Origin of the sequence: Rathayibacter rubneri (assembly GCF_023743255.1) — a bacterium.
GTDB lineage: Bacteria > Actinomycetota > Actinomycetes > Actinomycetales > Microbacteriaceae > Rathayibacter > Rathayibacter rubneri.
This window is the reverse complement of record NZ_JAMRYM010000013.1, coordinates 1-51,373: the sequence shown is the minus strand read 5'-3', so window position 1 is coordinate 51,373 and position 51,373 is coordinate 1. Positions and strand designations below refer to the sequence as shown.

Here is a 51,373-nt window from a genome sequence, read left to right as displayed (position 1 = left end):
GTCGCACTCACCCTCGCGCTCGGACCCGGCTCCGCGCCGACCCGCCTCGAGCAGGCGCCGGCGGGCAGCGGCCTCAGCGCGATGTGCGCCGTGGTCACAGCAGAGGCGATCGCCGACTCCGACACCGCCTTCCGCGCCGAGGCGACGGGGATCGACGGCGACGTCGTCACCCTGACGGTCCTCGACGCGCTGCACGGCGAGGTCGGCGAGACGGTCACCGCCCCGCAGGGCGGCGGCACGGCGATCGACGGCGAGCCGCTGCGGTTCGACGAGGGGTCGACCTACCTGCTCGCCACCCGCGACGGCGTGATCTCGACCTGCGGGCTGAGCGGCGAGGACTCACCCGAGCTCGCGGAGCTGTACGCGGAGGCGTTCGACGGCTGAGCCCGTACGCGACCGGAGATGCGGAATGCGGGCAAGCGCTTTCCAGACGTCTCGCCACCCGGGTAGCATCGGACTCTCGCATCACCGTCGATCGCCGCAAGGACACCATGACCGCCGCACCCCTCCTCCGCGCCGCCCTCGTCGGGACGGGCGCGGTCGCCCATCTCCACGCGCAGGCGCTCGCGGCCCGAGCCGACGTCCGCATCGTCGCGGCCGTCGACACCGACCCGGCCCGCGCCGCCGAGTTCGCCGAGCGCTACGGCATCCCCGCGCACGGAACGAGCATCGACGACCTCCCCGAGGTCGACGTGGTGCACCTCTGCACCCCGCCCGCGGTGCACGCCGCCCAGGCAGAGGCGGCCTTCGCGCGGGGCGCGCACGTCGTCGTCGAGAAGCCGCCGGCGCTCTCGCTCGCCGAGGTCGATCGGATGACCGCCGCGGCCGACGCCGCCGGTCGCCTCCTCGCCGTGGTCTTCCAGCAGCGCACCGGCACCGCCGCCGCCCACGTGAAGCGCCTGCTCGACTCCGGAGTGCTCGGCCGGGTGCTCGTGGCCCGCTGCGACACCCTCTGGTACCGCGATCCCGCCTACTTCGCCGTGCCCTGGCGTGGCACCTGGGAGTCGGAGGGCGGCGGCACCACCCTCGGTCACGGCATCCACCAGATCGACCTGCTCGGTCACCTCGTCGGCGACGTCGTCGAGGTGACCGGCCAGGCCTGGCGCGAGGCGCGCGACATCGAGACCGAGGACGTCTCGACCGGCGTGCTGCGCTTCGCCTCGGGCGCCGTCGCCTCGGTGCTCACCTCGGCGGTCTCGCCGCGCGAGGTGAGCGCGATCCGCCTCGACACCGAGCGCGCCACGATCGAGGTCGAGCACCTCTACGGCCACGGCCGTGCCCACTGGCGGATCACTCCCTCGCGCGAGGTCCCGCCGGAGGAGGCCGAGGGCTGGGCGTTCCCGGACGCGGAGGACGTGCCGAGCGGCCACGCGCCCTACCTCGACGCCGTGTACGACGCGATCGCGACCGGCGGGCCGCTGCCCGACGTCGCCTCCGGGCCGGCCCGCTCGCTCGAGATCGTCGCGGCGCTGTACCTCTCGAGCAGCCGCGGCGGCCCGGTGCGGATCGACGAGCTGGCCGATCCCGCACTGCGCGGACCGATGCGCGCCGCCGTGCAGGACCAGCGCCCGTGAGCGCCGTCGAGCTCGCCGCCGGCCTCGGCACGCTCGTGCTCGCGGAGGACGCACCGCGCCACGTGGAGTCGCCGCGGCCCTTCGTGCATCCGCTGCGCACCCCCTCCGGCGTCGTCGTCTCGGACCTGCGCCCGCCGGATCACGACTGGCACCACGGACTCTCCCTCGCGGTGTCGAACATCCGCATCGGTGAGGACGCCGACGAGATCAACCTCTGGGGCGGGGTCACCTGGGTGCCGGGCGACGGCTACCGGCAGCTCGACAACAACGGCTCGCAGCTCGTCGAGTCGGTGACGCAGGAGCACGACTCGGTGCGGCTGCGCCTGGGCTGGTACGACGCGCGCGGCCGCCGATTCCTCGAGGAGGAGCGCCGGCTGAGCGTGCACGAGGGGCCGACCGCGACGGTGCTCGAGGTCGTCAGCGAGTGGACGTCGCTGACCGACCGCGCGCTCGGCTTCGGCTCGCCGACCACGGCCGGGCGGCCGGGCGCAGGCTACGGCGGGCTGTTCCTGCGTGCGGCACCGCGCCTCGAGGGCGCCCGCGTGCTCGCTCCGCACGGCGAGAGCGCCGAGGCGATGGGCCGACCGGAGGAGTGGCTCGCGCTGGTCGGCGCGGGCGTCACCGTCGCGATGCGCGCCGATCCCGGGAACCCGGTGGCGCCCGCTCCGTGGTTCGTGCGCAGCGAGGGCACCCCGATGCTGTGCGCGGCGCCCTTCTTCCACGAGGTCTGGACCCTGCCGCCCGCCGCCTCGGCGCGCTGGCGCTGGCAGGTGCTCGTCGCCGACGGCGAGCTCGACGCCACCGCGATCGGGGACGCCTGGTGACGGCGCTGCGCCCCGACGCCTTCAGCACCCCCTACGAGGATCCGCTGCTCGACGGCCCGACCGACCCCGTGCTCGCGCAGGCGCCCGACGGCTCGTGGCGCCTGTTCTACACGCAGCGCCGAGCAGCCCTCGATCTGCCGGGCGTCGAGTGGGTGCACGGCACGCGCATCGGAGTCGCGGAGTCGGCGGACGGCGCGTCGTGGCGGTACGCGGGCACCGTCGACGGCCTCGATCCCGCCGACGCCCCGGATCCGTCGACGCAGTGGGCGCCCGACATCGTGCGGATCGACGGCCGCTACCTGATGACGCTGAGCTGGATCGAGGGCGTGCGCTCGGACTGGACCGGACGCGCCGCGCTCGTGCAGTTCGCGAGCGACGACCTGGTCTCGTGGCAGCGCCTGGGCGCGATCGACCTCGGCTCGGACCGCGTCATCGACGCGGCGATCGCCCGGTGCGGCGACGGCCGCTGGCGCCTCTGGTACAAGGACGAGGAGCAGGACTCGACGACGTGGGCGGCGGTGTCGGACGACCCGTTCGATCCGGAGTCGTGGCGCGTCGAGGGGCTCGCGATCGGCGGACGTCCGCACGAGGGGCCCAAGGTGTTCGTGCTCGGCGGGCGGTACTGGATGATCACCGACGAGTGGCGCGGACTGGCCGTGCACTCCTCGCCCGACGGGGTCGGCGGCTGGGAGCGGCAGGGGCTGATCCTGACGGTGCCGGAGCGGCTCGACGGGCGTCCGATCGTGGGACGCCATGCGGACGTCGTGGGGCTCGACGCGGAGTCGGCGCTGATCGTGTACTTCACCCATCCGGGCTGGGACGGGGCCGAGCTGGCCGACGCGCCGGCCGACCGGGCGCGGCGCCGGAGCCACGTGCGCGCGGCGGTGCTGAGCGTCGACGGGGGAGTGCTGCGCTGCGACGCGGACTGAGCGGCCCCGGGCTCGGGGAGACCTCCGGCTCGCAGGACTCGCGAGCCGGAGGTCATCCCGGAGGTCGGGCCGGCGATCAGGCCGGAGTCGCGGCCGCCTGATAGCGGAAGCCCGCGCCGAGGTGCTCGGACGGCAGGCGGTCGCCGCGCCCGTGCAGCTTGTTGCGCAGGCTCCCCTCGACGTACTCGTCGGGGTAGGCGCCGCGGCGGCGCAGCTCCGGCACGACGAACTCCACGACGTCCTCGAAGGTGCCGGGAGTGATCGCGTAGGCGAGGTTGAACCCGTCGACGTCGGTGTCCTCGACCCACTCCTGCAGGTGGTCGGCCACCTCGGTCGGGGAGCCGACGACGAACGGGCCGAGGCCGCCGATCACGCTGAGCTTGGCGATGTCGCGGACCTTCCACTCGCTGCCGTCCTCGTTCGCCTCCTGGAAGTTGGCGACGGCCGACTGGATCGCGTTGCTCTTCACGTTGCCGATCGGCTCGTCGAGGTCGTACTGCGAGAGGTCGATGCCCATCCAGCCCGACATGAAGACCAGCGCGCCCTCCTCGCTCGTGTACGAGAGGAAGTCGCGGTGCTTCTCGTGCGCGGCCTCGCTGGTCTCGGCGGTGATGATCGTGAGCAGCGTGTAGATCTTGGCGGAGTAGCGGTCGCGGCCGGCGGCCTCGAGCGCGTCGCGGATCCGCGAGACGGTGGCCTTCAGTCCGGCCTTCGTCGAGGACGCGACGAAGATCGCCTCCGCGTTGCCCGCCGCGAAGCGGATGCCGCGCGGCGACGCCCCGGCCTGGTAGATCACGGGGGTGCGCTGCAGCGACGGCTCCGAGAGGTGGATGCCGGGTACCGTGAAGTTCTTGCCGCGGTGCCCGATCTCGTGCACCTTCGACGGGTCGGTGAAGACCCCGGAGTCGCGGTCGCGGATGACCGCGTCGTCCTCCCACGAGCCCTCCCACAGCTTGTAGAGCACCTCGAGGTACTCGTCGGCCACGTCGTAGCGGTCGTCGTGCTCGAGCTGGTCCTCGTGGCCCATGTTGCGCGCGGCGCTGGGCAGGTAGCCGGTGACGACGTTCCAGCCGACGCGGCCCTTGGTGAGGTGGTCGAGCGTCGACATGCGGCGCGCGAACGGGTAGGGGTGCTCGTAGGCGGTGCCGGCGGTGATGCCGAAGCCGAGGTGCTCGGTCGCGGCGGCCATCGCCGAGACGAGCAGGATCGGGTCGTTGACGGGGACCTGCGCGCCGTGGCGGATGGCGGCCTCGTTGGAGCCTCCGTACACGTCGTAGGTGCCGAGCACGTCGGCGATGAAGATGCCGTCGAAGGTGCCGCGCTCGAGGAGCTTCGCGAGCTCGGTCCAGTACGAGAGGTCCTTGTAGCGCCAGGACTGGTCCTGGGGGTGGCGCCACATGCCGGAGGACTGGTGGGCGACGCAGTTCATGTCGAAGGCGTTGAAGCGGATCTGGCGGGTCATGGGCACGATAGTGCCCGACGCTCCCCGGAGAGCGTCCGGGCTCCCGACGCGCGACGTCACAAACCCACGGGTGTACGGGAGCTTTGGTCGAAGCAAGGGCTGCCACGCCCGTCCGCTTGGGACATAGAGTACGAGACATATTCGTGCATGGGCGCTGATGACGAGAGCGTATTTGCGGAGCCCTAGGCTGGAGATTTCTGATCATGACAAACAAAGTCGGCACATGCAATATCTGCGGAGCGGTGCAGAAGCTTACGAACGAAGATGTTGTACCAATTTGGCTGCGTAAGGAATTCGCTAATCGGAATGTACTGCCTGGCGACCAGCCCCCGAAAACCCTTCTCCCAATTTGTTATGATTGCAACCACGGATTGGCTAATGCGCTAGAAGGCCCTGTATCTCGCATTGTCAAGAACATGATGAAGCCCGAATCGAGCTTCAGTATTTCCTTGCATGAGCAGGAACTGTTGGCAAAATGGATTCTCAAGACGGACGCTCTCCGACAAATTTGGCGAATCCGAATCGGGAAGCGTCCGGTAGATGACCAGGTCAAGCCGTATGCGAAGCTTGCAGAGGACTTGATAGCCGGTGGGACTTTGCCCGAAGGGTGCTCAGCGCAGATTGTCCGTCGTGACGATCGGATGATTGCAGGTCGAACTAATGGGCTCGTCGCTCTTTTGCATCCGTCGGCCGATGGCTATCTCCATAGCGTAAGCCGCTATCCGAGCTTTGCGACGGTTAGCTGCATCGGTCTCGACCGCACCTCATTCGACGCCCACGTGCAAGGTTCGCAGCACGACTCGCGGGTTCTTATTATCTGGCCTCTCCGGAAGGATTCGCTCGCTTGGCCACCAAAGGCAGGAATCGCTGAAGAGACGCTTTCGGCGGTCCTCGCAGCTGGTAGTCACTCCAGTGCCTCTATGCTCGGCGGGCCTTACCTCTCCGCCATTGGTGGCGACGGACAGGCTCTGGTCCGCAGCCAATTCGGCCGCGGTTTTCGAGCGTCTACCACCTAACCGGGCTACTTGAGCCTGTGGTCCGAGCGGACGTCCCCCTGACCCCTCAGCCCAGCCGGCGCCCCAGGAACGCGATGTGCTCCGCGATCTGGAACGCCTCGCCCTGCTCGTGCCCGTTGTACGGGTAGATCCGCATCTCGCGCGGGCCCGTGTAGCGGTTGTAGGACGCGTACACCGTCGAGGGCGGGCAGATGTCGTCGAGGAGGCCCACGGAGAACATCGCCGGGACCTGCGCGTGCGGGGCGAAGGACGTGCCGTCGAAGTAGGCGAGCGTGGCGAAGACGTGCTCCTCGGAACCGCGGTGGATCCGCAGGTACTTCACGATCTCGCCGTAGGGCATCGTGTCGATGATCCGCGTGGCGTGGCGCATGTGGCTGAGGAACGGCACGTCGATGATCGCGGCATGCGCGGAGTCCGACTCGTCGAGCATCCCGAGGATCCCCGCGACGGCGAGGCAGATCCCTCCGCCCTGGCTGCCGCCCGAGATCGCGACGCGCGACGGATCGACGGCCGGGTGCGCGCGCAGCACGTCGAGCGCGCGGACCGCGTCGGTGAAGACGCGGCGGTAGTAGTACTCCTCGGGCGAGGCGATGCCCTGGGTCATGAAGCCGTTGGCGTGCGGTCCGCTGCCGACCGGGTCCGGGGTGTCGCCGGTGCGGTGGCCGGTGCCCTGGCCGCGGGTGTCCATCACGAGATGGGCGTACCCGGCGGCGCTCATGGTGGTCCACTCGGTGAGGTGCCCGCGCCCGCCGCCGTAGCCGATGTAGCTGACGAGGGCGGGGAGGGGGCCCTCGATGCCGCGGGGGAGGATCAGCCAGGCGCGGATCGGGTGCCCGCCCCAGCCCGAGAACGTGACGTCGAACGTGTCCAGCAGCGGGAATCCGGCGTCGACCTGCTCGAACACGGGCTCGACGGCCAGGTCGCGTGCCTCGGCGACGGTGCTGCGCCAGAACTCCGCGAAGCCCGCCGGCTCGGCGAGCTCGGGGGCGTACTCCTCGAGGAGCTCGAGGGGGAGGTCGAACTGGGGCATCGCGGTCTCCTTCCGCGGTGCGGCGACGGTGCCGCGGATCCGCTACTTGACGTCCATCCGATATCGAACCTATCGTAGGGCAAACGCTTTCCCGGAACGTTTCACATGCCGATGCGGACCCCCGACAGATGTCGAGTAGGTTCTCATCGAATGCTCCGGGACTGGAACGAGGAAGTTCACGAGAGGACGATGATGTTCAGCACCAAGCGCACACGACTCGCCGCCGCGGCGATCGCCGCCGCCGCCGCGATCAGCCTGACGGCATGCTCCGGAGGGGGCGCCTCCGGCTCCGCCACCGTCGACCCCGACGAGGAGATCACGCTCGACTACACCTTCTGGGGCAACGACGACCGGGCCGCCCGCTACGACCAGGCCATCGCGCTGTTCGAGGAGGAGCACCCCAACATCACGATCAACTCCACCTTCACGGACTACCCCGGCTACTGGGAGAAGCGCCAGACCGAGGCCGCCGGCGGTGGACTGCCCGACGTGATGCAGTTCGACTACACCTACCTGCGCCAGTACGGCGACAACGGCCTGCTGGGCGACCTCAGCGAGTACTTCGGCGGCGTCGTCGACGAGAGCACCATCTCGGAGGACCTCCTCGCGACCGGCGAGCTCGACGGCGCGACCTACGCGATCCCCACCGGCTACAGCGCCTGGGCCGTCTTCCAGAACCAGGACCTCCTCACCGCGAACGGCCTCGAGCCCTACGCGGGCGGCGGCAGCTGGGAGGACTACGCGGCCTACGTCGCGGACGTCACCGAGAAGACCGGCGGCGCCGTGTACGGCGGCACCGACTACACCGGCCGCATCCAGAACTTCGAGCTGCAGCTGCGCGCCGAGGGCAAGGAGCTGTTCACCGAGGACGGCGAGCTCGGCTTCTCCGAGGACGACCTCGCGGCGTTCTGGGAGCAGGGCGACGAGATGCGCACCACGACCGGCGTGCCGGCCGCGCGCCTCCAGGAGCTGCTGCCCAAGTCCGGCTTCGGCGCCGGCATCGCCTCCAGCGAGATGAGCTGGAGCAACTTCCTCGGCGGCTACATCGGCGACTCGGGAGCCTCCGAGATCGTCATGACCGCGCCGCCCACCGCGGACGAGGGATCGAAGGACCTCTACCAGAAGGTCGGCCTGATGCAGGCGATCTCCTCGGCCACCGAGCACCCCGAGGCCGCGGCGACGTTCCTGGACTTCCTCATCAACAGCCCCGAGGTCGGCGAGATCTTCGGCGCCACGCTCGGCATCCCCGCCTCGTCGGCGCAGCTCGAGGGCGCGAACCTCGAGGGCCCCGACAAGCAGGTCGCGGACTACCTCGAGTCGGTCTCGGACCGCATCGGAGAGGCCCCGGCCGCTCCGGTCGCCGGCTACGGCGCCATCGAGGCGAACTTCCTCGACCTCGGCACCAGCCTCGGCCTCGGCGCCGTGAGCGTCGACGAGGCGGTCCAGCAGTTCTTCGACGAGACCGCCGTCACGCTCGACAACTGATCCCTAGACGGCCAGGAAAGGCATCTCTCATGACGACGACGTCGACCCCGAGCGGCACCGCCGCAGCCGGTCGCGTCGCGCCCACCGCCGGCCGGACGAGCACTCCTCGTCCGGCCGGTGACGGGCCGCGGCGCCGCCCGAAGCGGGACACCCTGGCCGGATACGCCTTCCTGTCCCCCTGGCTCATCGGCTTCGTCGGGCTCACGCTCGGCCCGATGCTGATGTCCCTCTACTTCGCCTTCACCGACTACAACCTCTTCACGGCCCCTGAGTGGGTCGGCCTCGCGAACTTCGAGCGCCTGATCGGCGACCCGAAGTTCCTGCAGTCGGTGCAGCTGACCCTCGCGTACGTCTTCATCGGCACGCCGGTCAAGCTCGCGGCGGCGCTGCTCGTCGCGATGCTGCTCAACTACTCCGCCAAGGGCACCGGGTTCTTCCGCTCGGCCTTCTACGCTCCGTCGCTGATCGGCGCGAGCGTCAGCATCGCCATCGTCTGGCGTGCGATGTTCTCGACCGACGGCCCCGTCGACTCCGGTCTGCAGGTCTTCGGGATGGACTTCGGCGGCTGGGTCGGCGTGCCGGCCCTCATCCTGCCGATGATGATCATCCTCGCGGTGTGGCAGTTCGGCGCCCCGATGGTCATCTTCCTGGCCGGTCTCAAGCAGGTCCCGGCCGAGCTCTACGAGGCGGCGATGATGGACGGCGCCGGACCCTGGCGCAAGTTCAAGAGCGTCACCCTGCCGATGCTCTCGCCGGTCATCTTCTTCAACCTGCTGCTCGAGATGATCAACGCGTTCCAGGTCTTCGCCTCGGCGTACATCATCGGCAACGGCACCGGCGGCCCCGCCGGAGCGACCAACTTCTACACGGTGTACCTCTATACCCGTGCGTTCACGAACAACCAGATGGGCTACGCGTCCGCGATGGCCTGGGTCCTCCTGCTGTTCGTCGGGATCCTCGCCTTCGTCCTCTTCAAGACTCAGAAGAGCTGGGTGCACTACTCGGGAGACACGCGATGACCACCTTCGACACCACCCTGCCCTCGGCCGACACCCAGGTGCTGACCGAGCCGGCGCCGCGCAGGCGTCCCGCCCGCAAGCGCCCGAAGCCGGCGACGATCGTCTGGATCGTCGCGATGATCGCCCTGACGGCGATCGTCCTCTACCCGCTGGTCTGGATGGGCGCCGCGGCGTTCAAGCCGAACAGCGAGTTCGGCGGTCAGACCTCGCTCCTGCCGCAGAACCCCACGATCGACAACTTCGTGAAGGTCTTCGCGGGAGTGGGCGGAGTGCCGCTCTGGCAGTTCTTCCTCAACTCCACGATCCTCGCGGTCGGGTCGGTCATCGGAGTCGTGATCTCGTCGTCGATGGCGGCCTACGCCTTCGCGCGGCTCGACTTCCGCGGCCGCCCGCTCTACTTCGCGCTGATGATCGGCACGCTGCTGCTGCCGATGCACGTGCTGCTGATCCCGCAGTACACGATCTTCCGCACGCTCGGCATGATGGACACCTACTGGCCGCTGCTGATCGGCAAGTTCCTGGCGACGGAGGCGTTCTTCGTCTTCCTGATGGTGCAGTTCATCCGCAACCTGCCCCGCGAGCTCGACGAGGCCGCGCGGATCGACGGGGCCGGCCACGTCCGGATCTTCGGCTCGATCACGATCCCGCTGATCCGCCCCGCGCTGATCACGTCGTCGATCTTCGCGTTCATCTGGAGCTGGAACGACTTCCTCGGTCCGCTGCTCTACCTGAACACCCCCGACAAGCAGCCGCTGCCCCTGGCGCTGCGCGTCTACAACGACCAGACCTCGGCGTCGGACTACGGAGCGACGATCGCCGTCTCGGTGCTGGCGCTGCTCCCGGTGCTGATCTTCTTCATCATCTTCCAGCGCTTCCTCGTGGACGGGGTCGCGACGCAGGGTCTGAAGGGCTGACATGACGCTCCAGCGAGGGGAGTCGAAGCGGCGCTCGCGCGCGACGGCCTCGGCCCGGCGCGCGGCCGCCGACGGGAGCGGGCTGCGCTGGCCCGGCGCCGCCGACCGCTTCGCCCTCCTCGCGGAGGTCCTGTTCACGGGGCTGATCGTCGCGGTCGTCTCGCTGGGGATCGTCACGATCCCGCTCGCACTGGCCGTGGGCATCCGCCACCTCCGCCGCTTCGTGCTGGCCGAGGCGACGGGGCTCGCGCTGGTGGGGGCCGATGTGCGGGCCGGGTTCGTCCGCGTGCTGCCGGTGGGGGCCGGTGTCGCGCTGGCCGCGCTGGTGCTCGGTGCCGACCTCGTGCTGATCTCGTCGGGCGCGCTGCCCGGCGGAGTCGCGGTCGCGGTGGTCTGCACCGCGCTGCTCGCCGCGATCGCGGTCGTGGTGCTGGTCGCCGCCACCGACTGGGAGCCGGACGCGCGCTGGGGTGCGCTCGTGCGCGCGGCGGCGCGGCGCTCGGTGCGGGACGTGCGCGGCTCCGCTCTCCTGGCCGGCGGGCTGCTGATGACCGTCGTGTCGGCGTGGCAGCTCGCTCCGCTCGTCGTGCCGGCGCTGGGCTGCCTGGTATTCGCGGCGCTGGCCGTGCGGCTGTCGGCGGAGGCGCGCTCGCGCTGACCCTGGGTGCCGGGTGGAAGATTCCCGGGATCGGGAACACCTCCGCGCGGCCGTGGTTGAAGCCCGTATGACGACTTACGGAATCATCGGAGCAGGCAACATCGGCAGCCAGATCGCTCGCGCGGTCATCGGCCAGGGCGACGACGTGGTGATCGCGAACTCCCGCGGACCCGAGACCCTCGCGGACCTCATCGCGGAACTCGGCCCGAAGGCGCGCGCCGCGACCGCGCAGGAGGCCGCCGAGGCCGCGGACATCGCCGTCGTGACGGTGCCGTTGAAGAACCTCGACCAGGTGCCGGTCGCGCCGCTCGCGGGCAAGATCGTGCTCGACACGAACAACTACTACTTCGAGCGCGACGGGCGCATCGAGGCACTCGACCGCGGCGAGACCACCACGGCCGAGATGGCGCAGGCGCACCTGCCGGAGTCGAAGATCGTGAAGGCCTTCAACCACATCATGGCCGCCGACATCACGACCGACGGCTTCCCCGCCGGGAACCCGCAGCGCCGGGCGCTCGTCGCGTCGAGCGACTACCCCGAGGCGCTGCACTTCGTGACCGACCTCTACGACCGGCTCGGCTTCGACACCGTGACCGTCACTCCGCTGTCGGAGTCGTGGCGCGTCGAGCGCGACCGCCCCGCGTACGGCGTTCGCCAGTCGAGCGCGGAGCTCGAGGCGAACCTCGCGAAGGCGCCGCGCACGGTCTAGGCGCGACCCGGCGCCGTCCGGTCCGCGCCTGCGCAGCTCTGCCGCACCCTCCTGCGAGAGTAGAGGTGAGCGCTGACGAGCCGCCCGGCTCGGCCCGGAGGGAACCGCCATGTCATCCGACGCCCGTCGCACCCGCACGAGAGGCGCGCTGTCGCGGCGCGGGATCGTGCTCGGTCTGACCGCGCTGCCGGTCCTGCCGCTGCTGAGCGCCTGCACCCCCGGCGCCGACGGCGGCGAGCGGCAGCCGTCCGACACCGCTCAGCGACCTCGGACGGCGACCGCCGCGCCGACCGGGCCCGTCGTGCTCGCCGCGGACTCCGCCGCGACCAGCGCCGCGCTGTTCACGAGCGCTCCGCTGGTGGTGGTCGTCGAGGAGGCGCCGGCATCGGTGATCCTCGCCGCGCAGCTCGCGATCACGTGGGGCGTGCCGCTGCTGGTGGCGCCGGCCGGGGCCGGCACTCCCTCGCCCACGTCGGCGCCCGGTCCGCTCGACGCGGAGCTCGAGCGCCTCGGCGCCTCGCGCGTCGTCGCCGTGGGCCCGGTGGCCGTGGGGGCCGACGTCGAGACCGTGCAGACGGAGGCGACGCCCGAGGCGATCGCCGAGGCCACCGGAGTCGCGGTGTCGGCTCTCTCGATCGCCGACCTCGCCGCGATCGCCCCCGGCTCGCCGGCCGAGCCGCCCTTCGGCGCCGTGCCCGAGCGAGCGGAGCCGCTCACCGGCGTCCTCGCGCTCGCGCAGCCGGTCGACGGCGACGTGTCCGCGCTCGCGACGGCCCGCGCCGCCGGGGTGCCGGTGACGCTCGTGGACGGCGCCGACCTCCTCTCTTCGGGAGCCGCGGTCACGGCCGTCGCCGAGGCCGCCCCGACGGCGACCCTGCTGCTCGGTGCCGGGCTCGCCGCGCAGACCGCTCCGGAGTGGTCCCTCCGGGCGGCCGCGACCGGCTGGCAGCTGCCGGGCGGCGGGCAGCGCCTGTTCGGCGGGCACCTGTTCGTGGCGATCTACGGCACGCCGGGCGCCCCGGTGCTCGGGGTCCTCGGCGAGCAGGGCCTGGAGGCGACCATCGAGCGCGCCGCGACGGTCGCCGAGCCGTACCGCGCGCTCACTCCGCTGCAGGTCGTGCCGAGCCTCGAGATCATCACGACGGTCGCGGCGGGAAGCGCGGGCGGCGACGGCGACTACTCCAACGAGCTGCCGGCCGACGGCATCCGCCCCTACATCGACGCGGCGGCGGCCGCCGGCATGTACGTCGTGCTCGACCTGCAGCCGGGCCGCTCCGACTTCCTGACGCAGGCCCGCGCCTACGAGGAGCTCCTGCGGTTGCCGAACGTGGGCCTCGCCCTGGATCCGGAGTGGCGGCTCGCCCCCGACGAGGTGCCGCTCGTGCAGATCGGCCGCGTCTCGGCCGCCGAGGTCGACAGCGTCACGACGTGGCTCGCCGACCTGGTCCGCGACGCGGGGCTCCCGCCGAAGATGCTCGTGCTGCACCAGTTCCGCTCGTCGATGCTGCAGGACCGCTCGAGCATCCGCCGCGACCGCCCCGAGCTCGAGTTCCTCGTGCACGTCGACGGCCAGGGGGCGCAGCCCGACAAGCAGGCCACCTGGAACGCGCTGCACCGCGACGCTCCCGAGGACTTCGCCTGGGGCTGGAAGAACTTCTACGACGAGGACCTGCCGATGCTCACCCCGGCCGAGACGATGGCGGAGGTCTCGCCGCTGCCGGATCTGATCACGTACCAGTAGCGGGGACCCCTCCGGGCTCCGGGGGAGGCGGGTCCCGATACGCGCTGCGCGCTACTCGACCAGCAGGTACGGGGACGCACCTTCTGCTGATCGGGCGGCGGGTCGCGAACTGCTCCTTCTGCTGATCGAGTAGCCCGCGCAGCGGGCGTATCGAGATCCCTCACCGCGTGCACGGAGTCGAGTCGCCGCGAGACGGGGCCTGCCCGGCTCCGCGAGCCCGTTCCGCGACCACTCGCTGCTCCCCACCGGCGCGAGTCGACGCGAACAGGGCTCCGCGGGCACTCCGGCGCCCGTTCCGCGACCACTCGGTCGGCGTGTCGGCGGGCAGGCCGCCTGCCTGTGGGGCGGCGCCCGCGCTACTCCGGGGCGTCGACCAGCGTCAGCGGAGGCAGCTGCACCGCGGCGTCCGCGCTCCACGCCGCGAGCACGCACGGCCCGAGGTCGGCCGACCCGGCGAAGCCGGCGTCGACGCGGATCGCCGACAGCGCGAACGTCGTGCCGTCGACCTCGAGCGGCTCCCAGTCGCCTCCGGTCGCGGCCAGCGCGGCGGCCCGGGACAGGACCGCCTCCAGAGCCGCGCGGTTCTCGGCTCGAGATCCGGCGAACACGGTCGTCCCGAGCAGCAGCCCCTCGACGGCCAGGGCCGCGATGCTCACCCGATCCGTCCGGGCGCCGTGCACGACGCCGGCCACCAGGCGGGTGCCGGTGCGCTCGAGGGTCCGCAGCACGACGCCGTCGAACGCGACGGACGCGTCGACCAGGCGTCCGCCGTCCTCGCCGCCGCCCACGATCTCCCACGGACGGTCGACGGGGACGAGGAGGCGCATCGTCGCATCCTGCCACCTCGCCGCGTCCTGCCGCCTCGTCCGACCGAGGATCAGCGCCGCGCGCTCACCGGCGCGCGAAGACCCGCCCGCTGCGGACACCCGCGTCGAGCTCCTCGAGGGTGCGCCCGCGCGTCTCGGGAACCTGCGTCGCGATGAACACGAGCGCGAGCACTCCGACTCCGCCGAAGAGGAAGAACGTGCCGGTGATGCCGACGCCCTCGACCAGGGTGGGGAAGAAGAGCCCCAGCAGCGCGTTGGCGATCCAGTGGCAGAAGATCGCGATGCCGATCGCCGCACCGCGGATGCGCTGGGGGAAGATCTCGGACAGCATCACCCAGGTCACGATGTTGAGGAACGTCTGCATGCTGCCGACGAACGCGACCACGAGCACGAGGATCACGAACGGACGGGCGGGATTCCCGACGGGCAGGGCGATCGAGGCGATGCCGATCAGCACGTGCATCACGGTCGTCAGCGAGTAGCCGAGCAGGAGCGTCGTGCGCCGGTTCATCGTCTGCATCAGGCGCAGTCCGATCAGGCCGCCGATGACGGCGATCACTCCGGGGGCGATGTTCGCGACGAGGGCGCTGTCGTGGTCGAAGCCCGCCTCGCGCAGCACCGACTGGCCGTAATACATGATCGAGTTGATCCCGGTCAGCTGCTGGGCCACGCCGATGCCGATGCCGACCAGCAGGATCCGCAGGCCCCAGCCCTCGCGCAGGGCTGTCAGGAGGGAGCCGCGGGGCTCGCCGTCCGAGACGGCGCGCCGGATGTCGGCGGCCTCGGCGCGGGCGCGGTCGCCGCCGCGGATGGTCTCGAGCACGGCGACGGCCTCGTCGTCGCGCCCCTTCGAGATCAGCCAGCGCGGCGACTCCGGAACGCGCAGCATGCCGATGAGCAGCGCCAGCGCGGGCAGCGCCGCGACGCTGAGCATGATGCGCCAGACGCCGGGCACGTCGCCCCAGACCGTGCCGATGACGGCGTTGGCCAGGAACGCCGCGAGCTGGCCGATCACGATCATCAGCTCGTTGCGACCGGCGAGCGAGCCGCGGATCTCGGCGGGTGCCACCTCGGCGAGGAACACGGGCACCACGGCGGAGGCGCCGCCCACGGCGAGGCCGAGCACCGCGCGTCCGACGACCATCACTCCGACGCTCGGAGCGAGGACGCAGAGCAGCGCACCGACGAGGAACAGCGCGCCGAGCACCTGCATGGTGCGCCGCCGGCCCCAGGCGTCGGCGAGCCGGCCGCCGCTGACCGCGCCGACGGCGGCCGCGAAGAGCAGCGCGCTCGTGACGACCCCCTCGGTCAGCGCGGTGAGCCCGAGCTCCTCGGACATGGGCTGAAGCGCGCCGTTGATGACGCCGGTGTCGTAGCCGAAGAGCAGCCCGCCGAGGGTGGCGATGAACGCCACGGTGCGCAGCCGGCGCACGTGCGGTCCGGGGGTGAGCGGAGGGAGTGTCGCAGTGGTCGTCACGGAGTCGTCACGGGCGGTGTTCGCGGTGGGGGAGGGCACTCGGGAATCCTGGCAGGTCGGCGCACCCGCGCGGAGGGGTGGCGGTGACGCCGTTCTGCGTCACCGCACCGCGCGCGTCGACGCGCGCACGATCAGCTCGGGCTCGAAGCCCGCCGACCGCACGTCCGCGTCGCCGCGGATCGCCGCGATGAGCAGCTGCGCCGCGCACTCGCCCATGCGGTGCGTGGGCTGGCGCACCGACGTCAACGGCACGACGGCCGCGTCGGCGAACGGGATGTCGTCGTACCCGACGATCGCGATCTCGCCCGGGATCGAGACTCCGCCGCGGACCAGGCTCTGCATGACGCCCAGCGCGAGCTCGTCGTTGGCGGCGAAGATCCCGTCGGGCCGCTCGTCGGCGGGCATCGCCAGGATCCGCTCGCCCAACTCGCGGCCGAGCCCGGGGCCCATCGACACCGTCTCGATCGAGGAGAACGCGGCGCTCGAGAACCGGACCGCCTCGACGAACCCCTCGAAGCGGTCGCGCACCTGAGGGATCCGGAAGGTCCCGCCGAGGAACAGGAGGCGTCGGCACCCGCTCGCGAGCAGGTGCTCGGCCGCCGTCCGGCCGCCCAGGACGTCGTCGAGCGCGACCGACAGCAGCCTGCCGCGCGGGTCGACCTGGTCGACCAGCACGACCGGCACCCCCCTCTGCGCGAACACGTCGAGGTGGTCGAGCGAGGAGGAGATCGGAGCGAGCAGCACGCCGTCGACCCGCTGGCGGGCGAAGAGGTCGAGGTAGCGCAGCTCGCGCGCGGCCGAGTCCTGGGTGGCGCCGAGGACGAGGGAGTAGCCCGCCTCCTCGGCGCCGTGCTCCGCCCCGAGCGCGAGCTCGGCGTAGAACGGGTTGCCCAGGTTCACGACGGCCATGCCGACCGCCATGCTCTTGCCCGCCCGCAGCTGCCGCGCCGCCACGTTCGGGATGTACCCCAGCTCGGCGACCGCGTCGGCGACCGCCGCCATCGCCGCGCTGGAGACCCGTTCGGGGCGGTTCAGCGCGTACGAGGCGGTGGTCACCGAGACGCCGGCGCGGGCGGCGACGTCGCGGATGCCGATCTGGGGCACGGGATCAGTCCGTGCTCGAGCGGCGGCGGCGGGAGCCGATCAGCAGGGCCGCGCCGCCGAGCAGGAGCGCGAGCACTCCGGCGGGGAGGAGCGACAGGTCGACGCCGGTCGACGCCAGGCCGGTGCCCGAACTCGTGTTCGAGCCGCTGTGCGAGCCGCCCGAGGCGCCGGGCGCGGTGTGCGTCGGCTGCGGGGACGGCGCGGTCGCGGTCGGCTCGGGAGTCGGCTCCGCGGTCGGCTCGGGGGTCGGCTCCGCGGTCGGTCCGGGAGTCGGCTCCGCGGTCGGTCCGGGAGTCGGCTCGGTCGTCGGCTCCGGCGTCGGTCCCGGGGTCCCCGGCTGCGCGAGCACCGGCACGGTGGACCAGTCGATGTCGCTCGCCAGGCCGTACGAGGTGTACGACGGCTGGTTGTAGGCCGTGTTCTGGCGGGCGACCTCGACCCGGTACTGCGGGTCGTGCATGAGCGTGGTCAGCTTGCGGTCGGTGACCTCGGTGCTCGAGTAGATGCGGATCGCGCTCGAGTCGGCGGTCGGCAGCAGCAGCTCCTCGCGCCAGTCGCCGAGCACATCAGCGACCAGAGACGGGTTGCCCTTGGTGCCGTTGCTCGTGACGGTGCCGTCGGCCGAGAGCAGCACCTCGCCGTCGCCCGTGACGATCGTCGGGGTGACCGGAGTGGCGTCCTGCATCGTCGTGCTCGCGACGATCTGGGTGGTCATGTCGGCCGCCCAGCGGATGCTCTGGTTGGTGCCCGGCTGCGTGTCCGAGAGCGGCTCGCCGCTGCTCGAGAACTCGCCGACCGCCCAGACCTCCTGACCCGGGAGGGCCGGGTCGATGTCGCCGATCATGCCGCGACCGGTGTCCTTGCCGGTGTAGCCGCCGAAGAGCAGCTCGCCGGTGGCCGCGTCGCGCATCGCGTAGCCGTAGGGGGCATAGGCGCCGCCCTCGTGCACCGTGAAGATCTCGAGACCGGGGTTCGCGGGGTCGATGTCGGTGACGTGCATCGCGTCGCCGTGGCCGAGCTTCGCCTCGACACCCGGGTCGGCGCTGCCCTCGGGCAGGGTGTCGTAGGAGCTGTAGAGCAGGCTCCCGTCGTCGTCGAGGGTGGCGGAGCCGTAGACGATCTCCTGACGCCCGTCGCCGTCGACGTCGGCCGCGCTGAGCGAGTGGAAGCCCTGCGTGGTCAGGCGGCCCCACTCCTCGCTCGTGCCCTCGCGGCCGTGCGGGCCGTCGTTGAAGGGGTTCGTCATCGGCACGTGTCCGCTGTCGGCCTTCCAGCGCTGGGTCAGCTCGCGGCCGTCCCAGTCGTAGGCGACGACGACGGCGCGCGTGTAGTAGCCGCGGGCGAAGACGGCCGAGTGGGTCTCGCCGTCGAAGGACGCGACTCCGGCGAGGAAGCGGTCGACCCGGTTGCCCGGCTCGATGCGCGACATGGCGTAGTCGCCCCAGAGCAGGCCGTCGTCCCCGCGACCCGGCTCGTAGGCGGCCGTCTCGAGCTCGGCTCCGGTCTCGCCGTCGAACACGGTGAGGTACTCGGGGCCGGTGAGCACGAAGCCCTCGAAGGTGGTCAGGTCGTTGCGGTCGCTGCGGCTGGGCGCGTAGACGTCGATGAAGTAGTCGACGAGCTCCTCCGCGCCGGCGCGGTCGAGCGGGTACTCGTGCGTCGGAGTCGTGCCGAACGCCTCCTCGAGGGTCGCGGGCCACTGCCCGCTCGTCACCTCCTCGCGCTCGCCCCAGCCCTGGAAGACCCCGACGAGGTGCTCGCGGTAGTCGGCCGCCGACATCCGGTAGTCGTCGTCGGCGGTGACGCCGGCCGCGACGTCCTCGGGCAGCAGCGTGATCGACTCCGCCTCGGAGGGGTCGCCGCCGGGCAGGACCCGGGTGCCGGGCGCGGTCTTGGTCATGATCTCGGAGCGGCCGTCGCCGTCGAAGTCCGAGACCGTGAACTGCGTGTAGTGAGCGCCCGAGCGGATGTTGACGCCCAGGTCGATGCGGTGCAGCAGCGTGCCGTCGGCCTCGTAGGTGTCGAGGTAGGTGCTGCCGGTGTAGCCCTTCTGCGAGACGTCCTTCGCGTTCGACGGGTACCACTTCACGACGTACTCGTAGTCGCCGTCGCCGTCCATGTCGCCGACGCTCATGTCGTTGGCGCTGTAGGTGTACGCCTCGCCGGCCGGAGTGACTCCGTCGGCCGGCTTCTGCAGCGGCAGGGTCTCGAAGGCGTCGGCCGACGCGGTGGCGGGCGCGCTGGGCTCGCCCGGCTCGCCGTCGACGATCGGCACGACGCGGTACTCGTCGCCGGGAGCGCCGTCGGCGTCGTGCAGGTTGGTGCTGTCGGTGACGACTCCGACCTTCTCCGCCCCGCGGAAGACGGCGAAGTCGGCGCCGACCATGCCGCTGTCGGAGGAGCCGGTGACCTCGGTCGCCAGCAGGCGCCAGCTGACGAAGACCCCGCCGTCGGGCGAGGCGAGCGCCACGACTCCGCGGTCGAGGTCCTCGAGCTGAGCGGTGAGGACGGGGTTGCCGGCCACTGCGGTGAGCGGCGCGGCGGAGGCGGGGATCGCCGCGGCGAGCGAGACGCCGGCGACGAGGGCGAGGCAGACGCCGGAGCGCACCGCCCGCCGTGAAGAGGCGGGACCGGTTGAGGTCGCGCGCGGACGTAGGAACGAATTCGGCATTGAATCCCTCGGCATCGATGGACCAGGGCGCTGGAATGCGTTTTCCCTGGCGGTCCGGCCAGCCTAGGCGACCCCTTTCGCAGGGGTCAACAGCCCGCCGACAGGTGACGGACAGCGCGCCCCGACTCGCGCCGACGGATGCGCGACGGAGGCGGGCGGGCGTCGTCACCCGTACCGTGGTGCGGATCGCCCCTGCCGGTGCAGACGGCGTTCGAGATGATCGGAGCACGGGATGTCAGCCGTTCCCGCCCTTCCCCGCGGTGCGCTTCTTCCCCGCGGTGCGACGTTCCGCGGCGACCTCCTCGCCGAGCTGACATGGCTGGAGGACTCTCAGGTCGAGGGCTGCGTCCTCGTCGAGGGCATCGGCTTCACCGACGACTCGACCGCGCTCGCCCTCGCCTCGGGACGATCCGTCGAGGTTCCGGCCTTCATCAGCGCCGATCAGCTCTACAGGGCGCTCCGTCCGCACCTGGATCTCCGGCCCGTCAGCGAGACGAGCTGGTCGAGCTACCCGAACGCGTCCGTGCACGGGCACTGGCGGATCCTGCTCTACGACCTCGCCCTCCTCGAGGGCAACATGGCGGAGGAGGTGCCCGGTCTGCACTACACGTCGGTGGTCCGGAACGGTGAGGAGGCCACGGTCTCCGTCGCGGTCGGGACGCATCGGCACCGGCTGGTGGTGCCGCTCACGACGCAGCCGCAGGCGGTCCCGATCGACCTCGCGCACGTCGTGATGGAGGCACGCGCCACTCCCGGCCCCGCCTAGCCGGCCGGCGACCTCCCCGGACGCCGCCCTCGGAGCTCGTCGAGCAGCCGCTTCGAGGCGGTCCAGCAGCGGTGCTCACACCTTCGTGGTCAGGGCGCCCTCGCGCAGGCCCTCCTCCTTGGCCTCGCGGACGAGCTCCTCGATGCGGCGGCGCGAGCGGAGGCGCCCGGCGAACAGGGCGCCGAGGATCAGCAGCACCCCGAGCAGCGAGAGCAGCTGCGGCACGGGGATCGCCGTCACGGTCGCCGACTGCGAGACCGGGGCGATCTCGACGAGCTCCTCCGACGGGGTGACGACCGTGGGGGCGACGGTGAAGTCGACTCCGACCGCGAAGAGCGGCCAGACGCCGTCGAGCACGACCGAGACCGTGCGGCGGTCGCCCGGGAGCAGCTCCTGCTGCGTGCCCTCCTCGGGCACGAGCGGGGCGGAGGCGCCGCCGGCGCTGACCGTGCCGTCCAGCAGCAGGCGGACGTTGCCGGTGTTGACGATCTCGGCGTCGACGGCGACGGAGCCGGGATGCAGCGGGTTCCAGTCGAGGCGGTAGTCGCTGCGCACGTTCTCGACGGCGACACCGGGGGAGACCTCGCCGCTCACGCGGGTCATCACGCGGAAGCCGACGCGGCTCTCGACGCCCACGGAGGCGCCGCCCTCCTCGGTGCCGACGGAGGTGATCGAGGCGGCGATGCCGGCGGCATGATCGCCCGGCTCGGCGTCCTCGGGCACGGTGACCGTGAAGGGGACCACGGCCGTCGCGCCCGGGTCGACCGTGACGGACTCGGGGGCGTCGATCCAGGTGCCCGCCTCGACGGAGGGCTCGGACGACGGGAGCATGCTGAAGCGGCCGGTGTCGGTGAAGTAGCCGTCGGCCGCGGTGATGCGGAAGGTCACCGTCTGGGTGCTGAGGTTGCTGACCGCGGCCTCCTCCTGCACCTCGGCGCCCGGATCGAGCTCGAGCTCGATCCACGAGCGCTTGTCCGGTGCGCCGTCGGAGGCCGGGCGCATGGCCCACGAGACGTCTCCGGCGGTCTCGGCCGAGGCGGGCGGAGCCGCCGCCAGGGCGGGTGCGGCGAGGGCCAGCGCGAGGAGAGCCAGGAGCGCGGAGCGCGGGCGGAAGAAGGATCGTCGCTGATCGGTCATGAGAGTCCCAGGATGTCACGGACGGAAGAGGAGGCGCGGCCGAGCGGACGCCCGGCCGCGCCTCCCACGGGTCACTCGAAGAGGGACAGGGTGAGGGTGGAGGAGTACTCGCCGGCTTCGACGGTGGGCTCGGTGCGGAGGAACAGATCGGCGTTCGCGGTGAACGGGCCGGTGGGCGCCACCTCCGCGGACTCGTTCGTGAGGAACAGCAGCTCCTTGTCGACGAGGCCGACGTTGTTCGGGCCCTCGTCGATGGCGGTGTCGACGCGGTCGCCCTCGGCGACGAGTCCGGTGTCGCCTCCGTCGATCACGTTCGGCTGCCAGCCGAGGTTCTCGGCGCCGATGACGTCGCCCTCGGCGTTGGTGAAGTCGGACGCGGTTCCGACGACGTACCAGCCGGGGGTCGCGGGGATGTCCGCGGGGTCGCGGGTGTCGGTCACCGTGACGGTGGGGAGGGTGCCGGTGAACTGGCGGATCACGGCGGTCGAGCCGCTCTCGACCAGTTCGGCGGAGGTGCCGGCGACGGTCATCGAGAGCGCGCCTCCACCGGGCAGCGGGGCGATGTCGACGTTGACGTCGACGTCGTCGTTGCCGTACTCGAGCTCGGCCGCCATCGCGGTCCCGGCGGTGCCGAGCAGGAGCAGGCCGCCGGCGAGGCCGGCGGTGGTGCGGATCAGGATCGATCGGGTGTTCATTGCGGGTGTTCTCCGTTCTCCGCGGCGGCGCCGTCGCCGCCGCGGTTCTGTGTGTCGGTCGGTTCCCGTGGTCAGCCGCAGCTGGCCGCGGAGGTGGGGGTCGTGGTGGTCGCCGAGGCGGGCTTGCCCGCGACGAACGCTGTCGAGGTGGCGGTGGCCTCACCGGCCGGGATGCTCGCGGTGCGAGCGGTGAAGGCCGCGGTGACGGTCTTCCCGGCGCCGACCTCGGCGAAGGACTTGGAGCCGTGGGCCGTGGTGATCGTCGTCTTCACCGGGAAGGCGTTCGGGTTGGTCGCGGTCACGGTGACCACGATCTTCCCCGCCACGCAGCGGGTGCTGGTCGTGGTCGTCGGTGCGAGGATCCCGGCGGTTCCGCTGACCGCGCCGGTCTGCGCGGTCGCCGTGGCGGGGGACCATCCGGGCTTCGTCGCCGTCACCGCGACCGAGACCACGGTGCCGCGGTCGGTGGCGGTGAGGACGTACGACGACGCGGTCGCGCCGGCGATGTCCACTCCGCCGCGCTTCCACTGGTACGCCGTGGCGGTCCAGGGGGAGGAAGCGGTCGCGGTCAGCGTGCTGCCGACTGTCGCCGCCCCGGTGATCGCCGCACGCAGCGGCGCCGGGTCGGTGATCGTCTGCGCGGGCACGCTCTCGAGGGTCGGCGTCACCTTCTGCATCAGCCCGGTCGTCGCGTCGAAGGTGACGCGGTCGATCGTGGTCTCGCGGTGGGTGCCGTCGCCGCCCGGGATGGCGAAGCGGTGGTACGCGATGTACCAGTCGTCGGTGCCGGGGACGTTCACGATCGAGTCGTGACCGGTCGCGAGGATCCCCAGCGCCGGGTTCTTCTCGAGGATCACGCCGCGGTAGGTCCACGGGCCGTCGACGCTCGTCGAGGTGGCGTAGCCCACCTTGTAGTTCTCGGAGCCGGTGTCGTCGATCGAGTAGGTCAGGTGGTAGAGCCCCTGGCGGTAGTTGACGAAGCTGCCCTCGCGGTAGTCCGTGAGGCCGCTCATCCGCTTGATGGTGCCCGCCTTGATCGAGAGCATGTCGTCCGAGAGCTCGCCGTACACGGGCGAGCCGTTGCCCCAGAAGAGGTAGCTCTTGCCGGTGGCCGGGTCGGTGAACGCGGCCGGGTCGATGGCCTGACCCGACGTCACGGACTCGCCGTTGGTGATCATCGCGGTCGGCTGCGCCGTGAAGGGACCGACGGGGCTGTCGGCGACGGCCACTCCGATCGTCTTGCGGTTCAGCGAGGCGTTGTGGCCCGAGAAGTAGAAGTAGTACTTCCCGCCCTTCTCGATGATCGTCGGCGCCCAGGCGTTGCCCACGGCCCAGGGCACGTTGCCGTTCGCTCCGTCGAGGGTCAGGAAGGGCTTCTCGGAGCGCGTCCAGTCGACGAGGTTCTTCGACGACCAGACGAAGAACTCCTTGCCGCCCCAGCCGGGCGTGCCGTCGGTCGTCGCGTAGATGTAGAAGGTGTCGCCGAACGCCACGATGTTGGGGTCGGCGTAGAGACCGGGGATGACCGGGCTCTTCATCTCGATCGCCTTCATCGTCCAGGTCACCGTCGCTCCGCCTGCTGCGGTGAGCGTGTAGGTGACCGGCGTCCGCAGGTCGCGCACCGTGCCGGAGGCGGGGGAGGAGGTCGTGCCGGTCGCCGTGGCGAACGTCGGCGCCAGCTTCGAGCGGTCGGTGCCGGGCTTCACGGGGAAGACGACGGTCCGGGCGGTCGAGTCGACGATCGGAGCGACCTTCAGCACGTCGGGCGTGGTGAGCGAGACTCCGGCGATCTGGTCGGCCGACCCCGAGCGGGTCAGCACCTCGCTCTCGGTGAGGGCGCGGTTCCAGAGCGCGAACTCGCGGTACTCGCCCGTGAAGAGCCTGTCGCCGCCGTAGAGCGAGCGGCCGAGGTAGTTGGCTGCGGTGCTGCCGCCGCCCAGGTCCGCCGGCGTCGTGGTGACTCCGGTCTTCGTGGCGACCTTCGCACCGTTCAGGTAGATCGTCGCGGTGCCGTTCGAGAGCGTGTAGGTCAGCTTCGCCCACTGGCCGCGGGGCAGGTTCGAGCCGGAGCTCGCGGTCTGCTCGGTCGTGTAGTTCCCGGAGGCGATGCTCGTGCGGTAGGCGTCACCGGTGGTGAACAGGTAGCCGTTGCCGGCGTTGTTCGACGAGTTGCCGAGACCGTAGAGGAAGTACGGGGTGCCCTGGGCGGGATCGATCTTCACCTCTGCCTCGACCGTGACGTCCTCGACGCCGGCGAGCACGTCGTCGGGGAGGTCGACGTAGTCGTCGGTGCCGTCGAACGCGAGGGCGCCGGACCGCCAGGCCGCTCCGCCGACGATGGTGCCGTCGCGGTCGTTGCCCGAGACGTCCTCGAGCGTGGTGCCCGCGCCGTTGTCGAAGGAGTAGCGGAGGATCTCGCCGGCCGCGTTCGCGGTGACCGGGGTCGGTCCGGCGGGCTCGGCAGCGCGCAGCGCGGCGAGCTCGGTGGCGGTCACCGGGAGGACCGTGCCGTGGCGCGGGCTCGCAGGGAGGTCGTAGTCCGCCGCGACCTGCCAGTTCGGCGCGTTCAGATCGGCGGTCTGCAGCGGGATGTAGCCGCGTCCGCCGTACTCGTCGACGAAGAGGTAGTTCTTCCGGCCGTTGACGTCGCCGGGGTTGGCGGCGAAGGCGGTGGGGCCCTCGACGGCGCCGGTGCCGGCGTCGCGGCCGATGCAGCTGTCGACGGTGGTCCAACCGGTGAGCGGCGCGCGGAGCTGCGTGGACTTCTCCTGGATGATGTCGGAGCAGCCGGTGCCGCTCGCGCCCTCGTCCTTCGTGAAGCGGTGGAAGGTGCCGTTCTGCTCGAGCACGGTCGAGTCGATGCGCGAGGTGTTCTGCCAGACCTGCGGGGTGCTGAAGGTCGTGAAGTCGCGGGTGGTGGCGTACATCATGACGTTGCTGACGTTGCCGGTGTGGCCCGGGTCGCTCTCGGCGTAGAGCTTCGAGGCCCAGTAGACGACGTACGCGCCGATGCTCGCGTCCCAGTGCGCCTCGGGCGCCCAGGTGTTGCCGGCGGTCTCGGGCGAGACCAGCACGTGGCGCTGCTCGGACCAGTTGACGAGGTCGTGCGACTCCCACACCTCGAGGTAGCGGCTGCCCTGGCGCTGCGAGCGGTCCCAGTCGCCGTTGCGGCCGATCGAGAGATCGGTGGCGATGAGGTAGAAGGTGTCGCCCTCGGGGGAGCGGAGGAGGAACGGGTCGCGCAGGCCCTTCTCGCCGAACGTCGAGGTCAGCGTCGGCTGCCCGCCGTTGAGCTCGTCCCAGGCGAGGGCGTTGTTGCCCTTGCTGGCCGCGAAGAAGATGTTCTCGCCCTCGACGCTGTTGCCGGTGAAGTACGCGAACGCGTAGCCCTCGAGCGCGCCGAGCTCCTTCGAGGCGCGGACGGTGGCGACGAGGTCGCGGGTCGCGGTGGCCGCGTTCTTCGTGACGGTGGCGCGGAGGGTCACGGCGCGGTCGGTCGACTGGCGGGTGACGACTCCGGTGGTCGAGACGACGGCCGGATCGCTGGACGTCCAGCTGATCGTGGTGCCGGCGGGAGCGGCGGGGATCGTGATGTTGCCGCGCACGTCGCCGAGGTCGGGGATCGTGAGGCCGGCGGCGGCCGCGTCGACGACCTGCTGGTCGCCGGCCTGCGAGAGCACGGTGGCGGTGAACGCCTTCGTGCGGGACTCGGAGCCGCTCGTGATCGTCGCGGTCAGGGTGACGGTGGCGTTGCCGGCGGACGCGGCGGGCCGGGTGACCACTCCGCTGGTCGAGATCGTCTGCGGGGCGCTGGACGCCCACACGATCGTGGAGCCGTTGACGCCCGAGGCGGGCAGCGCGAGGTTCGACTGCACGGCGGAGAGGTCGCCGAGCGACAGCGCGGCGGCATCGCGGGTCGCCTTCGTGGCGGCGGTCGGCTGCAGGGCGGCGACCTCGGCGGCGGTGAGCGCGTTGTCGTAGATGCGGAAGTCGCGGACGCTGCCGGCGAGCGTGCGGTCGGCGGCGTAGTTGGAGCGGCCGATGAAGTTGGCGGTGGTGGTGCCGCCGCCGATCGAGGCCGGGGTCGTGGTGACGCCCGTCTTCACGGCGACCTGGCTGCCGTCGAGGTAGAGGCGGGCGGTGTCGCTCGCGTCGTCGAGCGTGTAGGTGAGGGTCTTCCAGACGCCGCGGGAGAGCGGCGACGCGGTCTCGACGTTCTGCTCGCCCTGCCAGTTGCTCGGCGTGATCGTGGTGCGGTACCGGTTGTCGGCGAGGGTGGCGAGGTAGCCGGCGCCGGAGTTGCTCGTCGCCGCGGTGCCCAGGCCGTAGACGAAGTAGTTCCCCGTCTGCTCGGGGCGCACCAGCACCTCGGTGCTGACGGTGATCGAGTTCAGCCCCGCGAGGATGTCGTCGGGGAGCTTCACGTGGTCGTCGGTGCCGTCGAGCCGGAGGCCCGCGTCGCCGCCGGGGGTCGCTCCGCCGACGATCGCGCCGTTGCGGTTCTTCCCGGAGCTGTCGACGGCGACGGTGCCGCTGGTCTCGTTCAGCTGGTACCGCAGGACGAGGTTCTCGGGGTTCGCGGCGGCCTGAGCGGGCGGCGAGGAGAGTAGGGGGACCGCCAGGGCCACGGCTGTCGCCATGACGAGGGGTCGCAGGAAGGGCTTCATCGCACTTGCTCCTAGGTCGGCACCATTGCTGAGTGGAGGGGGCCGACACGCGTCGGCGTGTTCACGGTAACACGATGTTGACGTCAACGTGAAGGGCTACGGGCACCTCGATCCGTTCGATCCGCAACGCTCGTGGTGCAACGCCGAACGGCACCCCCGGACCCGTGAGGGGCTCGAGGGTGCCGTTCGAGGCGGTCGCCGAGGAGGCCGCGCGCTACGTCCTGCTGCGCCGCATCACGGCGCGCTGCAGGAGGACGAAGACGAGCAGGATGCCGCCGGTGATGATCGTGGTCGCCTCGGGCGGGATGCCGCCGTCGCGGGTGATCAGGACGTTCATCAGGCCCAGGACCAGCGCGCCGACGACCGAGCCGAGCACGAAGCCGACGCCTCCGGTCAGCAGCGTGCCGCCGATGACGGTCGCCGCGATCGCGTCGAGCTCCCATCCGGTGCCGGTGATGTTCTGGGCGCTGCCGAGACGGGCCGTGTAGACCACTCCGGCGAGACCGGCGAGCGTGCCGCTGATCACGTAGATCGAGAGCTTGGTCCGCAGGACCGGGAGGCCCATGAGCGCCGCCGACTGCTCGGAGCCGCCCATCGCGTAGACCGTGCGGCCGAGGCGGGTGCGGTGCAGGACGAAGAACGCTCCCGCGACCACGAGCAGGGCGATGATCACGCCGGGGCTGACGACGAAGTCGTTGACCTTGGGCCCGTCGATCAGCTTGATCGGCGTGGCGAGCGAGAGCACCGCCGAGTCCTCGGGGAGGCGCTCGGGAACGGTGCTCAGCATCGACGCGAGCCCCCGGGCGAGGAACATCATCGCCAGCGTCGCGATGAACGGCTGGACGTCGAAGTACTGGATCAGGATCCCCGAGATCAGGCCGAACGCGGAGCCGATGACGATCATCAGGACCATGACGATCCACGGGTTCCAGCCGGCGTTGATCAGCAGCACGCCGCTGACGCTGCTGAAGGCGATCACGGCGCCGACCGAGAGGTCGATGCCCCCGGTCAGGATCACGAAGGTGAGCCCCACCGCGAGGATGATCAGGTGCGCGTTGTTGACCAGCAGGTTCGACAGCGTGCTCGCCTGGAGGATCCGGCCGTAGGCCGCCTCGCCGTAGACGATCATGCCGACGAAGATGACGAGCGCCGCGAGGGTCGGCAGCTTGTCGAGGTGCTGGCTGAAGAACGACCGGGCGCTCGTGCGCTCGGAGCTCGCCGGAGGGGCGGAGCGGGTCAGCAGGGCGCTCATGCGGGGATCGCCTCTTTCTGCGGGGCGCGACGACGCGCTTCGCGACGGTGGGAGAAGGCGGAGCGGACGCGCTCGGACTGCAGGAGGCAGAGAGCGACGATCACGATCGCCTTGAAGGCCGGCGTCGCGGAGGAGGAGACGCCGAGGAAGACCACGGTCTTGTCGAGGGTCGCGATCAGGATCGCTCCGACCGCGGCTCCGGCGATGTTGAACTTGCCGCCCGCGAGCGAGGTGCCGCCGATGACGACCGCGAGGATCGCGTCGAGCTCGAGCTGGTACCCGGTGCGGGAGGTGTCGACGGTCATGACGCTCGCGGTGGCGAAGACGCCCGCCACTCCGGCCAGAACGCCGCTGCTGATGTAGGCGGTGAGGAGGAGGCCGCGGCGGTTGATGCCCGCGAGGCGGGCGGCCTTGGCGTCCATGCCGATCGCCTCGATCATGAGGCCCAGCGCGCTGCGGCGGACCAGGAGTCCGACTGCGACGACGATGGCGATCGCCAGGAGGAAGACGACGGGGAGGCCGAAGACGTAGCCGTTGGCGAGCCAGCGGAACGGCTCGTTGGTGGCGGCGGTGTTCTGCCCGCCGGTGATCACCTTGGCGAGACCGCGGCCGGCGAGCATCACCACGAGCGTGCTGATGAAGGGCTGGAGGCCGACCACCGAGACGAGCACGCCGTTGACCGCTCCGAGCACCGCGCTGACGAGCAGGGCGAGGCCGAAGGCGGCGGCCGCGGCGCCGAGGGAGTCGGGAGCGCCCTGGGCGTTCAGGAACTCCATCGAGACGGCGCCGGCGACGACCATGATCGAGCCGACCGAGAGGTCGATGCCGCCGGTCGCGACGACCAGGCACATGCCGACGGCGATCATCAGGATCGGAGCGGCCGCCCGGGCGATGTCGATGACGTTGCCGACGAGGTAGCCGGTGGTGGGGCTCATCGAGACGGAGAGGTAGCCCGGGTCCTTGACGACGTTGATCAGCAGGAGGAGGACGATCGCGACCGCTCCCCAGAACCACTGCCTCCGGATGAGACCGGTCAGGAACGAGGTCCTGCCGGCTCGGGTGTCGCTGCTCATGATGCGGCCTCCTGCGTGGCGCCTTCGAGAACGACGACGTCCTCGTCGACGACTCCCTCTGCGGCGATGGTAGTGACGATGGACTCCGCTGTCACCGCGGGTCCGTTGAGGATCTCGGCGATGACCCGGTGATCCTTGAGCACGATGATGCGGTCGCTCAGGCGGACCACCTCGTCGAGCTCGGAGGAGATGAAGATCACGGCGACGCCCTCGCCGGCGAGCGCGACGACCTTCTCCTGGATCTCGGCCTTGGCGCCGACGTCGATGCCGCGGGTGGGCTCGTCCAGGATGAGGATCTCGGGGTGCGTGGCGAGCCAGCGGCCCAGGAGGACCTTCTGCTGGTTGCCTCCGGAGAGCTTGCTGATCGGGCGATCGGGGTCGGCCGGGCGGACGTTGAGCTCGACCAGGTACTTGGCGACGATCTCGTCCTTCTCCTTCTTCGAGAGGGGACGGGCCCAGCCGCGCTTGGCCTGGACCGCGAGGATCAGGTTCTCGCGGACCGAGAGGTCGCGGATGATGCCCTCGTCGCGGCGGTTCTCACTCGAGAAGGCGATCTTGTGCGCCAGGCCCGCGGTGGGCGTCGCCACGTCGATCTTCTTGCCGTGCAGCGTGATCTCGCCCGTCTCGGGCTTGTCGACGCCGTAGATCAGGCGGGCGAGCTCGGTCCGGCCGGAGCCGAGGAGCCCGGCGAATCCGACGACCTCTCCACGGTGCAGGGTGAGGTCGGTGGGCTCGATGGAGCCCTTCCGGCCGATCCCCTTGGCCGTGTAGAGCGGCGCGTCGCGGTAGAGGTGGTCGCTGTTCTCGCGCTCGGAGTCGAGGGAGCGCAGTGCCGCGATGTCCTTGCCGATCATCTTCGAGATGAGCGACGTGCGGTCGAGGTCGGGCGTGAGGTACTCGCCGATGAACGTGCCGTTGCGCAGCACGGTCAGGCGGTCGCTGATCGCGTACACCTGATCGAGGAAGTGCGAGACGAAGAGGATCGCGACGCCCTCGGCGCGCAGGCGCCGGATGACGGTGAAGAGGTTCTCGACCTCGTTCGCGTCCAGGCTCGAGGTGGGCTCGTCGAGGATGAGGACCTTCGAGTCGCTCACCGTCGAGCGGCTGATCGCGACCAGCTGCTGCATCGCGATCGAGAGCGAGGAGAGCGACTGGCGCGTGTTGAGGTGGTCGAGCCCGAGCTTGCCGAGGGCGACCTTCGCCGCCGCGTGGGTGGCCTTCCAGTTGATGCCGAACGGGCCGCGGACCTCGTAGCCGAGCATCACGTTCTCGCCGATGGAGAGGTTCGTGACCAGGTTCACCTCCTGGTACACGGTGGAGATGCCGGCCGCCTGCGCGTCGGCGGTGCCGCTGAGGCGCTTGGGGGAGCCGCCTACGAGGATCTCGCCGCTGTCGATGCGGTAGACGCCGGTCAGGGCCTTGATGAGCGTGGACTTGCCGGCGCCGTTCTCGCCCATGAGCGTGTGGACCTCGCCCGGGAAGAGGCGGAAGTCGACGCCGTCGAGCGCTTTGACACCGGGGAAGCTGATCGAGATGTTCTTCATCTCGACGATCGGAGGCGAGCCTGTCATGTCGCGTCCTTCCGTTCTCGAGCAGGGCGGACCGGAAGCGGTGACGCCGAGGGACGGAGACGCGGGGCCCGGAGATCGTCCGGGCCCCGCGTCATCCGCAGGGGAGGGTGAGCCCTAGGGCTGCGGTCGGGACCTAGAACTTGCGGTCGGGCAGGACCTCGGCGGCCACCTCGGGCGAGTCGAAGGTCTCGCTCGGGACGACGATGGAGGACTCGACGGTCTCGCCGGCCAGCGTCTTCTCGACGGCGTCGAGGGCGGTCTCACCGAACAGCGGGTTGTACTCGGCGACGAAGCTGAGCTCGCCGTCGGCCAGGGCCTGCAGCGCGTTCTTGGTGCCGTCGATCGTGGCGATCTTGACGTCGGTGCCGGGGGTGAGGCCGGCCTCCTGGACGGCCTGGACGGCGCCGAGGCCCATCTCGTCGTTCTGGGCGAAGACGAGCTGGACGTCGTTGTTGTTCGACTTCAGGACGGTCTCGAAGACGCTCTTCGCCTCTTCGGTCGACCAGTTGGCGGTCTGTGCGCCGAGCTTCACGAACTTCGAGTCGGCGCCGATGACCTCGTCCCAGCCCTCGTTGCGCTCGTTGACGACCGAGACGCCCGCGGGGCCCTCGAGCGTGAAGTAGTTCGCTCCGTCGGGGAACGTCGTGGTGGCCCAGTCGGCGACCGAGGTGCTGACGGCGATGTTGTCGGGCGCGATGCGGGTGACGTAGAGGTCGGAGTTGTCCGGCTCGATGCCGCGGTCGATCAGGATGACCGGGATCTCGGCCTCCTGAGCGCGCTCGAGCGAGTCCTCCCAGCCGGAGCCCTCCGTGGCCGACAGCAGGATGATGTCGACGCCCTCGTCGACGAACGACGTGAAGGAGTCGATCTGGGACTTCTGGTCGCCGTTGGTGGCGGGGGCGTACTTGAGCTCGTAGCCGGCCTCCTCGGTGAACGTGTCCTCGATGTTGGTCTCGTTCGCCTGGCGCCACGCGCCCTCGGGGCCGACGGCCACGAATCCGATGGTGGTCAGGTCGCCCTCGCCGCCGGCTCCCGCGCCCGAGTCGCCGCCGGAGCAGCCTGCGAGGCCGAACGCCATCGCGCCGACCGCTGCGAAACCCAGGAACTGGCCGATACGCCTCTTCGTGGACATGTGTCTCCTCCTTGAGACCGCGGGCGCGCCGAAGAGCGCCCGGGATGGGGTGGGCGCGAAGGCCCGGTGGTGGTCGGGCCTAGCGGCCCGAGGTGCAGTGAGTGCAGGATGTGCTGTGGACGCCGAGTGATCGCGTCCTCTGCTCGGATGTTACCGTGAACAAAACTTGTGACGCAACAGCGTCCTCGAGCTGCCGTGTAACGATCCGGTACCCCGCTGCGGAGGACTCGCTCCTCCCGACGGCGCCGCTGCAGCCCTGCACCCCGCTGCCGGGTCGCGCTGCTGCTCTTCGCCGATAGATTCCGCCGCCGCGTCTCGCCGCGTCTCTCTGCCGCGGAACCTCACCGCCTCTCTGCCACCGCCTCTCTCCGCCACCGCCTCTCGCCGCTTCTCCGCCACCGCCTCTCGCCGCCTCTCCTTCGCCTCGCCTCGCGTGGCCGCACCTCGGCGCCTCTCCGTCACCTCGCCTCGCCTGGCCGCCTCTTTCCGCCGTCGCGCCTCGCCGTCGCGGGGCTCGACCGGTCAGAACGGCGGCGGAGCGTCCTCGAACCTCGTTCCGCCCGAGAACGCGCGAGTGGCGCCGGGGACCGGGGCGGGGCGGGTGGTCACGCGCCGTCCGGTGGGCGTGGTCCAGTCGGCGGTGCCGTCGGCATGCAGGACGTAGGTCCAGCGATCGCCGTGTCGGACGTGGTGGTGGGCGATGCAGAGCGACGCGAGGTTGTCGAGTGAGGTCTCGCCGCCGTTGCGCCATTCGATCGTGTGGTCGGCCTCGGCGGTGGCGGCGGAGCAGGTGCAGCCGGGGAAGCGGCACGTCCGATCCCTCAGCTGCAGGTGCAGCCGCATCCGCGCGGGCGGGACCCGGTGCGTGCGGCCGACGGACGCGACGCCGCCGGACACCGGATCGACCAGGACCCGCGTGAAGGAGGCCGCCGTGCCCAGGAGCTCCCGTGCCGCACGGGCGGGGATCGGTCCGTAGCCGTCGAGGTCGGCCGGCGCGTCGTCGAGGCCCGCCGCGGTGCTCGCGGCGACGGTGAGGCGCACCTCGGCGCGCACCCCCGGCACGAAGGCGGGCGAGGCGACGACCCCAGCCTCGATCGGGGCGGTGCTGGAGACGTCGCCGTCGCAGAGCAGGTCGGCGAACGCGTCGGCCCGCAGCTGCGAGAGCGTGCGGTCGTCTGGGTCTGCGCCGGCGTCGTCGTGCTCGGCCCCGCTCCCGTCGGCGCCGCTCCCGTCGGCGCCGTCGCGGAGGGTGCGCGCGATGCGATCGAGGCGGGCGAACGCGCCCAGTGCGACCGGTGCCGGGAGGAGCGCGCACAGGGTCGCCATGCCGTCGACCTCGGGTGCGAGCCAGACCGCCCTGTCCTCGCGGGCGCGGACGTGGCGCCGCTCGAGGGGCTCCTCGTGCACCTCCTCGCGGAGCCGCGCGACGGCGCGCCGCAGCTGGGTCGGGGTCGTCGAGACGGCGAGCTCGGCCGCCCGCTCGTCGAAGACGGCCCGGGAGGAGGGGGGCAGTGTCTGCGCGACGGCGCAGATCAGCCGACCCGCCTCCCAGCGGAGGAGCGCTGCTGCCAGCGCGGCCCGCGTGCACGGCAGCTCCTCGACCAGCAGTCGCGCCTCGTCGAGCTCGCGCGACGCCACCCGCTCGGACACGCCCAGCGCGACCGCGAACTCCGCTCGGATCGACCGCTCGACCAGGTCGCTCGGAGCGGTGCGCGACAGCCCTCGGGCGAACGACTCCGGATGCGCGAGCGCCGCCCGGTAGCCCGCGTGAAGCTCCTCGGCGGCCGCCAGCAGCACCGGCGCTGCGGAGCGCGCGAGCGCTCCTGCGCGATCACCGCGCCGCCTCACCTCGTCGAGTGCTGCGTCGGCCGATTCCTGTTCTCGAACTTCTCTCATGTCCTCGAGTGAACACGACACCACCGACACTGCTGTCCGCCCCGAGACGAGCGGGGGACGGATCGGACGCGGGCGGCCTGGGGAGGAGCGGACGCCGAGCTGACCGGACGCTCGAGCCGACCCGACGCTCGAGCCGACCCGGCGCTCCCGCCGTCACACCAGCGCGCCACCCGACGCCACGACCCCGCCGCGGTGCACCACGATCCGGTCGGGATCCCGGTCCATCACCGCAGCGGTCGGCGTGTCCCCGCGCAGCACGACGAGCTCCGACGGGTCGCCCACGGCGAGTCCGGGCCGGTCGGCGACGCCGTCGAGGCGCCGGAGCGACGGGTCGATCACCGTGGCGCCGCCCCAGGTGGCCACGGTGAGGGCGTGCTCGATGTCGACGTCGTCGTCGAAGCCCTGGCCGTGCGCGAGCAGGAAGGTGCGCTCGAGCATGTCGCCGGTGCCCCAGGGCGACCAGTAGTCGCGCTGGCCGTCCATCCCGAGTCCGACGCGGACGCCGGCGGCCAGCAGATCGAGCAGCGGCAGCTCGGCGCCGTGGCCGGGGGCGATGGTCGTGAGGGCGACGTCGAGCGACGCGAGTCTCTCGATCGCGGCGGCCACTCCGCGGTCGGGCGAGGCGAGGGCGAAGGCGTGCGAGATCGAGACCCGGCCCTGCAGGCCGTGCGCGAGGATCCGCTCGGCGATCAGGTCCATCGAGAACAGGCCCAGCGCGCCGCGCTCGTGCAGGTGGATGTCGAGGCCGACCGCGTGCTTCTCGGCGAGGGCGAACACCGCGTCGAGGTGTCGGACGGGGTCGCGGTCGATCTCGCACGGGTCGATGCCGCCCAGCAGGTCGCCGCCCAGCGACAGCGCCTCGTCGAGCAGCTCGACGACTCCGGGCTCGACGAAGACGCCGACCTGCGGGAAGACGACGATCTCGACGTCCGAGCGCTCGCGGTGCGCCTCGCGGGCCGCGAGCACGCCCTCGAACTTCTCGAGGCCGGAGTCGGCGTCGACCTGCGCATGGCTCCTGACGCGGGTCGCGCCCCTCGCGATCATCGTCGCGAGCGTCGAGGTCGCCCGCTCGGCGACGGGCGCCTCGGCGCTGCGCCAGTGCGCCCGGTCGTTCATGATGCGGCCCCAGCGGCCCTCCTCGCCGGTGCGCGGGCGGAACGGCAGGCCGAGCCGGGTCGAGTCGAGGTGCACGTGCACGTCCGAGAAGGAGGAGACGAGCACTCCGCCGCGGCCGTCGACGACCGTGGCGCCCTCGCCGACCGGCGCGCCGACCGGGGTGATCGCGAGGATCCCGGTCTCGTCGACCAGGACGTCGCGGGCCTCGCCGCCCCACGGGCGGACGTCGTGCAGGAGCGTGGAGTCGGGCATGCGGGGAGCCTTTCGGGGTGCGGGAGGTGGGGATCAGCATGCCGGTCGGAGCGGACTCGCGGAGGCGTTCCCGAGATCCGCCGCTGCCTGCGGATCAGGCGGCCGGCCGGAGCTTCCGGCGGGGGTGGATCTCGAGACGCCCGCCGCGCGGGCTGCTCGATCAGCAGAAGTCGAGCCGGCGGGGGTGGATCTCGATACGGCCGCTGCGCGGCCTACTCGATCAGCAGAGTGGGGGGCGTCCGCTCGGCTCCTGGTGGTCGAGTAGCCGCGCGCGCCGGGTCAGTCGGCGAACGCCACGTCGCTGAGCACGTACTCGCCGTCGGCGCGCGGCGTCCACTCGAGCCCGGGCGCCAGGGCGTAGTCGGCGTCCGGGGTGAACAGCGGCACGATGTACGCCTGGTCGAGGTTCGTCTGCGCCAGGCGGGCGAAGACGGCGTCGCGCTCGTCGCCCGTGACGGTGCGCTGCTCCTCGACGAGGGCGGCGGTCTCGGGGGACTTCGCGTAGTCGTTCTGGCCGCCGGCGAAGAGGTTCGTCGCGGGCATGTCGCCGTCCATCGTCGACGGCGCCCAGGTGTTGAGGTAGAGACCCTCGACCGAGACCGTGCCGTAGATGATGTTCGACAGGCTCGCCTGGTCGGTGCCCTTCAGCTCGACGCTCAGGCCGACCGCCTCGAGGTACCCGCCGATCGCCTGCGCGATCTCGGACGAGAGCGGGATCCGCCCCTCCGTCGCGTACTGCAGCGGGATGGTCTCGCCCGAGTAGCCGGCCTCGGCCAGCAGCGCCTCGGCGGCGGCCGGGTCGTACTCGGAGGGCTCGAGGTCGGCGTGTCCGGCGACGTCCGGAGCGACGATCTGATCGTTCGCCACCGCCCGCCCGCTGAGCACGCCGTCGACGAGCGCCTGCGAGTCGATCGCCAGCCGGATCGCCCGGCGGACCCGGGGGTCGGCGAGCGGGCCCGTGGTCGAGTTGATCCCGAGGAAGGTGACGCCGTTCGACGTGCGCGACGCGACCTCCACTCCGCTGCCCCCGGCCGAGTCGACCTGGTTGGGCGAGAGGAGGGCGATGTCGAGGCTGCCGGAGGAGACGCCGTTCAGGCGGGCGTCGGCGTCGCCGACGGTCTGGAAGGTCACCGTCTCGACCTCGGGCTCCTCGCCCCAGTAGTCGGGGTTCCGCTCGATCACGTACTCGACGCCGCGGGTGTAGCTGACGAAGCGGAACGGACCGCTGCCGACGGGCGCCGCGGCGAAGCCCTCGGACCCGAGCTCGGTGTAGACCGACTCCGGCACGATCGAGACGGCCGTGGTGATGGAGGGCCACGGCGAGAACGGCGCGTTCAGCGTGAACACGACGGTGGTGTCGTCGGGCGCCTCGACCGACTCGAGGACCCCCATGTAGCCGAGGTTGTCGGAGTCGGGAGAGGCCAGGATCGTGGCGTAGGTGAACGCCACGTCGCCCGCGGTCACCGGGTCGCCGTTCGAGAAGACGGCGTCGTCGCGGAGCGTGTAGGTCCAGGTCGTCAGGTCCTCGCTCGGCGTCCACTCCGTCGCCAGCGAGGGCTCGATCGCCCCGTCGGCGTCGAGCTTCGTGAGCTGGTCGAAGACGTTGTAGTAGTAGTTGTAGCCCGCGAGCGACCCGTCCATGATCGGGTCGGGTGCGCCCTCGGGCTCGGCCACCTGGCCGATGACGATGTCGCGGTCGGCCGCGGCGCTGCCCGCTCCGGAGCAGCCCGTGAGGGCGGCGATCGAGAGCGCGAGCGTCGTGAGGGCGATGAAGGGCGTGGCCCGGTTCCTGGTCATGAGCGTGTCTTCCTGGGGTCGGTGGGGCGTGCAGCGGGAGCGTCGGCGCGCAGGCGCGGGTCCGAGAGCGGGATCGAGTCGAGCAGGGTGCGGGTGTAGGGATGGGCGGGAGCGTCGAAGACCTGGTCGCGGTCGCCGACCTCGACGAACTCACCGCGGTTCATCACCGCGACGCGATCCGAGAGGTAGCGGACGACCGCGAGGTCGTGCGCGATGAAGAGGTACGAGAGTCCGCGTGCGGCCTGCAGGTCCTTGAGCAGGTTGATCACCTGCGCCTGCACCGACACGTCGAGCGCCGACACGGGCTCGTCGAGCACCAGCACGTCGGGCTCGAGCGCGAGCGCCCGGGCGATGCCGAGCCGCTGGCGCTGCCCGCCCGAGAACCGCGCGGGGCGCTTGCCGAGCGCGTCCGTGCCGAGCCCCACGTCCTCGAGGAGCGAGACGACGCGGTCACGGGAGTAGCGCCCGGCGATCCGCAGCGGCTCGCCGACGATCTCGAGGGCGGTCAGCCGCGGGTCGAGCGCGGAGTAGGGGTCCTGGAACACGAGCTGCATGCGGTTCTGCAGGCGCCGGCGCTCGCCGCGGCCGAGGGAGTCGAGCCGGTGACCGAGCACCTCGACCGATCCGCTCGCCGCGGGAGTGAGCCCGAAGATCGTCCGCACCAGGGTGGACTTGCCGCAGCCCGACTCGCCGACGAGCCCGAGGGTCTCGCCGCGGCCCAGCTCGAACGACACGCCCTTCACGGCCTCCACGACCCGGCGCGAGCGCAGACCGGTCCTCTGCGTGAAGCGGACGTGCAGGTCGTCGACCTTCAGCACCGGCGCGCTCACGCGAGCACCCCCTCGACGGAGCGGGGCAGGCGCCGGGCGAAGTGGCAGGCCGACCACTGGTCGTCCTCGACCTCGACGAGCAGCGGCTCGAGCTGTGTGCACAGGTCCGACTTCGCGGGGAGCTCGCAGCGGGGCGCGAACGGGCAGCCCCGCGGGCGGTTCTGCGGCGACGGAGGGGAGCCGGGGATCGCGTGGACCCGCTCGCCGCTCCGGCCCGACGACAGCAGGCTGGCCAGCAGCCCGGCCGTGTAGGGGTGGGTCGGGTGCGCGAAGACGTCCCAGACCGATCCGCGCTCGACGACGCGTCCGGAGTAGAGGATGCAGAGGGAGTCGGCGACCTCGGCCACGAGTCCGAGGTCGTGGGTGATCAGGATCATCGCGGCGTCCGACTTCGCCCGGGCGGTGCCCAGCACGCCCATGATCTGCGCCTGGATCGTCACGTCGAGCGCGGTCGTCGGCTCGTCGGCGATGAGGACGGACGGCTCGTTCGCCATCGCCATCGCGATGACCGCGCGCTGGCGCATCCCTCCCGACCACTGGTGCGGGTACGCCTTCGCGCGCTGCTCCGGGTCGGGGACCCCGACGTCGGCGAGCAGCCCGGTGACGCGGCGGCGCACCTCGGCGGGCCGGAGCGCCCGGTCGTGCACGCGCAGCGCCCGGCCGATCTGGCCGCCCACCCTCTTGACGGGGTTGAGCGCCGTCATCGGGTCCTGGAACACCATCGCGAGCTCGCTGCCGCGCAGGCCCCGCAGCTCGGGCTCGGGCATTCCGAGCAGGTCTCGGCCGCGGTACCGGACGCTGCCGCCGAGCACCTCGAGGCCGGCGGGCAGCAGCCCGAGCACGGCGAGCATCGTGACGCTCTTGCCCGAGCCGGACTCGCCGACGAGGCACAGGACCTCGCGCTCGTGCAGGGTGAAGGAGACGCGATCGACGAGGGTCACGACGTCGCCGTGCTCATCGGAGTAGCCGACGCTGAGGTCGCGGACCTCGAGCAGCACGGCGCGGGGGGTGTCGGTCATCGGAGGCTCCGCTTCACGGATCGACGGGACGTGCGGCGGACGGTGGTGGCCGAGCCCTCGGCGGTGAAGCGCTGGCTCAGGAGGTTGGTGCCGGCGACCGTGAGGAAGATCGCGACGCCGGGCACGATCGCCAGGTGCGGAGCCTGGCGGACGTAGTTCTGGCCCTCGCTGATCATGAGTCCCCAGCTGGGCGTGGGCGCCTGCACCCCGAGTCCGAGGAAGTCGAAGGACGAGGTGAGCAGCATGACCGCGCCGATGTCGCTGGAGGCCAGGATCATCATCTGCACGGCGACGTTCGGGACGATGTGGCGGCGCACGGTCCAGAGCCCGCTCGCCCCCTGGATCCGCGGCGCGAGGACGAAGTCGCGGTCGCGCAGCGCCATCGCCGTGCTCCGGGCGACCCTCGCGTAGCCGACCCAGTAGGTGGCGGCGAGCACGCCGATCATGAGCCAGACGCTCGGACCGAGCGAGGCGGCGAGGGCGATGAGCACGAGGATCACCGGCATCGCGAGCTGGATGTCGGCGAGGCCCATCAGCACGTTGTCGGTGCGTCCGCCCACGTAGCCAGACCAGGTGCCGATCGCCATGCCGACCAGGCTGTTGACCACCACGATGAGCACGACGATGCCGAGCGTGACCCGGCCGGCGAGAGCGAGCCTCGAGGCCACGTCGCGGCCGAGCGCGTCGGTGCCCAGCCACGCTCCCGAACTGCCGGGCGGCGCCAGCACCTGCGCGAGGTCCTGCGCGAACGGCGCGTAGCCGGGGACGAGCGGGTAGGCGAGGGAGAACAGGACGACGGAGCCGACCATGACGGCGCCGAGCGCCTGCAGGGCGGGGACGCGGCGGCCGCGCAGGAACGCCGTCGTGATGCCGGCCCGCAGGGCGCCGGTGCGGATGATCTCGGTGGTGGTCACGCGAGCCTCACTCGGGGGTCGATGAGCCCGGACACGAGGTCGACGAGCAGGTTGGCGAGGATGAAGAGCACGGCCACGACGATGAGCCCCGACTGCACCACGGGGAAGTCGCGGGAGTAGACCGCTCCGAGCATCAGCTGCCCCATCCCGGGCCAGGCGAACACGTTCTCGACGATGACGAGGCCGCCGAGGAAGGAGCCGAGGCTGATGCCCGCGACCGTCAGCACCGGCAGGAGGGCGTTGGGCAGGAGCTCGCCGACCACCACTCGGAACCGGTTCTCGCCGCGGGCGGAGGCGGTGCGGGCGTAGTCCTGGGTCGACTGCTCGGTGAGCGCGTTGTCGAGCAGCCGCGTGTAGAGGACGAACTGACCCGTCGCGATGGTGAGCGCCGGCATCACGATCGCGAGCGGATCGCGGTTGCCGAGCGAGGGGAGGACGCCGAGCCAGACCGAGAAGACCAGCACCAGCAGCAGTCCGAAGAAGAAGTCCGGGATCGCCTGCCGCGTCGAGCCGAGGCCCAGCGAGAGGGCGCGCAGCCCGCGCGACGAGGTGAGCTGGATGACGACTCCGGCGATCAGGGCGAGAGCCAGGCCCAGGAGGAGCCCGACGGCTCCGAGCGAGAGCGAGGCGGGCAGCCGCTCGAGGACGAGCTGCATCGAGGAGACCCCGGTCTGGCGGTACGAGTCGCCGAAGTCGCCGGTGAGCAGCCCGCCGAGGTAGCTCAGGTACTGCTGCCAGAGCGGCAGGTCGAAGCCGAGGCGGTGGTTCATATCGGCGATCTGCTCGGGCGTCGCGTTCTCGGTGAGCAGGAGCGCCGCAGGGCTGCCGCTGAGGCGGCCGAGGGCGAACGCGATCGTGACGACGGCGAGGATCGTCGCCGCGCCCTGGGCGGTCCGCCGGACGAGATAGGGGCCCACCTCGTCACCTTCCTTCCTGGTCTGTCGGTGCTGACGGTATACAGAATTGCGCTCTCGTGTTTCATCCACGTCACGGGAGGTTTCGGCTGCGTAAACACTGCGCCCGCCGGTTCAGGATGCAAGAAGGCCGCTTTGAAGTTGAAACCCGGCCTGCATGGGCTTTTCTCGCCGGCTCTGGATACATCTTCCGCACTGTCTCCACTGCGCCCGACGATGGCGTGCTCGCATTTCTGCATACAGAATGGGCTCAGGAGGAACACATGACGACACGCATCATCACGTCCGAGGAGTGCGAGGAGCTCATCGAGTGGCCCGGTCTCACCGCGGCCCTCGAGGCGGCGCACCGCGCCCTCGCCACCGGAGGCGCGGTGCAGCCGGTGCCGCACGCGCTGCGGATCCCGGGCGACACCAGCGACGACGGACCCGCGGTCGTGCCCATGGGCGCCTCCGCCCCCTACCTCGGCCTCGCCGCGGTGAAGCTGCTGATCGACTCCCCGCGGAACCGCGCTCTGGGCGCCCCCGCGCAGCGCTCCACGGTCTCGCTCTACTCGAGCGAGACCGCCGAGTGCCTCGCGCTGATCGACGGCCGGGCCCTCACGCGGCTGCGCACCGCCGCCGTGTCGGCGCTGGCCACGCGGACGCTCGCCCGGCCGGACTCCCGCGTCCTCGCCCTCGTGGGCGCCGGCCCCCTGGCGCGCGAGCACGCCCTCGCGCTCGGGTCCGTCCTCGAGCTCGACGAGATCCGCGTCTGGTCGCCCTCCGGCTCCTCCGCCCAGGTCCTCGCCGCCGAGCTCGTCGCCAACGGCATCGCCGCCTCGGCGCCGAGCGGACTCGACCGGGCGGTGCGCGGAGCGGACGTCGTCTGCACCCTGACCCCGTCGGTCGACCCCCTCCTCGAGGCGTCCTGGCTCGCGGACGGCGTGCACGTGAACGCCGTGGGATCGCCTCCGCGGCACGGCTACCGGGAGCTGGACGCCGACGTCCTCCTCCGCGCCCACCGGGTCGTCGTCGACACCCGCGGCATCGCCTTCGCCGAGTCCGACAACATCCGCCGGTCGGGTCTGGACGCCTCCGACGTCGCCGAGCTGGGCGAGGTGCTCGTCGGGCGGGCGCCCGGCCGGGTCCGCGCCGACGACGTGACCGTGTTCAACTCCGTCGGCATCGGACTGCAGGATCTCGCGGCCGCGGCGTACGTCCTCGAGCGCGCCGTGCGCACCGAGCGGGGCGTCGAGGTCCGGACGAGGGCCGCCCGATGAGCACCGCGGTGACCGGGGCACCCGCGCCGACGCGCTTGAATAGGGGGAGCCGAGCGAAGGAGGCCCGCGTGACCGGCATCGTCCCCGAGGAGTCTCTGACCGCGCAGACCTACCGCACGCTGCGCCGCCGCATCATCCTGGGCCACTACCCCCCGGGCTCCCGGCTCGTCGAGTCGGCGCTCGCGAGCGAGCTCAACGTCTCGCGCCTCCCCATCCGGGAGGCGGTGCCGCAGCTCGAGAACGAGGGCTTCGTCCGCACGCTCCCGCGGCGCAGCTCCCGGGTCTCGCAGTGGACCGCCGCCGACGTGACCGAGCTCTTCGACGTCCGCCTCAGCCTCGAGACCCTCGCGGCGCGCCTCGCCGCCCGGCGCGTGGCCGAGGGCGTGTCGCCCGCGCCCCTGCACGAGGCGATCGCCGCCGAGCACCGCGCGCTCGACAGCGAGGACTGGCTCCTGGTCGCCGAGACGAGCACCGTCGTGCACGAGGCGATCGCCGGCCTCGCCGGCAGTGCGCTCCTGGCGTCGCTCATGCGCGCGGTGAGCGGGCGGATGACGTGGCTCTTCTACCTGACGTCGGCGCGCGACCAGCACCAGCAGTCGGACGAGCACCAGGGCCTGCTCGAGGCGATCCTCGCGGGCAACGACCGGCTCGCCGAGTCGATCGCCTTCACCCACATCGAGAAGGGCCGGGCGCCGTCGCTGCGGCTGATGACCGGCGGCGACTGAGGATCCGCCTCAGTACCCGTCGTCCTCGTCCGCGTCCGGCTCCGCGTCGGCCGCGATCATCTCGACGATCGTGTCGACCGTCAGCCACGGGCCGTTGCTGACCTCGCCGATCTTCTCGCGGTCCTTGAACACGACGATGCGGTCGCTGAGGCGCACCACCTCCTCGAGCTCCGAGGAGATGTAGACGACCGAGACGCCCTCCTTGGCGAGCTGGGAGATGTGGGCCTGGATCTCGACCTTCGAGGCCACGTCGATGCCGCGGGCGGGCTCGTCGAGCACGAGCAGCCGCGGCCGGGTCGCGAGCCAGCGCGCCAGGACCACCTTCTGCTGGTTGCCTCCGGAGAGGTACTTGACCGGGATGTCCGGGTCGGCCGGCGTGATGTTGAGCGCCTCGATGTACGTCGAGACGAGGTCGTCTGTCTCGGCCGCCGAGAGCGGGTGGGCCCAGCCGCGCAGCGCCTGGATGCCGAGCACGATGTTGTCGCGGAGGGAGAGTTCGCCGATGATGCCGTCCTCGCGGCGGTTCTCGCTCGAGTGGGCGATGCGGTTGCGCAGGCCCGAGCCCGGATCGGTGATGAGCGCGGGCTCGCCGTCGATCAGCACGCGGCCGGTGTCGGCGCGGTCGACGCCGCTGAGGAGCGACGCCAGCTCGGTGCGTCCGGAGCCGCGGAGGCCCGCGAAGCCGACGATCTCGCCGCGGTGCAGCTCCAGATCCGTCGGCGCGACGGCTCCTCGGCGGCCGAGGCCGAACGCCCGGTAGATCGGCGGGCCGCTGGGCTGGCGGCGGTGCTCGCGGCGATCGGAGCCGATCTGCCGCAGCGCGTCGATGTCCTTGCCGATCATCTTGGCGATCAGCTCGGCGCGGTCCATGGAGTGCGCCGGGTACTCGCCGACGGTGCTGCCGTCGCGCAGCACGGTGAGGCGGTCGCTCAGCGTGAGGACCTGCTCGAGGAAGTGCGACACGAAGAGGATCGCGACGCCCCCGTCGCGCAGCCGCCGCAGCACCGCGAAGAGGCGGGCGACGTCGCCGAGGTCCAGGCTCGAGGTGGGCTCGTCCAGCACCAGCACGCGCGGCCGGTCGACCATGGCGCGGCTGATCGCGACGAGCTGGCGGATCGCGGGCGAGAGCGAGCGGAGGGGGAGCCGCGGATCGAGGTCGCCGAGGCCGAGCTCGCCGAGCATCTCGGCGGCGCGCTGGTGGGTGCGCGACCACGAGATGCCGAAGCGGCCGCGGATCTCGTGGCCGATCATCATGTTCTCGCCGATGCTGAGGTTGTCCGTCAGCCGCTCGTCCTGGAACACGGCGGTGATGCCGGCGGACTTGGCGTCGGCGGGGCCGGTGAAGCTGCGCTCCACTCCGTCGATCACGATCACGCCGGACTCGGGTCGGTGGATGCCGGTCAGGGCCTTGATCAGGGTCGACTTGCCGGCGCCGTTCTCGCCCATGAGGCCGTGGATCTCGCCGGGGAACAGGCGGAAGCGCACGTCCTCGAGGGCCGGGCCGGACGCGAACGACACGGTGATGCCCGACATCTCGACGACGGGAACGGCTCCGCGCTCCGTCGTCCTCGACTGAACTGCCACGTGCCGCCCTCGGTTCGTGTCGCGCGCGAGTGCCTGCCTCGACGCTGATGGGTGCCGCCGATGATACGCGAGCACGGGGACCGGGGTGGTCCCGGAAGGGTCACGACCGGGGCGGCGCCGTCGACTCGCGCACGACCAGCTCGGTGGGGATCCGCGTCCGCTGCGGGATCTCCTGGCCGCGGATGCGGGCGTGGATCACCTCGGCGACGGTCGAGCCGAGCCTGTCGAAGTCCTGCTTCACGGTGGTGAGCGGAGGCAGGAAGTGCCGCGCGGTCGGCAGATCGTCGAAGCCCACGATGCTGACGTCCTCGGGCACCCGGATGCCGCGCGAGACCAGGCCGTGGATCACTCCGAGCGCCATCTCGTCGTTCGCGACGACCATGGCGGTGAAGTCGGGGACCGAGCGCAGGCTCGTGGCGAAGTCGTAGCCGGAGTCGGGCGTCCAGTCGCCGACGACGATCGGCCGCTCGTGCATGCCCCACGCCTTCGCGCGGGTGTGGAAGGCGCGCTCCCGGGCTCGCGCGTCGAGCCAGTCGAGGGGGCCGGACATGTGCAGCACGTCGCGGTGCCCGAGCGAGGCGAGGTGGTCGACGGCCTGGGCCATGCCGCCCTGCTGGTCGACCGAGACGGTGAGGAAGTTGGGGTCCTTGTCGGACTTGACCACCAGGGTCGGCACGCCGATCTCGACGGTGCGCAGCGTCGCGACGGAGGAGGAGCGCGGGGCGATGACGCAGAGCGCGTCGATGCCGAGGCCGGTGAGGTGGTTGATCGCGTCGACCGCCGTCATGTCGGCGTCGCTGCGCAGGGCCACCGACGTGATCGAGTAGCCCTTCTCGCGGGCCGCGCGCTCGATCGCCCGCAGCGTGCTCGAGGGGCCGAACTCGGCTCCGCTCTCGACCATCACGCCGATGCGGTCGGTGCGCTGGGTGACCAGCGAGCGCGCCGCGATGTTGGGCCGGTAGTTGAGCTCGTCGACCGCCTCGAGGACCTTCTGCCGGGTCGACTCCTTGATGTTGGGATGACCGCTCAGCACCCGCGACACCGTCATGTGCGAGACGCCCGCGACGGCGGCGACATGGCGCAGGTTGGGCCGGTCGGCCATGTGCACCCCCTCCGGTCCCCGGGCGTCGGAGTCGCGAGCCCGCGACCGGCGAGGGCTCGCGGGTCGTGGGTGCTGACAAGCATAGTCAGGCGGTGCGGCGGCGAGCGGCAGGGCGGGGTCGCGCTCTCACGACGACTCCGGACGGGGGGTGCGGGCCGTGCCGCGCGCTCAGCCGGACCCGGCGAGGAAGCGGCCGCGCTCCTCGATGAGGCGGCGGAGGTGCGGCGCGAGGACGGTGCGCTCGACGAGCCGGCCGAGGGGACCGAGCGGTGCGGTGAACTCGATCCGGTCGGTCATGAGGCAGCCGGCTCCGTCCGCCTCGAAGAGGTGCTCGTGGTGGAAGCGGGCGAAGGGCCCTCGGACCTGCTCGTCGACGAAGCGGTGCGGGGCGTCGAACGCGGTGACGCGGCTCGTGAGCGAGAACGGAAGGCCGAAGTGGCGGGCCCGCCACGTCACCTCCTCGCCCGGTCCGATCAGGCCGGTGACCACTCCGCCCACCGCCTGCTCGCCGGCGGCGGCCTGCGACGCCGTGTGCACGCCGATGTCGCGGGCGAGATCGAAGAGCTCGGCGGGCGGGCGGGAGGAGCGGGTGCGGCACTCGAACGTCACGGTCACGATGCGGGGGCGCCCTCGGACGGGAGGACCGCGAAGAGCGAGTGGATGTTGCCCTCCGGATCGGCGAAGAAGCCGGTGAGGTGGCCCCAGTCCTGACGGACCGGCTCCGCGATCGCCACGGCTCCGGCGGCGACGATCGCGGCGAACCGCTCCGGGAGCTCGGCCGCGCTCGCGCACTCGAAGTTCAGCTCGACCGCCTGGCCGCCGCGCGGTGCGCGGAAGGAGGGGTGGTCGCGGGTGTGCGCGCCGAGACCGGCCCGGTGGAAGACGGCGAGGCGGACGCCGTCGTTCTCGAGCTGCACGTACGACTCCTCCCGCACGAGGACGGCGAAGCCCAGCGCGCGCTCGAAGAACGCGGCGAGCCCCTGCACGTCGTCGGCGAGCAGGGTGATGCCCTCGAGGGCGATGCGGGTCATGGTCGAGGACGGTAGCAGCCGGGTCGGACACCGGACGGCGGCGCGGCGGCGCGGTCCGGTCTACCGCCGCGCCCGGGCCTCTGCGAGGCTCGCCGGATGACCGCTCCTCCCGTCTTCGCCGACCCGCGCCGCACGGGCGCCCTGATCGGGCTGGCCGGGGCGGCGGTGTTCGTCTTCTCGTACACGCCCGCCGGGCCGCTGCCGCTCGTCGTCCGGATCGGGGTGGTGGCGGTGATCGCCGCGACCCTCTGGTTCCTCTTCGCGCGCCCGCGGGATCTCGGTCCGTTCGTCCCTCCGAGCCGCGTCGGCATCGCCGTCTACCTCGCGTGCGTCGCCGGGGAGCTGGCGCTGATCGCCGCAGGCACCCGCCTGCTCGAGGGGGCTGGTGCCGGGGAGCTGCGCCCCGCCCTGATCGCGCTGGTCGTGGGCCTGCACTTCCTGCCCTTCTCGTGGGCGTTCCACGAGCGCATGTTCGCGCTGCTCGGCGGACTGCTGGTCGTGCTCGGCGCGCTCGGGCTGGTGACGGGCGCCGCCGAGGCGCTGGCGGTCGCCTCGGGAGCGGCGATGGCGCTGCTGCTGCTGGCGTACAGCCTCGGGCTGTTCGCACGCCGACGCTGACCCGGCCGGGAAGGGGGTGGGGTCGACCCTGGACGACCCCACCCGGGGACGGGTCGGCCGGAGCGGCGTACCCGAAACGCGCGCTCGGCCCGGAGGCCCGTCCCGATCCCGGAGACGCGGGGTCCGCTGTCGTCCGGGAGCCGGAGGCGAGACGGGTCCGGGTCTCGCGATGCCGTTCAGGATGCCGGAGAGGGAGGGGCGTGTCCAATCGCGCGGTGCGCGGCTGCACGGGCGGAGCCGGTCGGGCGTGCATCCGGTCCGCGGTTCCTTCGTAGACTCGGGATCCGCTCCGGATGAACGCCGTGTCCTCGGGCGACGTACCTCCCTCGACGGGCCGACCGGTCCGCGATCGAGGAGGTGCCGATGGCATCCGCGGCACCACTGGCGCGACGAGACGAGGAGCCCGCGATGACCCGGTCCTCGCGCGACCGGGATCGCGCGCCCGCCCCGGTCGCCCGGCTGAGACCCGCGGCCGGCTTCGATCTCGCCGAGGCCTTCGACGCGCACGGCTCGGCCCTGCTCGGCTTCGCGGTGAACGCGCTGCGCGACCGCGGACTCGCCGAGGACTGCGTGCAGGAGACGTTCCTGCGGGCGTGGCGCTCGCAGGCGAGCTACTCGCCCGAGCGCGGGAGCCTGCGCACCTGGCTGTTCGCGATCGCGCGGAACGTCGTCGTCGACGTCCACCGCTCGATGCAGCGCCTGCCCCGCCTGGTCGCGGCGGACGTGCTCGAGGACGTCCCCGGCGACGAGCGCGACCCCCTCGATCCGCTCGCGATGGCGGAGGCGCTCGCGCGGCTCTCGGAGCCGCACCGCGCCGTCGTGGTCGCGATCCACCTCCGCGGCGAGAGCTACTCCGAGCTGTCCGAGGCGACCGGAGTGCCGGTCGCGACCCTGCGCACCCGCGCCTTCTACGCGCTGCGGGCGCTCCGCGACCACCTCGCGGCGCCCGACGGCACCGACCCGACCGACACCACCGACCAGGAGCGACCATGACAGGCACCGAGCAGTCCGGCGGACGCCGCGAGGAGCTGATCGCCGCGGCGCTCGCGGGCGAGCTGTCCGCGGGCGAGGCGGCCGAGCTCGACCGCCTGCGGTCCGAGGACCCCTCGATCGACCGCGAGCTCGCGTCCTTCGGGATCGTGCTCGAGGGCCTCGGAGCGATCGGCGGGTGGGAGGAGGCCCCGGCCCCGGCCGCGCTCCGCTCGCGGGTGCTCGGCCTCGCGGACGAGACGCCGACCCGGAATCGCTTCCGCCGAGCGGCCCTCGCAGTGGGTGCGGCGGCGGCGTGCGTCGCGATCGGCGCCCTCGGCGCGACGGCGCTGCAGGGCACGGCGGAGCGACCCGTCGCGGGTCCGCCCGGCACGCTCGGCGCGGTCGAGACGATCGCCTTCGAGGAGTCGTCGGCGATCGACGTCGAGGGCTCGGTCATCGCCCACACCTGGGGCACCGAGACCGTGCTGCGCGCCTCCGGCTTCACCGCGGGGGAGAGCTTCGACCTCGTGCTGGTGACCGACTCGGGCGAGCGCCTGGAGTCGGGGTCGTTCCTCGGCAGCGCGGTCGAGATCGACTGCGAGATGAACGCCGCGGTGCTCCGCGAGTCGGTGGCCGCCGTCGAGATCGTCGCGGCCGGCGGCGCTGTGGTGGCGAGCGCGGAGCTGCCCGTCGTCGCGAGCTGAGGGCGGCGCTCCGGGCCTGCAGAAGTGAGGCTCAGCGGGCGTACCGCGCGAGATCCGTGGTCCCTGAGTCGTTCAGCCTTCGTCGCGACGGCGCCCGCCGCGCGACACCCACCGAGTGCCCGCCCCGAACGCGAGCACGAGCAGTCCGAGAACGGCGAGCGCCGCGGCGACGAGCTGCTCCCAGCGCACGAGGAGCGTCCCCGGCGGCGGGAAGAGGCTGTCCGACAGCGGGGCGTAGGCGAACCAGCCGAACGAGATCTCGCGCGGAGTCGCCAGCGCGACGACGACTCCGGCGGTCAGCAGCAGGACGCCGAGGGCGGGGACGAGGATCGCGGGCGTCCGACTCACTCCGGACCCCACACCTCGAGGAACTCCGCGGTGGTCGTCGTCTCGAGGTCGAGCCGCACCCGACCGAGCAGGTCGTGCGGGTCGCCGATGTCGGCCGCGGTGCGGATCACGACGGCGCCCGTGTCCAGGCGCGTGACGACCAGATCGAACACGGTGATCACTCCGCCGCCCAGCGCCGCGTCGACCAGGCCGCGGAGCCGGCCGCCCCGGGTGTACCGGAGCTCCGCCGCCAGGTGCTCGGCCGCGACCTCCGGCTCCTCGCCGTGCTCCGTCTCCATCCCTCGACGGTACCCCGGGTCGCTCGCGTAGGGTCCCCTGGTGACTTCTCGACCTGTGCAGGCGTGGCGAGCCGCGACGGCCGGGCCGCGACTCCTCCTCGCGGCGAAGACCGCCGTCGCGGTCGGCCTCGCCTGGGCGATCGCGCCGCACGTGCCCGGAGTGGCGGAGCAGTACCCCTACTACGCGCCGCTCGGGGCGCTCGTCAGCATGTACCCCACCCTGATGGGCTCGGCCCGCACCGGCCTGCAGACGCTCGCCGGGCTGGCGACCGGGATCGGTCTGGCCGCGCTGGTGGTCGCGACGGTCGGGCCGACCTGGTGGACGATCCCGATGATCGTCGGGATCGGCGTGCTCGTCTCGGGCACGGGCTGGTTCGGCGCGGGCAAGGAGTACGTGCCGATGGCGGCGCTGTTCGTGCTGATCATCGGCGGGGCGAGGGCCGAGGACTACTCGCTCGGCTACCTGGTGCAGATGGCGGTCGGAGTGGTCGTCGGGCTGCTCGTGAACCTGGTCGTGGTGCCCGGGCTGACGAGCGAGGCCGCGTCGGCGCGGGTGGACGAGTTCCAGGAGCGGCTCGCGGGCGTGCTGCGCGACACGGCCGTCGCGCTCGCCGAGCCGTGGCCGCCCGAGCAGACGTCGTGGGCGGGAACCGGGGAGGAGCTGGCCGCGACGTCGGAGGACGTGCGCGCCGCTCTGGTCGAGGCGGACGAGAGCCGGAAGGGCAACCCGCGCGCACTGCTGCACCGCCGCGACTCCCGCTCGGACCACGCCCGTCTGGCCGAGCTCGACACGATCCTCTTCCACGTGCGCGACATGACGGCGGCGCTCGCCGACACGATGTGGGACCGGCCGGGTGCCCTGCGCTTCGACGCCGAGCTCACGCATCCGCTCGCCCGGGCCTGCCGGGCCGTCGGCGACGCCGTCGACCGGCACGGCGACGAGACCCCGGAGGCGCACCGCCGGCTCGGCGAGGCGGTCCGCGCGGTCAGGCTCCTCGTGCAGGCCGTCGACGAGCGCGCCGTGGCGGCGGGGAGCGCGGTCGGGCCCGGGGTGCTCGTCGCGCTGCACCTGCGGCGCATCGTGGTGCTGCTGACGCACGGCGGGGACGAGGAGCCGATCGGCTAGTGCGAGGCGAGCGCGAGCACGCCCGCGAGTCCCTCCGGGGTCCCGCTCCAGTGCCGGCGGATCGCATCGGTGCCCGAGCGGCGGACCGCGAAGCGCAGCACGAGGGCGACGACGATGACGTCGTCCGCGATCCCCAGCACCGGGATCACGTCGGGGATCAGGTCGATCGGGAGCAGCAGGTAGCCCAGCAGGCCGATCAGCGACCAGCGGACGGAGCGCGGCACGGTGTCGTCGCGGATCAGGGCGCGGAGCAGACGCACGACGTCGGGGACGAGGCGCAGCGCCTCCCGCCAGTCGAGCGAGCGGCCCATCCGCCTCTGCTGGAGCCAGAGCACGGCGAGCAGGGCGCACCAGATCAGCGCGAGGCCGCCGAGCACGGCGAGGGCGACGCCCCACCAGCTGTCGGGCGTCACGGGGCGCGGGTCTCGGAGCGGGTCACCCGGCCACCGTAGCCGTCCGGTCCGCAGGTGCTCGTGCGGTGTGCGGAGTTCGTGCGGTCTGCAGGTGCTCGTGCGGTGTGCAGGTGCTCGTGCGGTGTGCAGGTGCTCGTCCGGTCCGCAGGTGCTCGTACCGTCTGCAGGTGATCCGTGCGGGAATGCGCTCGCCGCCGTGTCGACCGGTCGGGAGGGCGGGGAATCCCCTGCAGATCGCACGGAGGATCCCCTGCAGATCGCGCGGGGGAGTCCCGGAGGTGCGGCCCGGGCAGGCGAGCGGCGGCGCTACTCCGCGTCGCCGTCGAGCCGGTCGCGGATCGAGGTCTGCACGTCGACGCGCTCCTTGTCGACGGAGTCGGACACGGTGCGCATCTGCACGATCCGGTCGACGAGCACGCTCACGCGCTCGGTCGGCACGATGCGGGTGGTGAGGACCGGCTGCTCCGCGTGGAGCACGAGCGTGATCGGCGCGGGCGGCTCGGAGTCGTCGGCCTGATGGGGGGCGTCGAGCGGTTCGCGCTCGATCACGAGCTCCTCGCGGCGCAGCTGCACGGTGATCGTGCGCTCGTCGGTGACGACGACCTTGCGGATCCGCACCCTCTCGGTGGCGGTGCGGACGGTCGTCGCGCTGAGCCGCTCCTCCGAGCGGATCACGCTCACGCTGTCGTCCGGGGGGAGGTCGGTCGAGGATCGGCTGTCGGGCTGGCTCTTATAAACATCT

The 51,373-nt window shown here is 71.9% G+C and carries 46 protein-coding genes; 18 read left to right on the top strand and 28 right to left on the bottom strand.

Annotation, left to right across the window (positions count from 1 at the left end):
* The 4 genes from NB037_RS05530 to NB037_RS05515 all read left to right on the top strand — a co-directional run.
* Positions 1–384, top strand: a 384-nt coding sequence (locus NB037_RS05530; protein WP_251944298.1) for a hypothetical protein, incomplete at its 5' end; no start/stop codon positions are given.
* Positions 385–491: 107 nt separating this feature from the next.
* Positions 492–1,574 (top strand): Gfo/Idh/MocA family protein, encoded by a 1,083-nt coding sequence (locus NB037_RS05525; protein WP_251944297.1) that lies wholly within the window; start codon positions 492–494, stop codon positions 1,572–1,574.
* Positions 1,571–2,398, top strand: coding sequence for a DUF6807 domain-containing protein (locus NB037_RS05520; protein WP_251944296.1), 828 nt, complete (start codon positions 1,571–1,573; stop codon positions 2,396–2,398). The genes NB037_RS05525 and NB037_RS05520 overlap by 4 nt, the downstream gene beginning before the upstream one ends.
* Positions 2,395–3,327 carry a family 43 glycosylhydrolase gene (locus tag NB037_RS05515; protein WP_251944295.1) on the top strand — a complete coding sequence of 311 codons (933 nt, stop codon included), beginning with the start codon at positions 2,395–2,397 and terminating at the stop codon, positions 3,325–3,327. The genes NB037_RS05520 and NB037_RS05515 overlap by 4 nt, the downstream gene beginning before the upstream one ends.
* 76 nt (positions 3,328–3,403) lie before the next feature.
* On the opposite strand, the gene NB037_RS05510 is transcribed toward NB037_RS05515, so the two are convergent.
* The gene (locus NB037_RS05510) at positions 3,404–4,789 is read right to left on the bottom strand and encodes an LLM class flavin-dependent oxidoreductase (RefSeq protein ID WP_251944294.1); all 1,386 of its coding nucleotides are present in this window, start codon (positions 4,787–4,789) and stop codon (positions 3,404–3,406) included.
* Positions 4,790–4,992: 203 nt separating this feature from the next.
* Here NB037_RS05510 and NB037_RS05505 point away from each other — a divergent pair, with 203 nt between their 5' ends.
* Complete coding sequence (locus NB037_RS05505) at positions 4,993–5,805, top strand: hypothetical protein (RefSeq protein WP_251944293.1); 813 nt, start codon at positions 4,993–4,995, stop codon at positions 5,803–5,805.
* A 46-nt stretch (positions 5,806–5,851) separates the two neighbouring features.
* On the opposite strand, the gene NB037_RS05500 is transcribed toward NB037_RS05505, so the two are convergent.
* Positions 5,852–6,835 (bottom strand): acetylxylan esterase, encoded by a 984-nt coding sequence (locus NB037_RS05500; protein ID WP_251944292.1) that lies wholly within the window; start codon positions 6,833–6,835, stop codon positions 5,852–5,854.
* 189 nt (positions 6,836–7,024) lie between these two features.
* Here NB037_RS05500 and NB037_RS05495 point away from each other — a divergent pair, with 189 nt between their 5' ends.
* The 6 genes from NB037_RS05495 (at position 7,025) to NB037_RS05470 (ending at position 13,361) form a co-directional block, all read left to right on the top strand.
* Positions 7,025–8,320 carry an ABC transporter substrate-binding protein gene (locus NB037_RS05495; RefSeq protein ID WP_251944291.1) on the top strand — a complete coding sequence of 432 codons (1,296 nt, stop codon included), beginning with the start codon at positions 7,025–7,027 and terminating at the stop codon, positions 8,318–8,320.
* 29 nt (positions 8,321–8,349) lie between these two features.
* On the top strand, positions 8,350–9,339 hold the full coding sequence (locus tag NB037_RS05490) for a carbohydrate ABC transporter permease (protein ID WP_251944290.1): 990 nt from the start codon (positions 8,350–8,352) through the stop codon (positions 9,337–9,339).
* On the top strand, positions 9,336–10,253 hold the full coding sequence (locus tag NB037_RS05485; protein WP_207405637.1) for a carbohydrate ABC transporter permease: 918 nt from the start codon (positions 9,336–9,338) through the stop codon (positions 10,251–10,253). Before NB037_RS05490 ends, NB037_RS05485 begins: the two co-directional genes overlap by 4 nt.
* Before the next feature lies 1 nt (position 10,254).
* Positions 10,255–10,911 (top strand): hypothetical protein, encoded by a 657-nt coding sequence (locus tag NB037_RS05480; protein WP_251944289.1) that lies wholly within the window; start codon positions 10,255–10,257, stop codon positions 10,909–10,911.
* 13 nt (positions 10,912–10,924) lie between these two features.
* A complete protein-coding gene (locus tag NB037_RS05475; protein ID WP_308202052.1) occupies positions 10,925–11,620 on the top strand; it encodes an NADPH-dependent F420 reductase in 696 nt (231 codons plus the stop codon).
* Positions 11,621–11,729: 109 nt separating this feature from the next.
* Positions 11,730–13,361 carry a hypothetical protein gene (locus NB037_RS05470; protein WP_251944287.1) on the top strand — a complete coding sequence of 544 codons (1,632 nt, stop codon included), beginning with the start codon at positions 11,730–11,732 and terminating at the stop codon, positions 13,359–13,361.
* Between the two features lie 356 nt (positions 13,362–13,717).
* On the opposite strand, the gene NB037_RS05465 is transcribed toward NB037_RS05470, so the two are convergent.
* The 4 genes from NB037_RS05465 to NB037_RS05450 form a co-directional block, all read right to left on the bottom strand.
* On the bottom strand, positions 13,718–14,188 hold the full coding sequence (locus tag NB037_RS05465; protein ID WP_251944286.1) for a hypothetical protein: 471 nt from the start codon (positions 14,186–14,188) through the stop codon (positions 13,718–13,720).
* A gap of 64 nt (positions 14,189–14,252) precedes the next feature.
* Positions 14,253–15,704 (bottom strand): sugar porter family MFS transporter, encoded by a 1,452-nt coding sequence (locus NB037_RS05460; RefSeq protein WP_251944285.1) that lies wholly within the window; start codon positions 15,702–15,704, stop codon positions 14,253–14,255.
* Between the two features lie 60 nt (positions 15,705–15,764).
* On the bottom strand, positions 15,765–16,769 hold the full coding sequence (locus tag NB037_RS05455) for a LacI family DNA-binding transcriptional regulator (RefSeq protein ID WP_251944284.1): 1,005 nt from the start codon (positions 16,767–16,769) through the stop codon (positions 15,765–15,767).
* Positions 16,770–16,773: 4 nt separating this feature from the next.
* Positions 16,774–19,440, bottom strand: coding sequence for a rhamnogalacturonan lyase (locus NB037_RS05450; RefSeq protein ID WP_251944283.1), 2,667 nt, complete (start codon positions 19,438–19,440; stop codon positions 16,774–16,776).
* A gap of 232 nt (positions 19,441–19,672) precedes the next feature.
* Here NB037_RS05450 and NB037_RS05445 point away from each other — a divergent pair, with 232 nt between their 5' ends.
* The gene (locus NB037_RS05445) at positions 19,673–20,206 is read left to right on the top strand and encodes a hypothetical protein (protein ID WP_251944282.1); all 534 of its coding nucleotides are present in this window, start codon (positions 19,673–19,675) and stop codon (positions 20,204–20,206) included.
* 75 nt (positions 20,207–20,281) lie between these two features.
* On the opposite strand, the gene NB037_RS05440 is transcribed toward NB037_RS05445, so the two are convergent.
* From NB037_RS05440 to NB037_RS05375, 14 genes are all read right to left on the bottom strand, one after another.
* The gene (locus tag NB037_RS05440) at positions 20,282–21,343 is read right to left on the bottom strand and encodes a WxL protein peptidoglycan domain-containing protein (protein WP_251944281.1); all 1,062 of its coding nucleotides are present in this window, start codon (positions 21,341–21,343) and stop codon (positions 20,282–20,284) included.
* A 71-nt stretch (positions 21,344–21,414) separates the two neighbouring features.
* Positions 21,415–22,038 (bottom strand): hypothetical protein, encoded by a 624-nt coding sequence (locus NB037_RS05435; RefSeq protein WP_251944280.1) that lies wholly within the window; start codon positions 22,036–22,038, stop codon positions 21,415–21,417.
* Positions 22,039–22,109: 71 nt separating this feature from the next.
* Positions 22,110–26,705, bottom strand: a complete 4,596-nt coding sequence (locus NB037_RS05430) for a family 43 glycosylhydrolase (RefSeq protein ID WP_251944279.1) — start codon at positions 26,703–26,705, stop codon at positions 22,110–22,112.
* 214 nt (positions 26,706–26,919) lie between these two features.
* Positions 26,920–27,957: an ABC transporter permease subunit gene (locus NB037_RS05425; RefSeq protein ID WP_251944278.1), complete on the bottom strand. Its 1,038-nt coding sequence runs from the start codon at positions 27,955–27,957 to the stop codon at positions 26,920–26,922.
* On the bottom strand, positions 27,954–29,030 hold the full coding sequence (locus NB037_RS05420; RefSeq protein ID WP_251944277.1) for an ABC transporter permease: 1,077 nt from the start codon (positions 29,028–29,030) through the stop codon (positions 27,954–27,956). Before NB037_RS05420 ends, NB037_RS05425 begins: the two co-directional genes overlap by 4 nt.
* Positions 29,027–30,601, bottom strand: a complete 1,575-nt coding sequence (locus tag NB037_RS05415; RefSeq protein WP_251944276.1) for a sugar ABC transporter ATP-binding protein — start codon at positions 30,599–30,601, stop codon at positions 29,027–29,029. The genes NB037_RS05420 and NB037_RS05415 overlap by 4 nt, the downstream gene beginning before the upstream one ends.
* 133 nt (positions 30,602–30,734) lie before the next feature.
* On the bottom strand, positions 30,735–31,733 hold the full coding sequence (locus NB037_RS05410) for an ABC transporter substrate-binding protein (RefSeq protein ID WP_251944275.1): 999 nt from the start codon (positions 31,731–31,733) through the stop codon (positions 30,735–30,737).
* 522 nt (positions 31,734–32,255) lie between these two features.
* Positions 32,256–33,629, bottom strand: a complete 1,374-nt coding sequence (locus tag NB037_RS05405; protein WP_251944274.1) for an HNH endonuclease signature motif containing protein — start codon at positions 33,627–33,629, stop codon at positions 32,256–32,258.
* Between the two features lie 153 nt (positions 33,630–33,782).
* On the bottom strand, positions 33,783–34,997 hold the full coding sequence (locus tag NB037_RS05400) for an amidohydrolase family protein (RefSeq protein ID WP_251944273.1): 1,215 nt from the start codon (positions 34,995–34,997) through the stop codon (positions 33,783–33,785).
* Between the two features lie 279 nt (positions 34,998–35,276).
* Positions 35,277–36,794 (bottom strand): ABC transporter substrate-binding protein, encoded by a 1,518-nt coding sequence (locus NB037_RS05395; protein WP_251944272.1) that lies wholly within the window; start codon positions 36,792–36,794, stop codon positions 35,277–35,279.
* Positions 36,791–37,624, bottom strand: coding sequence for an ATP-binding cassette domain-containing protein (locus NB037_RS05390; RefSeq protein ID WP_251944271.1), 834 nt, complete (start codon positions 37,622–37,624; stop codon positions 36,791–36,793). Before NB037_RS05390 ends, NB037_RS05395 begins: the two co-directional genes overlap by 4 nt.
* A complete protein-coding gene (locus NB037_RS05385) occupies positions 37,621–38,643 on the bottom strand; it encodes an ABC transporter ATP-binding protein (protein WP_251944270.1) in 1,023 nt (340 codons plus the stop codon). The genes NB037_RS05390 and NB037_RS05385 overlap by 4 nt, the downstream gene beginning before the upstream one ends.
* The gene (locus NB037_RS19825) at positions 38,640–39,557 is read right to left on the bottom strand and encodes an ABC transporter permease (RefSeq protein ID WP_251944269.1); all 918 of its coding nucleotides are present in this window, start codon (positions 39,555–39,557) and stop codon (positions 38,640–38,642) included. Before NB037_RS19825 ends, NB037_RS05385 begins: the two co-directional genes overlap by 4 nt.
* Positions 39,554–40,474 (bottom strand): ABC transporter permease, encoded by a 921-nt coding sequence (locus tag NB037_RS05375; protein WP_251944268.1) that lies wholly within the window; start codon positions 40,472–40,474, stop codon positions 39,554–39,556. Before NB037_RS05375 ends, NB037_RS19825 begins: the two co-directional genes overlap by 4 nt.
* Positions 40,475–40,734: 260 nt before the next feature.
* Here NB037_RS05375 and NB037_RS05370 point away from each other — a divergent pair, with 260 nt between their 5' ends.
* Together NB037_RS05370 and NB037_RS05365 are read left to right on the top strand one after the other, a co-directional pair.
* Positions 40,735–41,730: an ornithine cyclodeaminase family protein gene (locus NB037_RS05370; RefSeq protein WP_251944267.1), complete on the top strand. Its 996-nt coding sequence runs from the start codon at positions 40,735–40,737 to the stop codon at positions 41,728–41,730.
* 68 nt (positions 41,731–41,798) lie between these two features.
* Positions 41,799–42,455, top strand: a complete 657-nt coding sequence (locus NB037_RS05365) for a GntR family transcriptional regulator (RefSeq protein ID WP_251944266.1) — start codon at positions 41,799–41,801, stop codon at positions 42,453–42,455.
* Between the two features lie 9 nt (positions 42,456–42,464).
* Here the strand turns inward: NB037_RS05365 and NB037_RS05360 are convergent, their stop codons facing one another.
* From NB037_RS05360 to NB037_RS05345, 4 genes are all read right to left on the bottom strand, one after another.
* The gene (locus NB037_RS05360; protein WP_251944299.1) at positions 42,465–43,988 is read right to left on the bottom strand and encodes a sugar ABC transporter ATP-binding protein; all 1,524 of its coding nucleotides are present in this window, start codon (positions 43,986–43,988) and stop codon (positions 42,465–42,467) included.
* Positions 43,989–44,139: 151 nt separating this feature from the next.
* Positions 44,140–45,141, bottom strand: a complete 1,002-nt coding sequence (locus NB037_RS05355) for a LacI family DNA-binding transcriptional regulator (RefSeq protein WP_251944265.1) — start codon at positions 45,139–45,141, stop codon at positions 44,140–44,142.
* A gap of 168 nt (positions 45,142–45,309) precedes the next feature.
* Entirely contained in the window at positions 45,310–45,750 is a 441-nt protein-coding gene (locus tag NB037_RS05350; RefSeq protein WP_308202051.1) for an SRPBCC family protein, read from the bottom strand.
* Positions 45,751–45,752: 2 nt separating this feature from the next.
* A complete protein-coding gene (locus tag NB037_RS05345; protein ID WP_251944263.1) occupies positions 45,753–46,172 on the bottom strand; it encodes a VOC family protein in 420 nt (139 codons plus the stop codon).
* Between the two features lie 96 nt (positions 46,173–46,268).
* Here NB037_RS05345 and NB037_RS05340 point away from each other — a divergent pair, with 96 nt between their 5' ends.
* The 3 genes from NB037_RS05340 to NB037_RS05330 all read left to right on the top strand — a co-directional run bounded on the left by NB037_RS05340 (position 46,269) and on the right by NB037_RS05330 (position 48,466).
* Entirely contained in the window at positions 46,269–46,790 is a 522-nt protein-coding gene (locus tag NB037_RS05340; protein ID WP_251944262.1) for a DUF7010 family protein, read from the top strand.
* 408 nt (positions 46,791–47,198) lie between these two features.
* Entirely contained in the window at positions 47,199–47,783 is a 585-nt protein-coding gene (locus NB037_RS05335) for a sigma-70 family RNA polymerase sigma factor (protein WP_251944261.1), read from the top strand.
* Entirely contained in the window at positions 47,780–48,466 is a 687-nt protein-coding gene (locus NB037_RS05330) for a hypothetical protein (RefSeq protein WP_251944260.1), read from the top strand. Before NB037_RS05335 ends, NB037_RS05330 begins: the two co-directional genes overlap by 4 nt.
* A 72-nt stretch (positions 48,467–48,538) precedes the next feature.
* On the opposite strand, the gene NB037_RS05325 is transcribed toward NB037_RS05330, so the two are convergent.
* The gene (locus NB037_RS05325; RefSeq protein ID WP_251944259.1) at positions 48,539–48,814 is read right to left on the bottom strand and encodes a hypothetical protein; all 276 of its coding nucleotides are present in this window, start codon (positions 48,812–48,814) and stop codon (positions 48,539–48,541) included.
* Positions 48,811–49,092, bottom strand: a complete 282-nt coding sequence (locus NB037_RS05320) for a hypothetical protein (RefSeq protein ID WP_251944258.1) — start codon at positions 49,090–49,092, stop codon at positions 48,811–48,813. The genes NB037_RS05325 and NB037_RS05320 overlap by 4 nt, the downstream gene beginning before the upstream one ends.
* 40 nt (positions 49,093–49,132) lie before the next feature.
* On the opposite strand from NB037_RS05320, the gene NB037_RS05315 reads away from it, so the two are divergent.
* Complete coding sequence (locus tag NB037_RS05315; protein ID WP_251944257.1) at positions 49,133–50,218, top strand: FUSC family protein; 1,086 nt, start codon at positions 49,133–49,135, stop codon at positions 50,216–50,218.
* On the opposite strand, the gene NB037_RS05310 is transcribed toward NB037_RS05315, so the two are convergent.
* Both NB037_RS05310 and NB037_RS05305 read right to left on the bottom strand, forming a co-directional pair.
* On the bottom strand, positions 50,215–50,631 hold the full coding sequence (locus NB037_RS05310; RefSeq protein WP_251944256.1) for a YkvA family protein: 417 nt from the start codon (positions 50,629–50,631) through the stop codon (positions 50,215–50,217). The two genes, NB037_RS05315 and NB037_RS05310, sit on opposite strands and share 4 nt — an antisense overlap.
* Before the next feature lie 306 nt (positions 50,632–50,937).
* The coding region (locus NB037_RS05305) for a YsnF/AvaK domain-containing protein (protein ID WP_251944255.1) at positions 50,938–51,373 on the bottom strand (436 nt) is incomplete at its 5' end.

Coding starts and splice junctions, on each gene's coding strand:
- NB037_RS05430 (WP_251944279.1), bottom strand. CDS start 26,705: ATGAAGCCCTTCCTGCGACCCCTCGTCATGGCGACAGCCGTGGCCCTG.
- NB037_RS05370 (WP_251944267.1), top strand. CDS start 40,735: ATGACGACACGCATCATCACGTCCGAGGAGTGCGAGGAGCTCATCGAG.
- NB037_RS05450 (WP_251944283.1), bottom strand. CDS start 19,440: ATGCCGAATTCGTTCCTACGTCCGCGCGCGACCTCAACCGGTCCCGCC.
- NB037_RS05330 (WP_251944260.1), top strand. CDS start 47,780: ATGACAGGCACCGAGCAGTCCGGCGGACGCCGCGAGGAGCTGATCGCC.
- NB037_RS05500 (WP_251944292.1), bottom strand. CDS start 6,835: ATGCCCCAGTTCGACCTCCCCCTCGAGCTCCTCGAGGAGTACGCCCCC.
- NB037_RS05440 (WP_251944281.1), bottom strand. CDS start 21,343: ATGACCGATCAGCGACGATCCTTCTTCCGCCCGCGCTCCGCGCTCCTG.
- NB037_RS05425 (WP_251944278.1), bottom strand. CDS start 27,957: ATGAGCGCCCTGCTGACCCGCTCCGCCCCTCCGGCGAGCTCCGAGCGC.
- NB037_RS05525 (WP_251944297.1), top strand. CDS start 492: ATGACCGCCGCACCCCTCCTCCGCGCCGCCCTCGTCGGGACGGGCGCG.
- NB037_RS05465 (WP_251944286.1), bottom strand. CDS start 14,188: ATGCGCCTCCTCGTCCCCGTCGACCGTCCGTGGGAGATCGTGGGCGGC.
- NB037_RS05395 (WP_251944272.1), bottom strand. CDS start 36,794: ATGACCAGGAACCGGGCCACGCCCTTCATCGCCCTCACGACGCTCGCG.
- NB037_RS05495 (WP_251944291.1), top strand. CDS start 7,025: ATGATGTTCAGCACCAAGCGCACACGACTCGCCGCCGCGGCGATCGCC.
- NB037_RS05445 (WP_251944282.1), top strand. CDS start 19,673: ATGTCAGCCGTTCCCGCCCTTCCCCGCGGTGCGCTTCTTCCCCGCGGT.
- NB037_RS05435 (WP_251944280.1), bottom strand. CDS start 22,038: ATGAACACCCGATCGATCCTGATCCGCACCACCGCCGGCCTCGCCGGC.
- NB037_RS05510 (WP_251944294.1), bottom strand. CDS start 4,789: ATGACCCGCCAGATCCGCTTCAACGCCTTCGACATGAACTGCGTCGCC.
- NB037_RS05405 (WP_251944274.1), bottom strand. CDS start 33,629: ATGAGAGAAGTTCGAGAACAGGAATCGGCCGACGCAGCACTCGACGAG.
- NB037_RS05355 (WP_251944265.1), bottom strand. CDS start 45,141: ATGGCCGACCGGCCCAACCTGCGCCATGTCGCCGCCGTCGCGGGCGTC.
- NB037_RS05320 (WP_251944258.1), bottom strand. CDS start 49,092: ATGGAGACGGAGCACGGCGAGGAGCCGGAGGTCGCGGCCGAGCACCTG.
- NB037_RS05470 (WP_251944287.1), top strand. CDS start 11,730: ATGTCATCCGACGCCCGTCGCACCCGCACGAGAGGCGCGCTGTCGCGG.
- NB037_RS05415 (WP_251944276.1), bottom strand. CDS start 30,601: ATGACAGGCTCGCCTCCGATCGTCGAGATGAAGAACATCTCGATCAGC.
- NB037_RS05485 (WP_207405637.1), top strand. CDS start 9,336: ATGACCACCTTCGACACCACCCTGCCCTCGGCCGACACCCAGGTGCTG.
- NB037_RS05340 (WP_251944262.1), top strand. CDS start 46,269: ATGACCGCTCCTCCCGTCTTCGCCGACCCGCGCCGCACGGGCGCCCTG.
- NB037_RS05410 (WP_251944275.1), bottom strand. CDS start 31,733: ATGTCCACGAAGAGGCGTATCGGCCAGTTCCTGGGTTTCGCAGCGGTC.
- NB037_RS05360 (WP_251944299.1), bottom strand. CDS start 43,988: ATGTCGGGCATCACCGTGTCGTTCGCGTCCGGCCCGGCCCTCGAGGAC.
- NB037_RS05385 (WP_251944270.1), bottom strand. CDS start 38,643: ATGACCGACACCCCCCGCGCCGTGCTGCTCGAGGTCCGCGACCTCAGC.
- NB037_RS05420 (WP_251944277.1), bottom strand. CDS start 29,030: ATGAGCAGCGACACCCGAGCCGGCAGGACCTCGTTCCTGACCGGTCTC.
- NB037_RS05505 (WP_251944293.1), top strand. CDS start 4,993: ATGACAAACAAAGTCGGCACATGCAATATCTGCGGAGCGGTGCAGAAG.
- NB037_RS05400 (WP_251944273.1), bottom strand. CDS start 34,997: ATGCCCGACTCCACGCTCCTGCACGACGTCCGCCCGTGGGGCGGCGAG.
- NB037_RS05335 (WP_251944261.1), top strand. CDS start 47,199: ATGACCCGGTCCTCGCGCGACCGGGATCGCGCGCCCGCCCCGGTCGCC.
- NB037_RS05490 (WP_251944290.1), top strand. CDS start 8,350: ATGACGACGACGTCGACCCCGAGCGGCACCGCCGCAGCCGGTCGCGTC.
- NB037_RS05345 (WP_251944263.1), bottom strand. CDS start 46,172: ATGACCCGCATCGCCCTCGAGGGCATCACCCTGCTCGCCGACGACGTG.
- NB037_RS05480 (WP_251944289.1), top strand. CDS start 10,255: ATGACGCTCCAGCGAGGGGAGTCGAAGCGGCGCTCGCGCGCGACGGCC.